Here is a 57671-nt window from a genome sequence, read left to right on the forward strand (position 1 = left end):
CGACCCTCTGGGCGACATCAAGATCCCTCCCGACCTGCAGCGCGATGCGTAGCCCGCTCCTGGATGTGTGGTGCGGCGCAGATTTGTGACGCAGAGCATCACCTACGGCATGCCCACGCTGGAGCGTGAGGAACCAGATGTTCCTGAAGACACCTATCGTGCCCATGCTCCGCGTGGGCGCGCCGTTCCGGACGCTCCGCGTCCGCTTTTGCTCAGGTAAACGAGCAGATTTCTGACTGTGCTCAGCACACCGGTTTTACGTTACCTCCGTCTCTAAAGCCTTGCCGCCACTGGCTTTGTAAAAGTTGGACAGCTTTTTGCAACAGGGTCGTTACAGGTCGCCATCGGCGTCAATGTTTTGATCTAGTGCGCAGGTAACGAATCAGTGGATCGCTCTCAATTACTCAGTAGCGCACGCAGCAATATCACCGGCCTCGGCCGTGGTCAGTTGGGCGTTCCGTTGTTGTTGCTGGTCATGATGGCAATGATGATGTTGCCTATGCCGCCGTTCCTGCTGGACGTGTTCTTCACGTTCAACATCGCACTGTCCATCGTCGTGCTGCTGGTGTGCGTGTACGCCCTGCGGCCGCTGGACTTCTCGGTATTTCCGACCATTCTGCTGGTAGCCACGTTGCTGCGTCTGGCGCTGAACGTCGCTTCCACGCGGGTGGTCATGCTTCACGGTCAGGACGGCCACGCCGCTGCAGGCAAGGTGATTCAGGCCTTCGGTGAAGTGGTGATCGGTGGTAACTACGTTGTCGGTATCGTGGTGTTCGCGATTCTGATGATCATCAACTTCGTGGTAATCACCAAGGGTGCCGGCCGTATTTCCGAGGTGAGCGCGCGCTTCACCCTCGACGCAATGCCCGGCAAACAGATGGCAATCGACGCCGACCTCAACGCCGGCCTCATCGATCAGCCGGAAGCCAAGCGCCGCCGTGCCGAAGTCGCCCAGGAAGCCGAGTTCTACGGTTCCATGGACGGTGCCAGTAAATTCGTGCGCGGCGATGCGATTGCCGGTCTGCTGATTCTGTTCATCAACCTGATTGGCGGCATGCTGGTCGGTATCCTGCAACACAACATGACTTTCGCCGACGCAGGCCGCGTTTACACCCTGCTGACCATTGGTGACGGTTTGGTGGCGCAATTGCCATCACTGCTGTTGTCCACCGCCGCAGCGATCATGGTGACCCGTGCTTCCGGTTCGGAAGAGATGGGCAAACTGATCAATCGTCAAATGTTCGCTTCGCCCAAGGCGCTGGCGGTTTCGGCCGCGATCATGATCGTGATGGGACTGGTGCCGGGCATGCCGCACTTCTCCTTCATCAGCCTCGGCCTGGTGGCTGCAGGCGGCGCTTATATGCTCTGGAAGAAAGAAAACCAGGTGAAAGTCCAGGCGCTGGCCGAAGTGCAGCGTCAACAGGACCTGCTGCCTTCGCCGACCCGCGCTCAGGACTCCAAGGAGTTGGGTTGGGATGACGTGACGCCCATCGATATCATCGGCCTGGAAGTGGGTTATCGCCTGATTCCGCTGGTGGATCGCAATCAGGGAGGGCAGTTGCTGGCGCGTATCAAGGGTGTGCGCAAGAAGCTCTCGCAAGAACTCGGCTTCCTGATGCCCACTGTGCACATTCGCGACAACCTCGATCTGGCACCCAGCGCCTACCGTCTGACGCTGATGGGCGTGATTCTGGCCGAGGCCGAGATCTACCCGGATCGCGAACTGGCGATCAACCCCGGTCAGGTGTTCGGTACCCTGAATGGCATCACCGCCAGAGACCCGGCGTTTGGTCTGGAAGCCGTATGGATCGAAATCAGCCAGCGCAGTCAGGCGCAGTCGCTGGGTTACACCGTGGTCGATGCCAGTACCGTAGTGGCAACCCACTTGAACCAGATTCTCTACAAGCATTCGCATGAGCTGATTGGTCATGAGGAAGTCCAGCAATTGATGCAATTGCTGGCCAAAAGCTCGCCCAAGCTGGCTGAAGAGCTGGTACCTGGCGTGCTGTCGCTGTCCTCTCTGCTCAACGTGCTGCAGGCGCTGCTGGCTGAGCACGTACCTGTGCGGGATATTCGCAGCATTGCAGAGGCTATCGCCAACAACGTCGGGAAGAGTCAAGATACCGCCGCTTTGGTGGCCGCAGTGCGAGTGGGTCTGAGCCGCGCAATCGTCCAAAGCATTGTAGGCGTTGAGCCGGAGCTGCCTGTTATCACTCTGGAGCCAAGGTTGGAACAGATATTGCTCAATAGTTTGCAGAAGGCTGGTCAGGGTCAGGAAGAAGGCGTTCTTCTTGAGCCAAGCATGGCTGAGAAGCTCCAGCGTTCGTTGATTGAGGCCGCCCAGCGTCAGGAGATGCAAGGGATGCCGGTAATTCTTCTGGTAGCAGGGCCTGTCCGGGCCATGCTGTCACGATTTGGACGATTGGCTGTACCGAACATGCATGTTCTGGCGTATCAGGAAATTCCGGACAACAAGCAAGTAACCATCGTAGCGACTGTCGGGCCGAACGGCTGAGGTAGTGAGTCATGCAAGTTAAGCGATTTTTCGCCGCCGATATGCGTCAAGCCATGAAGCTGGTTCGTGATGAGCTGGGCGCGGAAGCGGCCATCATCGGTAACCGGCGCATTGCTGGTGGCGTAGAGCTGACTGCTGCTCTGGATTACAAGCTGTCCGCCCTGGCACCGCGTGTGCCGAACATGGAACTGGAAGACGAGCTGCGCAAGACCCAGTCGCGCATCGTCTCCGCCCAGGCCGAATTGAACAATCGCAGCGACAGCGACGCATCGATCAACCTGCAGCTGTTTTCCGGCAAGCCGGTCAACCCTGCCGATACGCACATCGAACCGACACTCGAAGAGCCGCCGCGTCCATTTGCTTACGCACCGCCGCAGGCCGCCGAGCCTGCCGTTGGCCAGCGCGCCTATGACTCGATGCGCTCCGAATTGAATGGCCTGCGTGAGCTGCTGGAAGTCCAGCTCGGCTCGCTGGCGTGGAACCAGTTGCAGGGCACTCGTCCGCAGCAGGCCAACCTGTGGCGTCGTCTGCAGCGTGTCGGCCTGTCCGGCCCGCTGTCACGCGACTTGTTGTCGATGATTCCGGAGATTGACGAGCCTCGTCAGGCCTGGCGCATGCTGCTGGCGCACTTGGCACGCATGATCGCCGTACCGGAAGTCGAGCCGCTGGAAGAGGGCGGTGTGATTGCGATGGTCGGTCCTGCCGGCATGGGCAAGACCACCACCCTGGCCAAACTGGCAGCACGTTACGTGTTGAAGTACGGTCCGCAGAATATCGCACTGGTCAGCATGGACAGTTTCCGTATCGGCGCGCAGGAGCAGCTCAAGACCCTTGGGCGCATCCTCAACGTGCCGGTCACCCATGTCGATCCCGGCCAGTCTCTGGTTCAGGCGCTGGAACCGCTGCTGCGCAAGCGCGTGGTGCTGATTGATACCGCCGGGCTGCAGGCCAGTGATCCTGCGCTGCGCATGCAGCTGGAAAGCCTCGCCGGTCGCGGCATCAAGTCGCGCAACTATCTGGTACTGGCAACCACCAGCCAGAAGCAGGTGCTGACGGCCGCGTATCACAGTTACAAACGTTGTGGCCTGGCCGGATGCATTCTGACCAAGCTTGATGAAACTGCCAGCCTCGGTGAAGTCCTGAGCCTGGCGATCAGTCACGAACTACCTGTGGCCTACCTCACGGACGGACCACGCATTCCTGATGACCTGCATACTCCGCGTCGTCATCAGTTGGTAAGCCGCGCTGTGAGTGTGCAGATGCAGGACGAGCCTAGCGAAGAAGTAATGGCTGATATGTTTGCTGACCTCTATCACACCCCTGGCAAGAGAGTGGGTTAAGTGATGGATATTATTGGAATGTCCCTGCGTCAACGGTCTGCCATGCAGTGTTCATTTGCGCATGTGCAGCCCTCGATGTGGTTTCGGTCTACGCAAGACAAGGTAAAGAAATAACATGGGCAGCATGCATCCCGTACAGGTTATCGCTGTGACCGGTGGCAAAGGTGGCGTCGGTAAGACTAACGTGTCAGTGAACCTTTCACTGGCCCTCGCCGAGCTTGGCCGTCGCGTCATGCTGCTGGACGCCGATCTGGGTCTGGCCAATGTCGACGTGCTGCTTGGGCTGACGCCCAAACGCACACTTGCCGATGTCATCGAGGGGCGTTGTGAGTTGCGCGACGTGCTACTGCAGGGGCCGGGCGGGGTTCGAATCGTCCCCGCTGCTTCCGGCACCCAGAGCATGGTGCATCTTTCGCCCGCCCAGCATGCCGGCCTGATCCAGGCGTTCAGCGAGATTGGCGACAACCTCGATGTGCTGGTGATCGATACGGCCGCCGGTATCGGCGAGTCGGTGGTCAGCTTCGTGCGCGCCGCTCAGGAAGTGCTGCTGGTAGTGTGCGACGAGCCCACGTCGATCACCGATGCCTACGCCCTGATCAAACTGCTCAATCGCGACTACGGCATGAACCGCTTCCGGGTGCTGGCCAACATGGCACAGAGCCCGCAGGAAGGGCGCAACCTGTTCGCCAAACTGACCAAAGTGACGGATCGTTTTCTCGATGTTGCGCTGCAGTATGTAGGTGCCGTGCCGTACGACGAATGCGTACGCAAGGCGGTACAGAAACAGCGCGCCGTTTACGAAGCATTCCCGCGTTCCAAATGTGCACTGGCCTTCAAGGCCATTGCCCAGAAGGTTGATACCTGGCCGTTGCCAGCCAACCCGCGGGGTCATCTCGAGTTCTTCGTTGAGCGACTCGTTCACCAGACCAGTGCAGGGCCTGTGCAATGACTGCGAGCGGCTACCAGATGTACAGCAAGGCGTCCCGTAATTCGCAATACGAGTTGATCGAGCGCTATGCGCCTTTGGTCAAGCGTATCGCTTATCATCTGCTGGCGCGCCTGCCGGCCAGCGTACAGGTCGAGGATCTGATCCAGGCCGGTATGATCGGCCTGCTTGAAGTCTCCACCAAGTATGATTCCACCAAGGGTGCGAGTTTCGAGACCTATGCCGGTATTCGCATCCGTGGTGCGATGCTCGATGAAGTGCGCAAGGGTGACTGGGCGCCACGCTCGGTACACCGTAATACGCGCATGGTCAGTGACGCAATTCGGGCAATTGAAGCTAAAACCGGCCGTGACGCTAAAGATCACGAGGTTGCGGCCGAACTCCAGTTGAGTCTCGATGATTACTACGGGATTTTGAATGACACCTTGGGCAGCCGCCTCTTCAGTTTCGACGACCTGCTGCAGGACGGCGATCATGAAGGGCTGCACGAGGATGGCGCAAGCGGTTCGCTTGAGCCGTCGCGCGACCTGGAAGACGAGCGCTTCCAGGCTGCGTTGGCCGATGCAATTGCCAATCTGCCAGAGCGCGAGCGTCTGGTGTTGGCGCTGTACTACGACGAAGAGCTGAACCTCAAGGAAATCGGAGAGGTTCTTGGGGTCAGCGAATCTCGGGTCAGTCAGTTACACAGCCAGTGCGCAGCTCGTTTGCGAGGGCGTTTGGGGGAGTGGCGAGCGCGTTGACAGGCAAGGTGCGGTCTATGGCCGCGCGTTGACTGCAAGCCGGCTGTGCAGAGCGTTACGTGGTAACAGGATGGACCCGTCGGAAGCCTGTCAGGCATTGCCTTGATGGGCTTGTTTCTCAGGTCCTTGCCTGTTGTTGTGCCAAGCCCGTCGTCGTTTCGTACAGCCGGGGGTGTGCTGTGCCAGTATTGAGTGAACAGCGTGTTCAGGTGCTGAACGCGTTAAAGACTGCTTGGAGGTCGAATTGGACAAGAACATGAAAATCCTCATCGTTGATGACTTCTCAACGATGCGGCGGATCATCAAGAACCTTTTGCGTGATCTGGGGTTTACCAACACATCGGAAGCGGATGATGGTCTGACCGCATTGCCGATGCTGCAGAGCGGTGCCTTTGACTTTCTGGTGACGGATTGGAACATGCCTGGCATGTCCGGTATCGATCTGCTGCGCGAAGTCCGCAAGGACGAACGCCTCAAGAGCCTTCCCGTGCTGATGGTCACTGCCGAAGCCAAGCGTGAGCAGATCATTGAAGCTGCCCAGGCCGGGGTGAACGGTTATGTAGTCAAGCCATTCACCGCCCAAGCCCTGAAAGACAAGATCGACAAGATCTTTGAACGCGTCAATAGCTGATGCAAGCCGCGAGGGCGCTATGGATAACAATGATTCGATGGCCGACTTTGAGTCGACCTTAAAGAGACACGCGCAGGAACTTGTCACCAGCCTTGAAAAAGGTCGTTTCGGCGACGCTGTGCAACTGATCCACGAACTCAACCAGACACGCGACCGCGGCCTTTATCAGGAAGTGGGCAAGCTGACTCGTGAGCTGCACAGTGCAATCGTGAACTTTCACATTGATCCGCACATGCCTCAGGCCGAGGAGGTGTCGCAGATCACGGATGCTACCGAACGTCTGTCGTATGTGGTGAGGCTGACCGAGAATGCGGCCAACCGCACCATGGACCTGGTGGAGGAAAGCACGCCGGTCATGAACGGCCTGAGTTCCGACGCCAAGGCGTTGAGCGACGACTGGGGACGTTTCATGCGCCGCGAAATCGGTGCCGAAGAGTTCCGCGAGCTGGCCAAGCGGGTCGATGGTTTTTTGACGCGTACCGAAAAGGAGACCCATCAGGTTTCCGCACATCTCAACGACATTCTGCTCGCCCAGGATTACCAGGACCTTACCGGTCAGGTCATCAAGCGCGTGACACAACTGGTCACCGAGGTCGAGAGCAATCTGCTCAAACTGGTGCTCATGGCCAGCCATGTCGATCGCTTCGCAGGCATCGAACATGACGAAGAATCCATCCTCGCTGAAAAAGATCCTAAAAAACATCTCGCTCAGGGTGAAGGTCCGCAGATTCATGCCGATAAACGTGAAGACGTCGTATCCGGACAGGATGATGTAGACGATCTGCTATCGAGCCTCGGCTTCTAAGGTCTGTTGACGGTTAATTTTAGGGAGCACCCCATGAGCTTCGGCGCCGATGAAGAAATCCTTCAGGATTTTCTGGTAGAGGCCGGCGAAATTCTGGAGCAGTTGTCAGAGCAATTGGTCGAGCTGGAAAGCCGACCGGATGATGCTGATCTGCTCAATGCAATTTTTCGCGGTTTTCACACTGTAAAAGGGGGCGCCGGCTTCCTCCAGCTCCATGAGCTGGTGGAGTGCTGCCACATCGCCGAAAACGTGTTCGACATCCTGCGCAAGGGTGAGCGTCGCGTTGATTCCGAACTGATGGACGTGGTCCTTGAAGCATTGGACACCGTCAACAGCATGTTCGGTCAAGTACGTGAACGGACTGACGTGACTCCGGCGACGCCAGAACTGCTGGCCGCGCTGGCGCGTCTGGCCGAGCCACAATCCGCCGACGAGGTCGCGGCTCCCGAGCCAGAGCCCGAGCCAGAGCCCGAGCCGGTGGTTGAAGTCCAGGCTACTGCGGTTGCAGTGCCAGCGGCCGGCGACGAGATTACCGATGATGAGTTCGAGCAACTGCTCGACTCGCTGCACGGCTCAAGTCCGGTGTCTGCCGCGCCAGCACCAGCGTCGGCACCAGCGGCCGCGCCGGCCGGTGATGAAATCACCGACCAGGAATTTGAATCCCTGCTTGATCAGTTGCATGGCAAGGGCAAGTTTGCGGCCGACGCTGCAACTGCTCCGGCCCCTGCACCTGTAGCGCAGGGCAGTGCAGCGCCTGCCGGTGACGAGATCACCGACGACGAATTCGAAGCGTTGCTCGATCAACTGCACGGCAAAGGCTCGTTTGATGCCGCAGTAGCTGCGCCTGTCGCTGCTGCCCCCGTAGCTGTTGCTGCCAAGGCGACCAGTGCTGCTGCTGCATCGGACGAAATCACCGATCACGAATTCGAAAGCCTGCTCGACGAGTTGCACGGCAAGGGCAAGTTCGAGCCTGAGGCGATTGTTGCCAAGGCGCCTGCTCCGGCGGCCGCAGCGGCTGCACCGGCACCTCCTGTTGCCAAGCCTGCTCCGGCGCCTGCTGCGAAAGCCGAACCGGCCAAACCCGCTGCGGCTCCAGCCCCGGCGCGCGCTCCTGTACCCAGCGGTGAAAAGCCGGTGGCGACAGAAGCCGAAACCACGGTTCGTGTCGATACCGCCCGACTGGACGAGATCATGAACATGGTCGGCGAGCTGGTGCTGGTACGTAACCGCCTGGTGCGGTTGGGTCTCAACAGCGGCGATGAAGCCATGTCCAAGGCCGTTTCCAACCTGGATGTGGTGACTGCCGATCTGCAGACTGCGGTGATGAAAACCCGCATGCAGCCGATCAAGAAAGTCTTCGGTCGCTTCCCGCGTCTGGTTCGTGACCTGGCTCGCCAGCTCAAGAAAGAGATCAACCTGGAGCTGGTCGGTGAAGAAACCGATCTCGACAAGAACCTTGTAGAGGCGCTTGCCGATCCGCTGGTCCACTTGGTGCGTAACGCGGTCGACCACGGTATCGAAACGCCGGAAGAGCGCGAAGCCACGGGCAAGTCCCGCGGCGGTCGGGTGATCCTCTCGGCAGAGCAGGAAGGCGACCATATCCTGCTGTCGATTTCCGATGACGGCAAGGGCATGGACCCTAATGTACTGCGCTCCATTGCTGTGAAACGCGGCGTCATGGACAAGGATGCAGCCGATCGGTTGAGTGACACCGATTGCTATAACCTGATCTTCGCGCCGGGCTTCTCGACCAAGACCGAGATTTCCGATGTGTCGGGTCGCGGTGTGGGCATGGACGTGGTCAAGACCAAGATCTCCCAGCTCAACGGCTCGATCAACATCTACTCGACCAAGGGCCAGGGTTCGAAGATCGTCATCAAGGTGCCGTTGACCCTGGCGATCATGCCGACCCTGATGGTGATGCTGGGCAACCAGGCCTTCGCTTTCCCGCTGGTCAACGTCAACGAAATCTTCCACCTGAACCTGTCGACTACCAACGTGGTTGACGGCCAGGAAGTGGTGATCGTACGTGACAAGGCCTTGCCGCTGTTCTACCTCAAGCGCTGGCTGGTCAGTTCGGCGGCTCACGAGGAGCAGCGCGAAGGGCACGTGGTGATTCTCACGGTCGGCACCCAGCGCATCGGCTTTGTCGTCGATCAACTGGTCGGTCAGGAAGAAGTGGTCATCAAACCGCTGGGCAAGATGCTGCAAGGTACGCCGGGCATGTCGGGCGCCACCATCACCGGTGACGGTCGCATCGCCTTGATTCTCGATGTACCCAGCATGCTCAAGCGTTACGCCGCACGGCGTATCTGAACCCGGGGTTGCGGGCAGCCTGGCTGCCTGCGGCACCTATTGGAGTGTTTATGGCAGTCAAGGTCCTGGTGGTGGATGATTCCGGTTTTTTCCGCCGCCGCGTTACGGAAATTCTTTCTTCGGACCCCAACATTGTAGTTGTCGGCACCGCCACCAACGGCAAGGAAGCGATTGAGCAGGCGCTGGCGCTCAAGCCGGATGTCATCACCATGGACTACGAAATGCCGATGATGGATGGCATTACGGCAGTTCGCCATATCATGCAGCGTATCCCCACCCCGGTATTGATGTTCTCGTCGCTGACGCATGAAGGTGCGCGTGTGACGCTGGATGCTCTTGACGCCGGTGCGGTGGATTTCCTGCCCAAGAATTTCGAAGATATCTCGCGCAACCCGCAGAAGGTCAAGCAACTGCTGTGCGAGAAAATCAACAGTATTTCACGCAGCAACCGTCGTTCCAGCGGGTTCGGTTCAGCCAGCGCGGCTCCGGCGGCACCGGCTGCGTCGACGTTGTCCAGCCGCGCATCGGCGCCAGCCCCTGCACCTGCCAGGGCGGCGCCGTCACGCACTGCGACCCCTGCTGCGGCTGCGGCAGCTCCGGCCCATCATGCGGCGCACCCGACAACTTCCGGCACAGCCAAGCGCAAGGCCTACAAGCTGGTGGCCATTGGCACCTCGACAGGCGGCCCGGTCGCGCTGCAACGCGTACTGACCCAACTGCCAGCCAATTTCCCGGCACCTCTGGTGCTGATTCAGCACATGCCTGCGGCGTTTACCAAGGCATTTGCCGAGCGTCTCGACAAACTGTGCAAGATCAGCGTCAAGGAAGCCGAAGACGGCGACGTGCTGCGTCCCGGCCTCGCGCTGCTGGCACCGGGTGGCAAGCAGATGATGGTTGACGGACGCGGTACGGTGAAGATTCTGCCGGGCGACGAGCGTCTCAATTACAAGCCCTGCGTCGACATCACCTTCGGCTCTGCCGCCAAGTCCTATGGCGACAAAGTGCTTTCGGTGGTCTTGACCGGTATGGGGGCCGACGGCCGCGAGGGCGCACGGCTGCTCAAGCAGGCCGGCAGTACCGTGTGGGCGCAGGATGAAGCGAGCTGCGTGATTTATGGCATGCCGATGGCCATCGTCAAGGCTGAACTCGCGGATGCGATCTACAGTCTCGACGACATCGGTCGGCACCTGGTAGAGGCCTGTCTCTGATGGATGTACTGAGCCTTATCGGTCTGATTCTGGCGTTTGTCGCGATCATTGGTGGCAATTTCCTCGAAGGCGGACACCTCGGTGCCTTGCTCAATGGTCCGGCGGCGCTGATCGTGGTGGGCGGTACACTCGGCGCTTCGCTGTTGCAGTCGCCGATGAACGCGTTCATGCGCGCCATGAAGATCATCCACTGGATCATTTTTCCGCCACGTATCGATCTGCCCGGCGGTGTCGACCGGGTCATCGGCTGGAGCATGACCGCCCGCAAAGAAGGCTTGCTGGGTCTGGAAACCGTAGCCGATTCCGAACCCGACGGTTATGCCCGCAAGGGCTTGCAGCTGTTGGTCGACGGTGCCGAGCCGGCAGCGATTCGCAGCATTCTTGAAGTCGATTTCATCACTCAGGAAACCCGCGATATCCAGGCTGCGAAAGTATTCGAAAGCATGGGCGGCTACGCGCCGACCGTGGGTATCATCGGCGCCGTCATGGGCCTGATTCATGTCATGGGCAACCTGGCTGACCCCAGTCAACTGGGCAGTGGTATCGCGGTGGCCTTTGTCGCCACGATCTATGGCGTGGCCATGGCCAACCTGATCCTCCTGCCCGTGGCGAACAAGCTCAAGGCCATTGCCCACCGTCAGGCGCGCTATCGCGAGATGTTGCTTGAAGGTCTTTTGTCCATCGCCGAGGGTGAAAACCCGCGCTCCATCGAGCTCAAGCTGCAAGGCTTCATGGAGTAACAGCGTATGGCTCGCCGTCGTCAGGTCGAAGAACACGAAAATCACGAACGCTGGCTGGTGTCGTATGCCGACTTCATTACTTTGCTGTTCGCGTTTTTCGTGGTGATGTACTCGATTTCCTCGGTCAACGAAGGCAAGTACAAGATCCTGTCCCAGGCACTGGTCGGCGTGTTCAACGACACCGAGCGCACCATGAAGCCGATTCCCATCGGTGAGCAGCGCCCGGTCTCGATCAAGCCCGCCGAGCCGCTGGTCAAGGAAAGCGAGCAGACTGACGCCGGCATAGGTCAGGCTTCCGATGACCCGTTGCAGACCATTGCCCAGGACGTGCGTGACGCGTTCGGTGACCTGATCAAGTCTGACCAGATGACTGTGCGCGGCAACGAACTGTGGATCGAGATCGAACTCAACTCCAGCATGCTTTTCGGCAGCGGCGATGCGATGCCCAGTGACAAGGCCTTCACCATCATCGAAAAGGTCGCCGGGATCGTCAAACGCTTCGACAACCCGATCCATGTCGAGGGCTTTACCGATGACCAGCCGATCAGCACTGCACAGTTTCCGACCAACTGGGAGCTGTCTTCGGCGCGTTCTGCCAGCATTGTGCGCATGCTGGCCATGGACGGTGTCAATCCGGCGCGACTCGCTTCGGTGGGTTACGGTGAGTTTCAGCCGATCGCTCCCAATACCAGCACTGCCGGACGCGCCAAGAACCGCCGTGTCGTGCTGGTTATCTCGCGCAATCTGGATGTTCGCCGCAGTCTGACCAGCGCCGGATCGGCCAATGTGCAGCCGGATGCTGCATTGAGGCGTGCTGGCACACAAACTGCACCGGTGCCAGCAAAGCCGCCGGTACGCGCGAACGCCGTCAATTCTCCGTCACCCGCCCCCTAAACATCGTATCGGTATGGTCGTCGCTGTACGGAAGGAAAAACATCAATGAGAGTCTGGGCAGTAGCCAACCAGAAAGGTGGAGTCGGAAAGACCACCACGACCATTGCCCTGGCCGGTTTGCTGGCCGATTCAGGCAAGCGCGTGGTCGTGGTCGATCTTGACCCTCACGGCTCCATGACCAGTTATTTCGGGCATAACCCGGACGAGCTGGAACACAGCGCTTTCGATCTGTTCCTGCACAAAGGCGCGGTGCCGGACGGTCTTCCCGGCCAGTTGCTGCTGCCTACCAGCGATAAACGTATCTCGCTGATACCGTCCAGCACTGCACTCGCCACACTGGAACGCCAATCACCCGGGCAGAGTGGTCTGGGCCTGGTCATTGCAAAAAGTCTGGCTCAGTTGTGGCAGGATTTTGACTATGCGTTGATCGACAGTCCGCCGCTGCTGGGCGTTCTCATGGTCAATGCACTGGCTGCGAGCCAGCAGCTGGCGATTCCGGTGCAGACCGAGTTTCTCGCTGTAAAAGGTCTGGAGCGCATGGTCAATACGCTGACCATGATCAATCGTTCGCGCAAGGTGCCGCTGCCTTACACCATCGTGCCGACATTGTTCGACCGGCGTACCCAGGCCTCTATGGGCACCTTGAAACTGTTGCGCGACAGCTTCCCCGAGCATGTCTGGCAAGCCTATGTGCCGGTCGACACACGACTGCGCGATGCCAGCCGTCTGGGGCTTACGCCGTCGCAGAACGACAGCAAGAGTCGCGGTGTGATCGCTTACCGGGCATTGCTCAAGCATATGCTCGCCGAGCAGCTCAATGCGCAGGTGGCCTGACGTGAACGTCGACTCTTTCTACATTGTTTGCTCAAGTGATGCCTCAATGCGGCCGATAACTCTATCAGGCTGCACATGCTCCATTTTTTGTTGGGCCCCGGTATGAACCGCCCTGTAGAAGTAGCAACACGACCCAAACTGGCTTTGCAGTCCTACCTGGATGCATTGCTGTACGACGCGACTGAAGTGCTTGAAGAGCCCGGCAGCAGCATCGATGAATTTCAGGCGGCTGTGCTCGAAGAGCAGGCCTTTGATGCGCGGATGCAGGCGCAGATCAAGCCGCTGGCAGTCGCGGTTGCCGCACCGGCTCCGGTGGCTGTCGAGGTAAAGGTCGCAGCGCCTGCGCCAGTGGTTGAAGTCGCTCCGGTGATCGTTGCCGAAGCGGTGCAGGTTGAAGTGGCTCAGGTCGAAGAGGCAGTGCCAACCGTTGCGCTGGTAGAACCGGTCGCCGAGTTGAGCACGCTGGCAGCTCAACGCACGCCGACACCGCCGCCGACCAGCGATGGTCGTCCGGCATGGGCTGCCGAGCCGTTCGAATGTCTGTTGTTCGATGTGGCCGGTCTGACGCTGGCGGTGCCGCTGGTGTGCCTGGGGTCGATTTATCCGCTGGCAGGGCAGGAGCTGACGCCGCTGTTCGGTCAGCCGGACTGGTTTCTCGGGATCCTGCCCTGTCAGGCAGGCAACCTGAAAGTGTTGGATACCGCGCGCTGGATCATGCCTGATCGCTACCGCGACGATTTTCGCCAGGGATTGCAGTACGTGATTTCGGTGCAGGGATACGAGTGGGGGCTGGCGGTGCATCAGGTCAGCCGTTCGTTGCGTCTTGATCCGAACGAGATCAAATGGCGCGCGCAGCGAGGTCATCGTCCATGGCTGGCGGGTACGGTCATCGAGCATATGTGCGCGTTGCTGGATGTTGCAGAGTTGGCCGAGCTGATAGCCAGTGGTGCGGTCAAGCAGTTGAACAAGTCGAAATAATCATGGGTCGATGCCAGTGGCGTCACCTGCAAAGAACACACGTGAGGGGTTGGGGTTATGAATAAGTCGTCTGCACAAGGTTCCGAAGATCCTATTCTGCAATGGGTTACGTTCCGCCTGGACAACGAGTCCTACGGCATCAACGTAATGCAGGTGCAGGAAGTGCTGCGCTACACTGAAATCGCCCCGGTGCCGGGTGCGCCAAGCTACGTACTGGGCATCATCAACCTGCGCGGTAACGTCGTGACCGTGATCGATACCCGTCAGCGTTTCGGCCTGGACCCGGTTGAAGTCAGCGACAACACGCGTATCGTGATCATCGAAGCCGACAAGCAAGTCGTCGGTATCCTGGTCGACAGCGTGGCTGAAGTGGTTTACTTGCGTCAGTCAGAAGTTGAAACTGCGCCTAACGTCGGTAACGACGAGTCGGCCAAGTTCATTCAGGGCGTTTGCAACAAGAACGGCGAACTGTTGATTCTGGTTGAACTGGACAAAATGATGTCCGAAGAAGAGTGGTCCGAGCTGGAGAACATCTGATTGATCTTTGAGGTAGCTGTCGTCTTCCTGGGCATTCTCTGGGTAGTCACCCTGTTTATGTTCCTGGCCCATACCAGGCGTCAGCGCAAGCTCGACGCCGAGCGTGATGAGGCGGCTGCCTTGCGGGATCAGCGGATCAAGGAGTTGGCCAGACGCCTGGACAACTACCAGAACGGTACGGTGCGCATGGGCGAAGCGTTGCATGAGCTGCGTGCCGTTGTTGCGCCGTTGCCGGACAAGCTCACCGCGCTGGAGCAGCGCGATCCCTCCACGCTGTCCTTCGCCCAGGCCGCACGTCTGGTCGGCATGGGTGCCAGCATCGATGAGCTGACCCAGTCCTGCGGCCTGACCCAGGCCGAAGCTCAGTTGATGACCAAACTGCACGGTAATACAGCGAGCTAGTTTCTCGTTCGGGATGGCTATCGTTCCCATGCTCCGCGTGGGAATGCAGTTCGTGACGCTCTGCGTCACACAGCGGTTTTGCGATTTCAGGTTGATTGAGGTTCGACTCAAGTGACCTTTTCGCCCCTCGGCGACCTACTTTGATGGGGCCAAAGTAGGCAAACCCCCTCGCTCCGTTTCCGGCCCGACTTCGTCGGGTTCCTTCGCCCTGACACTGATCCGGGAGTCGCCGCAACGGGCCATCCATGGCCCGGTGCGGCTAGCCTGGCGTCCTGCCAGGCTACCCCCGGATCAGCGCCAGGACTCAGCCGTCACTTACGTCGCACTCTGCGTCGTCAGTGCCATCGCGAAAAAAACGCATTTACGATAGCCGTGAGCGCTGGACCGTTCGGAACCTGTAGCTCTCGTGCCTATGCCCTTACTGCTCGTCCAGCGCAAACTCGGTCAGGCAGAACGTCGGGATCTTCAGGTCGTTGAGACGCTTGGAGCCGCCCAGTTCCGGCAAGTCGATGATCGCAGCGGCCTCATACACTTCGGCACCCATGCGGCGGATCAGGTTGGCGGCGGCGATCAGCGTGCCCCCGGTTGCGATCAGGTCATCGAACATGATGACCGAGTCACCTTCGCACAGACTGTCGGCATGCACTTCAAGATACGCTTCGCCGTATTCGGTCTGATACGCCTCCGACAGCACATCGGCAGGCAGCTTGCCTTGTTTGCGGAACAGCACCAGCGGCTTGTTCAACTGATACGCGACCACCGAACCAATCAGAAAACCCCGTGCGTCCATAACGCCGATATGGCTGAACTCGGCATCGATGTAGCGCTGCACGAAGCTGTCAATCACCTGACGGGTGGCCTTGGGCGATTGGAAGAGGGGCGTGATATCGCGGAAGACCACGCCCGGCTTGGGAAAGTCCACGACCGGGCGTATCAGGGATTTGAAGTTCGATTGATCGAAAGTCATCAGGGGGTTCCATGGCAGTTTTGGCCGACAGTTTAAGCCGACCCGCCAAAGATCGCACGTTTCAGCTTTGCATCGATCCGCCAGCCAACGCGCACAGCTCGATGGGGGCGAGGATATGTATCTCTTTGCCTTCGGCAGAAATCAGCTGATTTTGCTGGAACCGGGTAAATACCCGGGAAACCGTTTCGACTGCCAGACCCAGGTGATTACCGATTTCGTTGCGCGACATGCTCAGGCGGAACTGATTGGCCGAAAAGCCTCTGGCGCGGAAGCGTGCAGAGAGATTGATCAGAAACGTGGCGATACGCTCATCGGCAGTCTTTTTCGACAGCAGCAGCATCATTTGCTGATCGTCACGGATCTCACGGCTCATGACGCGCATCAACTGCCGACGCAGTTGCGGCAGTTTTACGGAAAGCTCGTCCAGACGCTCGAACGGGATTTCGCAGACCGATGTGGTTTCCAGTGCCTGCGCCGAGACCGGGTAAGCCTCGGCGTCCATGCCTGACATGCCCACCAGTTCGCTGGGCAGGTGAAAGCCGGTGAGCTGTTCTTCGCCGCTGTCACTGATATTGAAGGTTTTCAGTGCCCCGGAACGCACCGCGTAGACCGACTCGAAGGTATCCCCCTGACGAAACAGAAACTCGCCCTTTTTCAGTGGCCGGCCGCGTTTGACGATCTGGTCAAGGCTGTCCATGTCTTCGGTGTTCAACGAAAGGGGCAGGCACAACGGCGCGAGACTGCAATCCTTGCAGTGAGCCTGGGTTTGAGCGCGCGACTTGACTGGCTCGGACATCACTTAATTCCTTGTGGGAAATCACACATAAGCCGTAAGGGTAACTCACCCATGCTTGTCGGGGCCAGCCTGCAAAACTGTCGGCATCATCAAGGTTGCAGGCTGCCTGCCGATAAACCTGTATTCCTTCAGCCACACCAGGATGCCTTGTCATGTCAACGACACTCCCGTTGATCAACAGCATTACGTTACGGACTGCGACTTCGCAGACCACCTACAGTTATGCCGATCCAGGCACTGCCGAGACGCCTGCAAGCGAGAAAAAGGGCGTACAGGTCAACTTGTCGGCAGAAGGCAAGGCCGCTGCGTCTTCGTCTTCCAGAAACGCTGATATCGAGCAGAGCGGCCTGCCTTCTTCCGTGCAGAAGATCCTCAAGGCGATTCGCGAACTTCAGCGCAGGATCGAGGAAACCATGGAGCAGATCCAGAAGGCGCTGAATGACCCCAGCCTGAGCCCCGAGGAGCGAAGGACCAAGGCTGCGGCGCTACAGACCGTGCTCAGCACGTTGCAGGCGCAAGTGAGCAATTCCACGGCCGATCTGTCGTCGCTCATGAACAGCCTGAACTCCAGCGACTCCGACAAAACGAAGGCGGGGATGCTGGTTCTGGCCAAAATGTAGCACTTGGCCGCGGGTCATATCACCCGGGAGAACTGCTGTCTGTTCTGCCGTGTCAGGTAGGCATCGAAGACCATGCACACTGCGCGTACCAGCAGTCGACCTGCCGGTCTGACTTCAAGGCCGGTATCGCTCAGTGTGATCAGCCCGTCGCTCGCCATGCCAAGCAGTTGCGGCCACGCTTCGCTGAAATAGTCCTTGAAATCGATGCAAAAGGCCTTTTCGATTTCGCCGAAATCCAGCGTGAAGTGGCAGATCAGTTGCTGAATGACGGCGCGCCTGATGCGGTCGTCATCGCTGCAGAGCAGCCCGCGTCGGGTTGCGGGCTGGTCGCTGTCCAGCAACCGCAGGTACTCGCTCAGGTCGCTGCTGTTCTGGCTGTACAGCTCGCCGACCTGGCTGATGGCCGAGACCCCCAGCCCGATCAGATCGCAGTGGCCGTGCGTGGTATAGCCCTGAAAGTTGCGCTGCAGGGTCAGGTCCTCCTGAGCGGTGGCCAGCTCGTCGTCGGGCAGGGCGAAATGGTCCATGCCGATGTAGCGATAACCGGCGCTGCCCAATTGTTCGACGGTGCGTTCCAGCATCAGCAGTTTGCTCGCTGCATCCGGCAGATCCGCCGCTTCGATGCGCCGCTGCGGCATGAAGCGCTCGGGCAGATGCGCGTAGTTGAATACCGACAGCCGATCAGGCTGCAGATCGATGATCTTGTCCACGGTGTGGCTGAAGGTCTGCGGATTCTGTGCGGGCAGACCGTAGATCAGGTCAATATTCACCGAACGAAATTGCAGCGTACGTGCGGCTTCGACAATCGCGCGGGTCTCTTCCAGGCTCTGCATGCGGTTGATCGCCCGCTGCACCGTCGGGTCGAGGTCCTGCACGCCCAGGCTGACCCGGTTGAAACCCAGCTCGCGCAGCAGCCCCATCGTCGACCAGTCCGCTTCGCGTGGATCGATCTCGATGCCATAGTCGCCGGAGTCGTCGTCCAGCAGGTTGAAATGCAAGCGCAACTGCGCCATCAAACGGCGCAATTCATCGTGACTGAGAAAGGTCGGTGTGCCGCCGCCCAGGTGCAGTTGCTCCACCACCTGACCGGGTGCCAGGTGGCAGGCGAGCATCTGCATCTCGTGTTCGAGTCGTTGCAGGTAGGCCTGAGCGCGTCCGCGATCCTTGGTGATGACTTTGTTGCAGGCGCAGTAGTAGCAAATGTTCGCGCAGAAGGGCAGATGCACGTAGAGCGACAACGGACGTGACGCCTTGCGGCTTTCGCGCAGCGCGTGCAGCAGATCGAAGGCGCCCACTTGGGTGTGAAACTGCACCGCCGTCGGATAGGACGTATAGCGCGGTCCGGCCACATCGTAGCGATGGATCAGGTCTGAATCCCAACGAATGGCGTCAAGCATGCGCGCGTTTCCCGGTCCGGCTGGCGATGTCGCGAGCATACGCAGGGGGGCGAGGGTCGGCGTTGATGTGGATCAAATGGCAAGAGTTGACTGCCTCAATGCCCCATCAGCCAATGTTGATGCGGGCCTGGCAAGGTCCAGACACCGAAGACCATCACCAGCAGCCCTCCTGCCATGCGCACACCACGTTTGCGCAGTAAAGCGGTGGTGCGTTCGGCAGCCAGGCCGGTGGCCAGCAGAACGGGCCAGGTGCCCAGCCCGAAGGCCAGCATCAGCAGCGCGCTGTCGAGAGGATTGCCCTGACTGGCGGCCCAGAGCAGGGCGCTGTAGACCAGCCCGCAGGGCAGCCAGCCCCACAGGGCGCCGAGCAACAAGGCGCGCGGCACACTGGACACCGGCAACAGGCGACTGGCCAAGGGTTGCAAATAGCGCCACAGGCCCCGGCCAAGACGCTCTATATAGGTAAGCCCGCTCCACCAGCCGGCCAGGTACAGCCCCATCATGATCAGCAACACGGCGGCAATGATGCGCAAGCCCGTCGCCAGCGGACTTTGCGCCACCGCCCAGCCGACCAGTCCGGAACACAGGCCGGCTGCGGTGTAGCTGAGAATGCGCCCCAGGTTGTAGGCCAGCAACAAACGAAACCGGCGGCTGCGCTGCTCCTTGGGGATGGCCAGCGTCAGGGCCCCCATCAGGCCACCACACATGCCCAGACAGTGCCCACCGCCCAGCAGCCCGAGAATGAACGCCGAGAACAGCAGCGAAGCGAGTTCAAACATCGCGTTTCTCGTCAGAGCCCGGCTGGTGGGGCTCAGGCGCGGCATGCTCCACAGGCGGCGTGTCATCGAACAATATGCTGTGTGCCGGGCCTTCCATGTCGTCGTACTGGCCGCTGTCCACCGCCCAGAAAAACACGTAGATCGCGACGCCCACCAGCAGCAGGGCGGCAGGGATCATGATGTAAAGCGCGGGCATGAAACCTCCGGGGCAGAGTGGGGGGCAAGCGCACGACGCGGCAGGCGGGTCAGCCGCAAAGCGTTGAGCACCACGGTCAGTGAACTGACCGACATGCCGATCGCCGCCCACACCGGAGTGATCCAGCCCATCGCTGCGAAGGGCAGCATGAGGCCATTGTACAGACCGGCCCAGAGCAGGTTTTCGATAATGACGCTACGCGTGCGTCGGGCCAGATTCAGGGCGTCGATCAGCACCGGCAAGCGGTTGCACAGCAGCACGGCGTCAGCGCTGGTTTTGGCGAGATCGGTGGCCGAGCCCATTGCCACACTGATGTCGGCTGCTGCCATGACCGGCACGTCGTTCACTCCGTCACCGATCATCAGCACCTTGCGCCCCTGAGCCTGAAGCTGGCGCAGCACCTCCAGCTTGTCGTCCGGGCGCATGCCGCCACGCGCTTCATCAATGCCCAGCGCCTGCGCGACACTGTCAACCATCGGCGAGCTGTCACCAGACAGCAGCAGCGTCTTCCAGCCTCGCGCCCGGCACGCGTGTAAGAGGGTGTCTGCATCCTCGCGCAGCCGGTCGTCCAGCACCAGCCATGCGAGTGGGCCCCGCGCATCGCCCAGCAACAGCCATTGGCCGGACCGCTCGGTTGGCAAGGGTGTTTCAGCGCCGCTCAGCGCACAGACGAAAGCCGCCTCGCCGATGCGCAACAGATGCCCGTCAACACGACCTTCCAACCCTAGCCCCGGTGTACTAAGCACCTCTTCGGCAGCCCTTGGCGCTCGACCGAACGCGCGGGCGATGGGGTGCTCGGAGCGGTTTTCCAGCGCCGCCGCCAGCGCCAGGCAGCGATCGGCGTCCAGCTCGCGCAGCGGGTGGATGCTACGCAGCGTCAGGCGCCCTTCGGTCAGGGTGCCGGTCTTGTCGAAGATGACCGTGTCGATCTGGTTGAGGCCTTCGAGCACATGACCCCGGGTCAGCAGCAGGCCGATTGTGTGCAGCGTGCCGGTCGCCGCAGTCAGGGCGGTCGGTGTCGCCAGCGACAGGGCGCAGGGGCAGGTGGCGACGAGCATGGCCAAAACGATCCAGAAAGCGCGCGAAGCATCCAGCTGCCACCAGATCACCCCGATCAGTGCAGCCGCGATCAGCGAAAACAGCAGAAAGGTCTGTGCCGCCCGGTCGGCGATCTGCGCGAGTCGGGGCTTTTCTGCCTGTGCGCGTTCGAGCAGCCGGACAATGGCCGAAAGGCGGGTTTCGTGACCCAGCGCCGTCACGCCGATGGTCAGCGGGCTTTCGACATTCAGCGTTCCTGCGGTGACCGCATCGCCCACACTGCGCGTTTGCGGCAGGTATTCGCCGGTCAACAGCGACTCATCGACACTGGAGCGACCTTCGAGGATTTTGCCATCAGCCGGTATTACTGCGCCGGGCTGCACCAGCACCCGATCGGCCAAGTGCAGTTCGCTGAGCATGATGCGCTGGCTCTGGCCGTCATCGCTGAGGCGCAGGCATGAGGCGGGCAGCACGTTGACCAACTGGGCCGTGGCCGCCGCCGTGCGCTCGCGGGCCCGGCGTTCCAGGTAACGTCCGGTCAGCAGGAACAGTGCAAACATGCCGACCGCATCGAAATACAGTTCCCCAGCGCCAGTGACGGCGGTCCAGATACCTGCGGCGTAGGCCGCGCCTATTGCCAGCGACACCGAGACATCCATTGTCAGGTGACGGCTGCGCAGGTCGCGCCACGCACCGCGAAAGAACGGCGCGCAACTGTAGAAGACAATCGGCGTGGTCAGAAACAGGGCTACCCAGCGCAGGATGGTATGCATCTGCGGGCTGAGATCGATATTGAACTCCGGCCAGGTGGCCATGGTTGCCATCATTGCCTGAAACCACAGCAGGCCGGCGACGCCCAGTTGTCGCAACGCCAGGCGATTGTCACGTGCCATGCGTTCGGCAGCGCGGTCGGCCTGCCATGGATGGGCGACATAGCCAATCGCGTGCAGTTCGCTCAGCAATTGGCTGAGGGCAAGCTGGTCGGCGTTCCAGCGCACCAGCAGGCGATGAGTGGACAGGTTCATGCGCGCCTCAGTCACCGCAGGCAGGCGTCCCAGGTGTTGCTCGATCAGCCAGCCGCAGGCCGCGCAACTGATGCCTTCGACAAGCAGGGTGGCTTCCGAGAGGTCGCCGTCGTGGCGCACGAATGGCGCCTGTACATCGGCGCGGTCGTAGAGCGCCAGTTCGTCGAGCAATTGGGTGGGCAGACTTTCCGGGTTGGCCGAGGTTTCACTGCGGTGGCGGTAATAATTGTCCAGACCGCTGGCGACGATGGCCTCGGTCACTGCCTGACAACCGGGGCAGCACAGCTGTCGGGATGCACCGAGCACCAGCGCGTTGAAATGGCTGCCCGCCGGAACCGGCAAACCGCAGTGGTAGCACTGCACCGGCGCGGGAGAGGAGAGCTTGGCCACGTTCAGTCTTTCCGGCGTTGCGCGGCTTGCAGGGGCTCGTCACCCAGGGTCACGTCGTCAGTGCCGATCTGTTCTTCCTCGAACAGGCGCCAGGTCTGCTCGCCTTCGACACCCAGCAGCTCCACAAAACGCCGACCGTTGACCTTGTCCTGCAACTGACCGATGTAACGGCCCTGCCCGGAAGGGCTGCGGGTCAGGAACACCCGGCGATCACTGTCAGGGCGCGTGGGCGAAATGAGGTTGAGTTCCAGACGCTCCGGGTTGCTGTTGCCGCTCAGGCGCAGCTCGACTTCGCCGGTCAGTTCATCCATGTGCAAGCGCGCGTGCAGCTTGAGGGTCTGGGCGAGCACTTCGCGATTCAACGAGCGATTGATGCCTTTGCCAGCCTCGTAATAGTTATCGGTGACCAGCGGATCCGGGTGGGTCACGGCGATGAACACCATCGACAGGCTCAAGGTCACCGAGCCGGTCAGGATGGCGATAATGATCCATGGCCATAGATGCCGGTACCAGGGGGTTGCAGCAGTCGCGGCGGGCATGGCGGGGCTCTTAACGAATAGGTGGGCCGAGGAAGCGGCTTTGGGTCTCGACCTGGGTATCGCTGTCGATGTCCTTGAGGGTAAAGGTTACCTCGTTGCTGTGCGACGACAGTTTTTCCGGCGCACTGGACAGCTCCACCGGCAGGCTGACGATTTGGCCCGCCGGAACACTGATTTCCCGACGGCCCTGCAGTTTCAGGTCTGGCAGGCCGCTGGCCTGCAGCACATAGGTGTGGTCCACCTGATCCTTGTTCATCACTTTCAGGCTGTAGACGTTTTCGATCCGGCCTTCTGCGTTTTCCCGGAACAGCATGCGGTCCTTGCTGACCTCCAGACCTACCAGCGTACGCATGCAGAATGCAGCCGTCAGCAGCGCAATCATCAGCAGCAGGACCAGCGCATAACCGATCAGACGCGGGCGCAGGGTGCGGGTGCGTTGCCCGGACAGATTGTGTTCGGTGGTGTAGCGAATCAGGCCGCGAGGGTAATCCATCTTGTCCATGACCGTATCGCAGGCATCGATGCATGCCGCACAGCTGATGCACTCCACCTGCAGGCCGTCACGAATGTCGATGCCGGTCGGGCAGACCTGCACGCACATCGTGCAGTCGATGCAGTCACCCAGCCCCAGTGCCTGAGGGTCGGCTTCCTTCTTGCGCGGACCTCGGGCTTCGCCACGATTCTGGTCGTAGGAGATGATCAGCGTGTCCTTGTCGAACATCACGCTTTGGAACCGCGCGTAGGGGCACATATAAATGCACACCTGTTCGCGCAGCCAGCCCGCATTCAGGTAAGTGGCCAGGGTAAAGAAACCGATCCAGAAATAGGCCCACCCATCCGCCTGGCCCGTGAACAGATCCACGCACAGCGCGCGAATGGGCGAGAAATAGCCCACGAAGGTCATACCGGTGGCAAAACCGATCAGCAGCCACAGGCTGTGCTTGGCGAGCTTGCGCAACAGTTTGCCGGCACTCATCGGTGCATGGTCGAGCCTGATGCGCTGGTTGCGGTCGCCCTCGGTGACTTTCTCGCACCACATGAACATCCAGGTCCAGACACTCTGCGGGCAGGTATAGCCACACCAGACCCGGCCGGCATAGACAGTGATGAAGAACAGCCCGAACGCTGCAACGATCAGAATGCCGGACAAAAGGATAAAATCCTGCGGCCAGAAGGTCGCGCCGAAGATGTAGAACTTGCGTTCCGGCAGGTTCCACCAGACCGCCTGATGCCCGCTGCGATTCAGCCAGACCGTGCCGAAAAAGATCAGCAACAGCACGGCGCCACCCGCCATGCGCAGATTGCGAAACAGGCCTTTGAAGGCGCGGGTATGGATCTTTTCCCGCGACGCGTAAAGCTCGACCGTTTCGCCGCTTTCAGCGGGAAGAGGGGTAATGTCGTGGAGCGGAATCTGGTTGCTCACTGAGGCGTCCTGTGGCGAGGGCTCAACGTGCGTTGATCGAATAAAGGGCGGCGTCTTCGTTGAGTGGACCGACCCATGGATTGAGCAAAGCGACCCCACACGATTGAAAGTACACAGTGTTCCGAGTCACCACGGTCATACCGTGCACCAGTGCAGTGGCGGCGATCAGCGCGTCGCATTCGCTGCGTGGAGCGGGCACGTGTAATCGGGGGCAACGCCTGGCAACCTGAGTGTCGACCGCCAGTATGCGCCCGGCGAACGCTTTCAAGACATGATTCTCCAGCCACATGCGCAGCGCCGCACCTTGAGCGGGGTCGCGGCGCTCTATTTGCAGCACATCTGTTTCGAGTTCCAGCACCGTAATGGCCGAGATGAACAGGCTGGACGCCATGTGGCCTCGCGACCAGCGCACCACGTTGGTGTCGGCGTTGCGCTTCCTGAGTTCAAAGACCACATGGGTGTCGAGCAGAAACATCAGGACAAGTCCACTGGCCGGGGATTGATAACCGCTCGTTGCGGCTCGAATTCAATATCGATGTCAGTCGGCATGATCAGCATATCGGCAATACTGACTGCCCCGCCGGTCAGCTTCAGATAATCCTCGATCGAAAGCAGCACATGAGCGGGCCGCCCCCTGTCGGTGATGAAGACCGGACCTTCATTCGCAGCCTTCTTGGCCCCGCTGGTGTTCTGATTGAACTCGCGGCTTGAAAGGGTCGTCGTCATGCAAGCGACCTCCTGAGTGGATGAGCGGGGTGGCGGATCAATGAGTAATTCTAGGCTTGTAGATATGTAACTACAACATGCGAGATATTTCACAGTGCAAAGGCACATCGGGGATGTATGAATCCCGACGCACCCTGGAGTCCTGTCGGCGTGCCAAGTGCAGGCGGTGTGCAGTAATTTTTCAGAAGCGCTAAAGCATAGTTGGACTTATAAGTGAGCTGTTTAAAGGGGTGGATATGAAAGGCTGTATTGTTTTTATCGATAGAAAGAGCGCGTTGAAATAGTCTTTGCCCTATCAGATTTGATAGTGGATTTTTAGGGCAGGTTCGCAATAATAGCTATGACCAACGCAATCGGTATCCACTGCTCGGTGTGCGTATTGGTTCTGGTAATTAAGCCCTGCGAGGAATAATAAATGTCTATTTACAGGTTTTTTTCTTATGCATTTTTCAGCGTTCTGTTACTGGTATCCGGGTGTGGGCAGGCTTTAAAAAGTGATCGCTCAGGCACAGGGGCGATGATGGCGGCGGCCGAGCCCAACGGCATAGTAAGGCATATTATGTTCGCCTCCGACCCTCAATACCCCTGGCCAAAAGATACAAAAAACCAAGAGAGTAGCCTGAGTGATTCCGTACGCGGGCAAGGCGTAAGTCGCCCGCCGCTACCCCAGTCATCAGTGAAGGAGGTCAGCGCTGAAGACCTGATTCGAAATCAATACAATGCCATACAGACATGGCGCGCAGGGGCCATGGGAGGGAGCAGTAATAACCCGGTGATCATAAACGGTGATATGACAGCTTTTGGTCACGAGGAGGAAAGGGCATTTTTGTACGGGGCACTGGATTCAATATTGTCGACGAATTGGTATTTTGGACTTGGTAATCATGACTACAAGAACAATGTGGGCGACTGTGTGAACGATGGCTGCGCCCGAGACAGTATGGAGGATCTCATAGGCCGGATGGGCGGTAATCAGATGGATTACAGTGTTGAGGAAAGCGGGTTTATTCACTCAACCAAAAAGTATTCAGGAAGCTTCGCCTACTTTAAGGATTTTGGAAGTGTGCGGTATGTTCAACTGAATTTGGACCCTTCGTATATAAGATGGTTTTATTCGTCAGGGGTATGGACAACAAATGAGTTTCATGTTTTATCACCCGTTGAGAATGGCTGGCTGGAGAGTGTGCTGATGAATGCAAGGGATAATGGAAAGTTTGTCATTGTTGGTATGCATGACGCAGAGGAATGGACCCGGTCGTCCGATTCACGTACTCAAGCTATTCTCACTAAATTTCGTAAAATGTTGAAGGAATATGAGGTCTCAGCCATTTTTGCAGGCCACTTTCACACCAGTGCTGGAATATATCCAGGTCCCTATCAAGGTGTGCCCGTTTTTCTAAGTGGCTCGGCAACTGACGAGACTTTTCTCATCGCCGATATCAATGAGAGTGAAAGGAATTTTCAGGTCTGGCTCGTAAAAAACAATAATCCCGGGGCCGCGGAAAATTTGGGCGTATTTCCCCTTAAACGTGGTGTTGTGGTTCCTCCCGCCGACGAATATGACAATGCAGGGGGGTGGGGGACTTGGGGGCCATCGGCATTCTGTCCAGATGGACAATTCATAAACGCTTTTGATGTAAAGGCGGAAGAATGGCAAGGGGACGATGACGATACGGCCGTCAATGCGATTGTTATGTACTGCCACGATAATGTTGGCATAAGAAGCAAAGAAGGGGCATGGGGGGATTTCTCAGGTTACAAACGTTGCCCTGCCAACGAGGCGGTCGTTGGATTTCAGTTAAAAATCGAGCCGTCTCAAGGGGACGGAGATGACACTGGAGTAGATTCCGTCAAACTAGTCTGTGAAGGCGGGCAGTATATAGCTACACCCTATGACACAAGTTATGGCATTTGGAAAAAAACCTACCGTTGTCCCGCCGGAACGGTTGCTATCGGTTTTGAAACACGTGTCGAAGACTATCAGGGGGACGATGATGATAAGTACGACGACGATACGGCTTTGAACGGCATGAGGATGAGGTGCGGTTCCAAGCCTTGATGTGTCGGCAAGGGCAGTCGTGAGGGGGTCAGGCCGTCACGACGCCAAACGCACTGTCTGTCAGCGTCGCATCACTCTTTTTCAGTAGGATTTTTCTGGCGGGACAGGCTGTAAACATAGGCAGCCAGAATATGCACACGATCATTGCCCAGCAAAGCTTGCTGGGCCGGCATCTGGCCCTGGCGGCCATCACGAATGGTCTGCTGCAACTGAGCGAAGCCGGAGCCGTAGATAAACGCGTTGGGGTGGGTCAGGTCCGGCGCGCCGAGAATCGGCATTCCCTTGCCCTCTGGCCCATGACAGGCAACGCACAGGCTGGCGAAGGTCTTCTGTCCGGCCACCGGGTCAGCCTTGGCATCCTCCGGTAGCGGGCGCGCGTCCAGCTGCGTCAGGACGTAGGCCGCTACATCGCGCACCCCTTGTTCGCCAAGCACGCCACCCAGGGCCGGCATCACGCCCATGCGCCCGGCAAGGATGGAGGTCTTGATCGCCTGGGCATCGCCGCCCCAGCGCCAGTCGGCATCGGTCAGATTGGGAAAGCCATAGGCGCCTTTCGCGTCAGAGCCGTGGCAGACCGAGCAGTTGGACGCGAACAGACGCTCGCCGACTTTCAACGCCTGCGGGTCTTTGGCCACGTCCTCTACGGGCATGGCGGCGTACCTGGCAAACAGCGGCCCGTAGCGGGCCTCGGCGTTGGCGACTTCTCGTTCCCATTCATGGACACTGGTCCAGCCTTGCTGGCCGTCGGAGAATTGTGTCTTGCTGTCCTGGTCCCGGTATTCATAACCCGGCAGCAAACCCTGCCAGTTGCCCAGCCCCGGGTACAGGAGCAGATAGCCCAGCGCAAAGACGATGGTCGCTACGAATAGATAGAACCACCATTTGGGCAGCGGGTTGTCGTACTCCTCGATACCGTCGAACGTATGGCCGACGGTTTCATCTGTCGGTTCGTCGGGCTGACCTTTGCGCGTGGACAGAAGCAGCCAGAGCATGGCGATGATGGTGCCCAGGGTCAGGACCGCGACATACAGGCTCCAGAATGTACTCATGACCGGTCTTCCCGTTCAGCCCTGGCATTTTCGACCTTGCCGATGGCCTCGGGATCATCCGCGAAAGGCAGCAGGGTCGCATCGTCGAAGTCTGCCTTGCGGGCCGGGCTGAACACCCACAGCATCAGGCCGATGAAGGCGACCATAACGACCAGTGTGCCCAGGCCTCGAATCATTCCGATGTCCATCATGATCACCGTTTGCTCTTGATGAGCGTGCCAAGGCCTTGCAGATAGGCCACCAGCGCATCCATTTCGGTCTTGCCCTGTACCGCAGCCGCTGCACCGGCGATGTCCGCGTCGGTGTAAGGGGTGCCGAGGGTGCGCAGCACCTGCAGCTTTTTCGCAGTCTGTGTGCTGTCGATTGTCTTCTCGGCCAGAAACGGATAAGCCGGCATGATCGAGGTCGGGACCAGGTCGCGCGGGTTGTTCAGGTGTACCCGGTGCCACTCGTCCGAGTAACGACCGCCGATCCTTGCCAGGTCCGGCCCGGTGCGTTTGGAGCCCCACAGGAAGGGGTGGTCCCAGACACTTTCGCCCGCCACCGAGTAATGCCCGTAGCGCTCGGTTTCGGCGCGCAACGGGCGGATCATCTGCGAGTGGCAACCGACGCAGCCGTTGGCGATGAACACATCACGGCCCTCCACCTCAAGCGCGCTGCGCGGCTTCATGCCCTCGATAGGCTGGTTGGTCACGTCCTGAAAGAACAGCGGGACAATCTGCGTCAGCCCGCCGATGCTCACGGCAATCACCATGAAGAAGGCCAGCAGACCGATGTTTTTTTCCAGCGCATCATGCTTCATCAATGCGCTCCCGCGACTGCGATGCGGGTGGCCGCCGCGGCCGCCTGAGGGTCCGAGGCACGTATCGTACGCACGACGTTGTAGGCCATCAGCAACATGCCGCTGGTGAAAATGGCGCCGCCGATGGCCCGCACTATATAGCCCAGGTGGCTGGCCTGCATGGTTTCGATGAAGGAGTAGGTCAGCGTGCCATCGTCGTTCACTGCGCGCCACATCAGGCCCTGGGTGATGCCATTGACCCACATCGAGGTGATGTACAGGACGGTACCGACGGTCGCGAGCCAGAAGTGCGTGTTGATCAGGCTGACGCTGTACATGTGCGGACGGGCATAGAGTTTCGGAATCATGTGGTAGACCGATCCGATGGTAATCATCGCGACCCAGCCCAGTGCCCCTGCGTGGACATGGCCGATGGTCCAGTCCGTGTAGTGCGAAAGCGAGTTGACGGTCTTGATTGCCATCATCGGACCTTCGAAGGTCGACATGCCGTAGAACGCCAGCGAGACCACCAGAAAGCGCAGTATCGAATCGGTCCGCAACTTATGCCACGCGCCCGACAGCGTCATCATGCCGTTGATCATCCCGCCCCAGCTGGGCACCAGCAGAATGATCGACATCACCATGCCCAGCGACTGCGCCCAGTCCGGCAGGGCGGTGTAGTGCAGATGGTGCGGGCCGGCCCAGATATACAGGGTGATCAATGCCCAGAAATGCACGATGGACAAACGATAGGAGTAGACCGGGCGCTCGGCCTGCTTGGGCACGAAGTAATACATCATGCCGAGAAAACCGGTGGTCAGGAAAAACCCGACGGCGTTGTGTCCGTACCACCACTGGATCATGGCGTCGGTCGCGCCGGCATACGCCGAATAGGATTTGAACAGGCTGACCGGCAACGAGATATGGTTGACGATGTGCAGCATGCCGGTCACCACGATGAATGCGCCGTAGAACCAGTTGGCGACATAGATATGCCGGGTGCGGCGTTTGACGATCGTGCCGAAAAACACCACTGCGTAGGCGGCCCAGACAATGGCCAGCAGAATCGCCACCGGCCATTCGAGCTCGGCATATTCCTTGGTGGTGGTGTAGCCCATCGGCAGCGTCATGATGGCGCCGACTATCACGGCTTGCCAGCCCCAGAAGGTGAAGGCTGCGAGACCATCGGAAATCAGCCGTGTCTGGCAAGTGCGTTGCACCACGTAATAGGAGGTGGCGAACAGCGCGCAGCCGCCGAAGGCAAAGATCACCAGATTGGTGTGCAGCGGGCGCAGGCGGCCGAAGGTGGTCCATTCAAGTTCCAGGTTCAGCCCTGGCCAGACCAGTTGCGATGCGATGAACACGCCCAGGCTCATGCCGACCACGCCCCAGACCACGGTCATGATGGCGAACTGGCGCACCACTGTGTAGTTGTAGGTTGTCGGAGTGATGGTTGTGCTCATTGCAGACTTCCACGATTCAGAGGGTTACCGCAGACGTAATCGGGACAGGGCGATGCCGCGCTGGAAATGGCATCGAAGCACACCGAAAAGGCAGGGGCTGGAACAGACAGGCACATCAACGAGCGTCAAAGGGTTGCGGCAGACGCGTGTTGGCGAGTTTAGCTTTGAAACGGAGGTGTGGGAAGTCGCAGGCTCTGTGCGAAAAGTGGCTGCGCTTGATGAGACTGCGTTAAAAGCAGGCTCGGCAGGCATTCCGCACCCCGTTGCAGGGTGCGGAGTTCACGCATCGCCGCTGGACTGAAACACAGCGGTGGCGACCTTCGCGTACAGACGAGTTGATCAGGACCCGCGCAAAGACTGTCACGTATGTTCAGTCGGCAGTGACACCTGTCATTGCCCGGCAAATTGGCCTGAGCAGGCATATGACTCTGGTGACCGACTCAGCGGTGTTGTTGCACGTGCGAGGCCAGTGCCGTCAATGAAACCGCCCGGCGGTGTCAGGTTTGGGGCGCTCATCGCCTCGGTACTTGACCTTGTGCACCTTGACAGAGTACCCGGGCAGACCTGAATGGTGGCTGTCCGACGTGTCGGGGCGTGACGATGCGCCATGCGCTCGCGATTCGTGCGGGATTCACTGCCCTGTTCGCCGCTATAGTAGCGGGCTACTCCGTGACCCACCTGAATGAGGTAACCATGAGCAACGGCTTGAAGCCCGGTATCGGTATCGATCAATGGCTGCAACTGGTCAGTGAAAGAGGCTGGCTGTGGACGCCCGCGCTACCTGCGCATGCGCTGGACACGCCGACCCTGCTGCTGGCGCACGGTGCCGGCGCACCGATGGACAGCGACTTCATGAACCGCATGGCGGCTGATCTGGCGGCCCAAGGTATCAGCGTCCTGCGCTTCGAGTTTCCCTACATGGCGCAGCGGCGACAGGGCGGCAGCAAGCGTCCCCCCAATCCACAAGCACAACTGCTGGAATGCTGGAGAGAGGTGTTCGCCTGTACGCGTGCTCACATCGCCGGGTGTCTGGCGGTGGGCGGCAAGTCAATGGGCGGGCGGATGGCCAGCCTGATCGCCGATGAGCTTGAGGTCGATGTGCTGGTGTGTCTGGGTTATCCGTTCTACGCCGTGGGCAAGCCTGAAAAGCCACGCGTGGCTCATCTGGCCGAACTGAAGACACCCACGCTGATCGTCCAGGGCGAACGCGACGCGCTGGGCAATCGCGAAACAGTAGAGGGTTATGCATTGTCGAGTGCCGTCCGGCTGCACTGGTTGCCGACTGCCAACCACGACCTCAAACCACTGAAGGTCGCGGGCGTCAGCCACGAGCAATGCCTGGCTGAATCCGCGAGAGAGATTGCCGGGTTCCTGCGCGCCTGAGTCACCGGCAATACAGGTCGAATGCGCCGTCGGTCACATCAAGGTTGATCGATGACATATTGAAACTGAACACGCCCCTTAGCCGCAGTGTGCAGGGGCTGGCTTCAAGCAGAACCAGCCGGCCGCCCTGGAAATGCGCAGAGTGGTAAACCGTGTTCTTGCGGTGCAGCGTTTCGTTGTAGATCACCTTGATCTGCTCATGATCGATCAGGTCGTGGTCGCCAGGCTCGAGATCGCGATCCAGAAACAAGCCGATGGTGGTTCGCCTGTTGCCCACCCTGCCGTCGGCGATGACCTGCCATATCCATTGAGCTGGGGCCCGTTCCAGCTCCGATCTCAGCGTCAGCCGACCTGTCAGTGAGGACGTCCTGAATGGCTGCGTGTTGATGCTGGCGGCAAAGCGGCCTTCATGGACAGCGGGGTGAACGAGGCGCCGCGGTGAGGGAGTCGGACGATGCATGGGCTGACCCTGAAAGACTCTTGAAAACGGCGACAGGGCGTTACACCTTTAGCGCAACGCCCTGCCGGATATTTAATGGGGTTTCAGCAATCGATCATCTGATGCCTACGCCAAGACTGGCGTTATGACTCTTCAGTTTGAAGTTGCCGCCAGTGACCATGTTCTTCACGTAATACCAGTTCCATCCACCGATGCCAGCGCTTGAAACCGTCGACGACCAATAGTTGCCGTTACCCATCGGCCAGCGATTGCCATACAGGGCGTGGATATCCACCAGCTCGTGAATGGTTGGAATCCTCGCGCCATTGTTACCCGCGTTTTTGTTGATCTGAGAAAAGCTGCCACTGCCCAGGCCGACGCAATGAATGACGCCGGTCACGGTGACCGTGTAGTGCTTGCTCGCGCCCAGCGCATCGGTCGCGGTAATGATGGCCGTGCCTTTGCCTCGAACCGAGGTCAGGCCGTTGCTGTCCACTTTCGCGACCAGCGGGTTGCTCGAGGTGTACTGATAGGGTGCCTGCCCGCCACTGGCCTGACGCTGAAGGGTGGTGTCAGCCGGGAAGTTCGGCAGCAGGTCCGGCGAGCCCGGAAGCAGATAGACCTTGCCCGCCAGGGTGACCGGCGAAGTGTCCAGCACCAGCTCGGGCTGCGCCGCCAGAATCTGCAAGGCCAGCGTGCCGGAGACCTGTACCAGGCCGTTGACGCGATTGACGACATAAGAAATCGCGACCGTCTGCCCGGCGTTTGCCGTAACCAGCGCTGCAGCAAACACGACCTCCAGCGTCTTGCCAGCGTCTGCGCCGGTCAGGGTCTTTTCGCGGGAGTCATTGCCGTTGGGCCCTTGCCACTGTGTGATGACCTGGTCGCCGGCTTGCAGATTGGCTGTCGCGTCGATCACCACTGTTGCGCCGGATAAAGCGTCGGCCGGGTCTAGCGTGGTGCCGATGGCTTCTTTCAGGGTGGGGGTGGGGAGGGGCAGTGCCACCATCTCACGGATAGTAATTGCCAATGTCTCCGATTCAGCAATTCGGTCTCCTTGTTGTACCGTATACCAGACCTGGACCAGCCTGTTTAAATTGGCATCTACGTATCGTTTAGGAATGCGGAATACGGTTTCCCTGTTGACCGTTCCGGAATTAATGACGGTGTATGTGCCATAGGTACCCTCTGTATCACCGCCTTCCCAGTGAATGGTGACTTTGTCTCCCTCAGCCATTGCGCGATAAGGCAACACGCGAACAATGGCTTCCAGCGGTATATCGGCCGGGTCGAGAACGCCGTCAGCACTCAGTTTGTCCACGACAGGAGCTTCCAGCGGAGTGCTGTTATCCACGTCCACGAGCAACCGTAGTATGGGCGATTTGAAGAACGCTTTCGCGTAGGTGGTTACTGTGTAATACACCTCAAGTGAACCGCCTGCCAATGCACCCACCTTGTCATCCGGAATCAAATAGTCGATGCCCTTGCCGATATCATCGGCATTCAGGTTTTTAACCTCTTGATGCATGACCGTCTCACCGTTAGCAGCCTTGCCAATCCATACCAGATTGATGTCGTGGCCGTCTGCCATGAAGTAATAAGGCGGCACTTGAGTTATCACATTGTGACTATCAGGGTTCAGAATTCCGTTGGTGACGCCTTGGACATGCGGCAATGATAACTGCTGCGGTTGACCGAGCACTGCGAGTGTCAAACTCTTTGAGCGCAGCACCTCGCCAGTGCCTTTGATCACCGTATATTTAAGACGTGCCCGGCCCTGTGCGATGGGATGGAACTGTTCATTGGGGATGAGAAACTCGATGAAGCTGCCAGGTATCTGAACCACTTTTGATTCAGTGAAGGATTCCAGTTGCATGCCTTCTGCAGTGTTTCGCTCCATCACAAAATTTATGATGTCGCCAATCGCGATATTGACATTTGACAGCACGAGCGCTTGAACATCAGCGCCAGCCAGTTTATCGAGATCAAGCTCCATGTTTGGCGCCTGTGGGGCGATCGGTGCCTGCAGGCTGGAGTTGCCAGCCTCGACTGCGACATAGGCTGGGAAAGAGAAGCGGGACCAGTTATTGACGACATCCCTGACGTCGTACCGGACAACTATATTTTCCGAGTCCCCCGCTTCGATAATGATCTGCTTGTCGATACTCACAGTCACGGGTTTACCAAGCTGGTCTTCTGTCAGAGGAGGGTATTCGACCCTGATGCCGTGCCAATAGATGAAAATCGAGTCCCCTGCAGCCATATTCTCGTAAGCATCGAGGGTGACGCTTACTTCTTCCGGTGAGGTGATCACGCCAGAGGGATTGACGGTCGGAATGTTGAGCTTTTCATTTTCGTACGGTGTGGCTGGGTCGGGATCCCGACCACCGGGGATTTCCAGTTTGACGACTATTTTGTTAACAGGCGAATGTTCCTGGATATTGGAGGGAAACGCTGTGTAGAGATAGCTGACATCCGTAAGGCCTGACTGTATCCAGCGGATATCCACATACAATGAAAAAATGCCATTGGTGTTCGATGAGTCTGAAGAATGTGTGTAGGTATCAATAACCTCATTGTGTGTTCCCCAGAACAGGTCGATCCGATCTTTTGGCTTGAGGTTGATAGGGCCGATCAGTATTTCTATCGGCTTGGCCGGGTCTGCTACGTCAACATCGCCAATGCCTTGAGGGTTATAGCTCAAGGGCAATGGAACAGGCAGTGCAGATGACGTGTGTATTGAATTCATGTATTTTCTCTTTTTTCTTGTTTAAAGATAAATGGCGGAGTTCAGGCAAGGTCAAATTCTGCAGAGTCCACCGACACGCATATCGACGTAGGCGCTGGCGCGTTTAGAGTTACCTTGGCCCATGCTGCTTTTTACCTGGAAGCTGATGTCAGCATGCCCGTAACAGTGCTGGTTCAATACAGTGCGTGGCACCAGAATGTTAACGCCGTTTTGAACTTCTTCTTGAGTGATGGCCGGTGACGTGACTGACCACTCGAATTTTTTATCATCGCCCACCAGCTCGTTGTAGGCTTCATAGGTGAAGACAATGACTTGTCCTGGCGCCATGTTTATATAGGGATGTATGAAAATGGGGGCGCCTTGCGCGCTATTTTCAAAGGTCAGCGTGCCGTTGGCAGACAGCGACATAAATTGCGGTGCTTCTGGCCCTTCCGGACCACCCGGTAATTCATTTTTCGAGCGCACAATCAAGCCCTGCTCTGATGAGGTGGAGAGATTGGGATTACCCTCGGTTTTGACGGTGTAATAAACTCTGATGTCGTTTCCTGTGCCCACGGCGGTAAACTTACTGTTCAGCGCAGTGAGCAACAGCGTACGGCCTGCGACGACGTCGCTGTTGGTGAGCGTGTAGGGTTGTTCCAATACCTCTTGGCCGCCCCAAAAGACCGTCAAGATCTGATTGGCCTTAAAGAGGGGGTTCCAGTTAACCAATACGGTGGCGTCAAGCTCAAAGTCGTTCTCATCAATAAAGTTGTCTTCATTGCTGGGCGTGCTGCTGCTACCTTTGATCGTCGGCTTGTCGAGAACGCCAGGCACGGGCAGCTCAATATTGACAAGCACTTCAAGAGGGTCTGAAGTACCGGTAACCTGTCCGTTTCTGATGACGTCATACTTGATGTCGCGCAGACCACTCTGAGCCTGTTCAATGATCAGATATGGGACATCAAAGAACAGAATGAAAGGCTCGTCCAGGTCCTCCACGGCAACAGAGGCAGGCCCTAAGTCTTCAGAACCCCAGTGCAGGAGAATCTGATCGCCTTCCATCAAAAAGGACGAGAACGGAATTTTTACCTCGACGCTGGCCGTGGCCTCTGCGTAATCAATCACGCCGTCGTTATTATCAATAACCGGAGCAGGCAGGCCGGGCGTCACTTCGGTCAGAAACAGAGGGATGGTAATCTTCTGAGACTCGGCAGACGTGTTGCCGGCTCGGTCTGTCACCGTGTAATAGGTTGCGCCTGCAGGGCTGCCGAGAGCAGTAAGAAACTCCTTGGTAAACAGGATTTCGATCGCTTGACTTTCATCTTCCAGACCGTTCAGTTCAAGCTCTGGACCGGGCACGTTTCCCCAATAGGTTTTGATAACGTCGCCGCGATTCAGTCCCGAATATCCGAAAATGCTACCGGTCAATACACCGCCCATGGACTGAAGCTCTTCAAGTGTCAGGCCATCTTTGGCCTCAGCCGGAAAATCCATGTAACCCAGTTGATGGGCGCCCGGAGCGGTGCGGTCGACAACAAGCGTTTTGATTTGGGACGATTGCTCCGCACCACTGGGATAACCGATCGTCATGTAGTCAAGTTCGTACGCGCCATCGTCTTTCAGTTCGGTGTCGACGGGGATGGTCAAGCGTAATAGCGTTCCGACCGGTGGAAGAGGTATCAGTTGGCCTGCTAAACCAACTTCATCGCCATTCAATCGCAACTGGTAAGAGTCTTGAAGCCTGGCACCTTCCCAGACTGGAAATTCGACGATGATGTCATTGGCAAGGTCGGCTGTTTTTATAAGTCCGTCCGCTTCGTCTGCGACAGGAACAAACGGTGGTATGAGCGTCGGTTCTTGATTGGGGCCGCGTGTGTAAAAATTGTTGTTTTGATGCATGTCGAAATTCCTTTATTTGATTTTTATTGACGAGCAGGAGTGTCCTGATGCCGTCAGTCGATAACGATAATTCCAGGGGCGCTTGGCCGTCAGAGAGAAGCTCTTGGCTTCATCTGGATTTTTAAGTAATAGACTTTTTGGGCGGCTGTCAATGCTCTTTGGGCAAGTATTTTTATGGATGTAGGCTGGCTGTCCAATCGGACTAGCCTAGTGTTTTGTGGGAAAGGTACTACTAAATTTTCGGAATTGGACTACTTGTTTGTTATTGGAAATTAATTGTATCTGCTAGCAGTGCAGCCACAATAAAACTCCTATGAATGTTGAGAGTTTCTTATCGTGGCTGAGTGTTTTATTGGGAAGTGTGGGCTTTACAGGGCAGGGCTGGGCGCTATTGCGTACCTCGCGTCGACTCACGTGATGGCCGACTCTCCGCTTAGGGAGATTGTCAGAGACCGGACAGAGTATGTGGATGCGGCCAGCGCATTTGATAGTTACTCTGTATACGGTACTGGATACCTTCATTCCGACGGGGCTGCGATCAAACATATTTATTCCTACGGCGGAAGGACCGAGTTAACTGGTAATACCCTGGTCAAGGATGGAATGCTGTCTGACCGTGACGCTCGAGCTTTAGTTAAGGACTCCACCATCCTCAGCGATCGCACGGTAGCGCTCATCGTGCAGGGCAACTCGAACGTGACACTTGAACACAGTGTCGTTGAGGGAAAAGGGGGCGGCATTACCGTTGTCGAGGACGCCTCGGCCCTGATCAGCAATACACAGGTCAGCTCGCTGCAGGGTGAAGTTGGTAGACACACTGGCTGGGGCGTTGGCATTTTTGGCGCTCGCGCTGATATCACTTCCCGGAGCTACATAAAAGGCTTGTCTCACGGGGTATGGTTCACTCATCCAGGCCTCACAGTGGGTGATGGAACGCAGTTCAATCACGGTCAACTGAGCATCGACAACTCTACCGTCGAAGGGCTGACAGGAGCCGCCATAAGGGTGGAAGGGCGTGAGGGTATAAGCCACCTTGCGGATATTGAGATCAAGAACGACACCCTCCTGTTGTCCGGCAATGGCATGCTTCTTGAGGTTCTGAACCAGAGCACCGCCAACTTCAACGTCGACAACAGCACCCTCAATGGCAACCTTGTCGCCGATGACACCAGCACCCTGAATATCACGCTGCAAAACGGCGCGCAATTGAACGGCGACATCGTCAATGGCAACCGTCTGGCGATTACCTCGGGCAGTCACTGGCAGATGCAGGGCGACAATGCCGTCAGGTCGCTTTCCCTGCAGGGTGGCAGGGTCTCGTTTGCTGGCGAAGGGTTTCATACCCTTTCGCTGAATGAGTTGTCAGGGGCTGGCACGTTCGGCTTGCGCGTGGATCTGGACAACGGCTTCGGAGACCTCATTGACGTCAACGGTCAGGCCAGTGGGCAGTTCGGCTTGCGGGTGCGCAACACGGGGGAGGAGATTGTGCCTGCCGACATGGCACCGCTCAAGGTGGTGCATACCGAAGGTGGCGACGCGCAATTCAGCCTGCTGGGCGGACGGGTCGACCTGGGCGCCTATTCGTATTTGCTGGAGCAGCAGGGCAATGACTGGTTCATCGTCGGTAAACACAAGGTCATAAGCCCTTCGACCCAGAGCGCGCTTGCCCTTTACAGTGCGGCACCTGCCATCTGGATGAGTGAGCTCTCTACCTTGCGTTCGCGCATGGGTGAGGTTCGTGCAAGCGGCAGGGCGGGCGGCTGGATGCGTGCCTATGGCAACAGGCTGAATGCCACGACCAGTGACGGTGTTGACTACCGGCAGAAACAAAGTGGCCTGTCGCTGGGTGCCGATGCGCCCGTCGAGGTCAGCAACGGCCAACTGGTAGTGGGTGTGCTGGGAGGGTACAGCACGTCCGGTATCGATTTGAGCCGTGGCACTACGGGTAAAGTCGACAGCTACTATGCAGGCGCCTATGCCACCTGGCTGTTGGACGAAGGCTACTACGTTGACGGCGTGCTCAAACTCAACCGCTTTCGCAACAAGGCAGATGTTGCCATGAGCGATGCAAGCAAGGCCAAGGGTGACTACACCAACAACGGGGTAGGGGGATGGGTAGAGTTCGGCCGCCACATAAAACTGGCGGACGATTACTTTCTCGAACCGTTCGCTCAGTTGTCCAGTGTCGTCGTTCAGGGACAGGAACTGCGCCTGGACAACGGCATGAAGGCGAAGAACAACCAGACTCAATCGGTATTGGGCAAGGTGGGCACCTCGCTGGGCCGCAGTGTCGCGCTCAAGGATCGCGGGGTCTTGCAGCCTTATGTGCGCGTCGCCGTTGCACAGGAGTTTTCGCGCCGCAACGAGGTGAAAGCCAACGATGTGAAATTCGATAACAGCCTGTTCGGTTCGCGCGGCGAACTGGGGGCCGGGGTATCGGTGTCGCTGTCCGAGCGCCTGAGACTGCACGCAGACTTCGATTACATGAAAGGTCGGCATATCGAGCAACCCTGGGGAGCGAATGTGGGGCTCCGCCTGGCATTCTGATTGTTGAAGCCAGTGCCTGAGCAACACCAAAGCCCCCGGTGAGTGATCACCGGGGGCTTTTCAGTTAATGATCGGTGAACCTGCGTTTGCGTTGTCTCTGTCGGGAGGTGACAGGCACCGCGTAGTTGACGTTCACCCGTAGCACTGGCGATGTGCCGATCAGTCGATGATCACGATAAAGCTCGTAATACAGATCAACCAGACCGTACTGAATATAGGGCGTAAAAGTGTAGGAAATGCACAGCACACGTATCACGCTGTTTTCGCCTACCCGATGAAAAAGCGTTGTCGATGACAGGTTTTTCCCCCAATAGAAACGGATTTCGTCACCCCAGCACATTTTGACTGACCCCGGGATATGAATGGTAATGCCCGCATGTGCCTGTTCGTGACTGATGGAATCAGGATCGATGTCAGGCAGCACAGGTGCTTTCAGCGTGTCGGAAATATCGGATGGAAGATGGAGGGGACTCGCGTGTCGGTAGAGGCTCTTGTGGGGCGGGGCTTCTTGAACAGTGCTCGCGCTGTCGGGATTGTTTTGTTTTTTTTGGGTGCGCGCCGCTACATCCGTGGATTGTTCTTTATCCATCGTGAACTCTTTTATTGACATTAAGTTGAGTTGTTATATGCGTGCCGGCAGTGGTCGGCAACGGAAATATTACAAGGCACATAAGTGTTCAGGTCAAGTGTCTGCAGATGTAAAGGCCAGGCAGAGGTTGTGTGAGGTTGTGCAGTTACATTTGGTATCATGTGCGTAGTAAATTATCGCTTGTTAGTATCTGAGATGCTGTAAATAAAGGGTGTGGCTTGTTGTGGGTGTTTTTTTGGGGTTTCTTATGCATGAAATACCCGTAGGACATTAACTACAGATAAGTCTTATAAAAGGTGAAAAATTACGTTTTGGCTGAATTCCCACTCCAACGTAGGAATATTCACTCAACTTTATCATTAGGGTCCCGCAAGCGTCAGTGTGCGAAGCCGTCAAGGTTGTGGGCAGAAATGCAGGTGCTGTGCTTAGAGCTGCATTGACAGTGTCACGGAGTGCGAGAGCAGTGACAGGTCGCCCGCACGGTCGATGACTTGACAGTTGATGGTGAAGTGTTGGCTGCCCACACCAAGCAGGAAGGCTTTGCTGAAAATGATCTGCAGGGGGCGGTAACAAGGTTTTCAGGTTCTACCGCATGAACCGGGCCTTCTCTGTTATTGCAGAAGGTCTGGACGCAGTCGCCGGCTCGCATGCCGGTGTAACCGGAGAGCATTCGTTTAAGGACTTCGCCAAAACTGATCGAACGGAAGATGGTGGGTGCAAACAGTGCTGCGCCGGTCGCAGAGCTAAAGTTTCACTCGGGTGATAATCGATGTTTGCCGGGGTAATAAATAACTACCGCATCACCTGGGTTTCAACTGATCGGAGTGTGCGCTCGCTGTCAATGGTCAGAGGTGTCGTGCTGCTGTCATTTAAATCGTTAAAGAAATATCCTACGCAGTCTTCAGAGTGCTTCTCAAGTTCTGTCAGATTTAAATAGAAAGCTAACAGTGCACACTATGAGCGGTCATAAAAAAGCCCCGACCAAACGAAGTTTGTCGAGGCTTGGCAAACAGTCTCAGCGATTAAACCGTTCTACCAGCGAATACTGTGAGTTGGCCGTGTCGGTCAGTTCACCACTCAATACCGCCGAGCGACGTGCTTCGTCAGCGGTCTGGTCTGCCAGGGTGGCGATGGTGGCGATATTGCGGTTGATTTCTTCGGCCACGGCGCTTTGCTCTTCCGTGGCGGTGGCGATCTGCGTGGTCATGTCGGTGATATTGGCCACGGCCTCGCTGATTCCCACCAGCGCCTGATCTGCCTCCAGTACCCGTGCAACGCCTTCTTCGGCCTGACGGCGACCGGTGTCCATGGTCTGTACCGCGTCGGTGGCAGTCTGCTGCAGTTTGGCGATCAGGCCATGAATCTGCCCGGTGGACTCTGCGGTGCGTTGTGCCAATTGGCGCACTTCATCTGCCACGACGGCAAAGCCGCGACCCATCTCACCGGCGCGTGCCGCTTCGATCGCAGCGTTGAGGGCCAGCAGGTTGGTCTGGTCGGCAATGCCTTTGATCACATCGACCACGCCGCCGATTTCATCGCTGTCCTTGGCCAGGCGCGTCACGGTCAGGCCGGTTTCGCCCACCGAGGTGGACAGGCGCTGAATGGCTTCGCGGGTTTCACCGGCGATATCGCGACCGCGGCGCGTCAGTTCGTTGGCCTGTTGGGTGGCATCAGCGGCGCGGTTAACGTGGCTGGCGACTTCCTGAGTAGTAGCGGCCATCTGGTTGATGGCGGCGGCAACTTGCTCGGTTTCCACACGCTGACGTTCCAGCCCGGTCGAGCTGGCATTGGCCAGCGAGTTGGATTGGCGGGCCTGACTGTTCAGGTGTTCGGCTGTGTCCTGCAAACGCGTCAGGCAGGTTTTCATGCGCGCTTCCTGACTGAGGATCGACATTTCCAGGCGCGCTTGCGGGCCACGGCTGTCGGTATACATCTGCGCGATCAACGGATCGGAAGTGGTCTGTTCGGCCAGGCGCAACAAGCGTTTGGTGCCACGTTGCTGCCAGGAAAGCCCCAGCAGGCCCAGTGGTACCGACAATGCCGCAGCCAGGGCAAAACCCCAGTGTGAATTGAGCCACACGCCGATCAGGAAACTCAGTTGGCTGACCAGAATGAACGGCAGCCAGTCCTGAAGTACCGGCAGCCATTTGTCGCGGCTTGGTACCGCGCTCTTGCCCTTGTTAAGCCGGCCGTAAAGCGCCTCGGCACGGCGGATCTGTTCGGCGGTCGGCTTGATACGTACCGACTCGAAACCCACCACCTGGCGGTTTTCCAGCACCGGCGTCACATAGGCATTGACCCAGTAATGATCGCCGTTCTTGCAGCGGTTCTTGACGATGCCCATCCACGGCTGCCCGGACTTGAGCGTGGTCCACATGTGCTCGAAGACTGCAGGTGGTACGTCCGGATGACGCACGGTGTTGTGCGCCGCGCCCAGCAATTCAGCCTCGCTGTAACCACTGATGTCGACGAAGGCATCGTTGCAGTAGGTGATGGTGCCTCGGGTATCGGTGGTGGAAATCAGTCGTTGTTCGGCAGGAAACGTACGCTCATGTTGAGTGACGGGCTGGTTGTTGCGCATGGGATTTCGATCCTTCGATCCGGAAGACTATGGCGTGGTTATCGGCGGGCACGTCGATAAATTGAGCGGCGTGCGACAAGTGACCGGAGAGTCAGCCCTGTCGGGCCAGCATGGGGTAGGTGAACAGCCCGAAATGCACGAGGTTCAGGCCCAGGTGACTGATGACAGCGGCCTGCAGCCCGCCGAAACGAAATGCGATGCCGTACCCCACGCCAGCCATGCTCGTCAATGCCACCCACTGCGGACCTGCACCTGCGTGCGCAAGTCCGAACAGGCCGGCAGCGAGGGTGATCGATAATGCCGTCGCATACCTCGAGCCCTTGAACAAGCGCAGCAGGCCGCCTTGCAGATAAGCGCGGAAAAACAGCTCTTCGGTCAGGGTCACCAGCAACAGATTGTTGAGTAGCCATATCAGGCCCTGAGCAGGCCATTTTGGTGTCCAGCCGACGACGTTTAACATGACTGCAGCGGTCATGCAGAACGCCGACGTCACAATCAGCGCAAGAATCCCGGTCTGCAGTGAATGGGCGACGTCGACTTTCGGCAGAATCCAGGGGCAGGCCAGTATCAGCCAGAAGCCGATCAGCGGCTTGTCCAGATTCAGGTCCATGGAAAACATCGCGGCATCGGCACTGAATCGCGTCGCTTCGATGACGTTGGCGTTATTGAAGCCGGGCGCCAGGTGAAAGGCCAGCGCCAGACCGGTCACGATGAACAATCCGTGGCCACACAGGCGGATGGAGGAATAAGAGGATCGCGCCACGCAAAACCAGGCAATGAACAATGCGCCAAAGCTCAACGCCGCCGAAGGGTCAAGGTTGCCGTGAAACAACGCCAGCGCGTAGCCGCTGCTCAGGAGGCAGAAAGTCAGCCAGTGCCTTGTGGTCATGAGTAAGTCCTGCCTTGAGAGCGGGGAATTCTATCCGGCGTTCAGCAGGGCAGGGGCGAGATTATAGAAATTTTCATGCAAGGGCCTGACCCTGAAACAGGGTGCAGGCCGCATTCAGGGGGTATCAGGACGCGATCAGCTGGCGCAGCACGTAATGCAGAATGCCGCCCGACTTGAAGTATTCCACTTCATTAAGCGTATCGATGCGGCACAGCACGTCGACGGTTTCCTTGCTGCCGTCTTCGCGTTCGATATGCAGGGTCAGGCTCATGCCCGGCTGCACGTCTGCGTTGGTCAGCCCGGTGATCTTCAGCGTCTCCTTGCCGGTCAGGCCAAGGGTCTTGCGCGTCTGGCCGTTCTTGAACTGCAATGGCAGCACGCCCATGCCCACCAGGTTCGAGCGGTGAATCCGTTCGAAGCTTTCGGCGATGACCGCCTTGACGCCCAGCAGGTTGGTACCTTTGGCAGCCCAGTCACGGCTTGAACCCGTGCCGTATTCCAGACCGGCAATGATTACCAGTGGCGTCCCCTCTGTCTGATAACGCATGGCCGCGTCGTAGATCGCCAGCTTCTCGCCGGAGGGCACATGCACCGTGTTGCCACCTTCTTCGCCGCCGAGCATTTCGTTGCGGATGCGGATATTGGCAAAGGTCCCGCGCATCATCACTTCATGGTTGCCACGGCGCGAACCGTAAGAGTTGAAATCCTGATACTTGACGCCTTTCTCCTGAAGGTAGCGCCCGGCAGGGCTGTCGGCCTTGATATTACCGGCAGGGGAGATATGGTCGGTGGTTACCGAGTCGCCCAGCAGGGCCAGAATGCGCGCGTTTTCCACGTCTTCGATAACCGGCAGCGGACCGTCGATGCCTTCGAAGAATGGCGGGTGCTGAATGTAGGTGGAATCGTCCTGCCAGACGTAAGTGGCCGCCTGCGGCACCTCGATCGCTTGCCATTGCTCGTCACCGGCAAAGACTTCCGCGTATTCCTTGTGGAACATGCCGGTGTTGACGCTGGCCACGGCGTCGGCGATTTCCTGCTGACTCGGCCAGATATCGTGCAGGTAAACCGGCTTGCCGTCCGAGCCTTCGCCCAACGGTTCGCTGCTGATGTCGATGCGTACCGAGCCTGCCAGTGCATAGGCAACCACCAGGGGTGGCGATGCCAGCCAGTTGGTCTTGACCAGTGGATGAACGCGGCCCTCGAAGTTACGGTTGCCCGACAGCACCGACGCGACGGTCAGGTCGGACTGCTGAATGGCTTTCTCGATAGGCTCCAGCAGCGGACCGGAGTTGCCGATGCAGGTGGTGCAGCCGTAACCGACCAGATCGAAGCCCAAGGCATCAAGGTATTGGGTCAGACCTGCTGCGTTGTAATAATCGGTCACCACTTTGGAACCGGGTGCCAACGAGCTTTTCACCCACGGCTTGCGTTTCAGGCCTTTCTCGACGGCTTTTTTCGCGACCAGCCCGGCTGCCATCATGACGCTGGGGTTGGAGGTGTTGGTGCAGGACGTGATCGCCGCGATCACCACGGCGCCGTCCTTCAGATGATAGGTCTGGCCGTCGTATTCATACTGGGTTTCGCCACTGACCTGGGCCTCGTTGCCCACCGCGACACCGCCGCCGCCTTCGCTCTCCAGGCGACCTTCATCGACCTTGGCAGGTTTGACCTGCAGACCGAGAAAATCGCTGAAGGCCTTGGACACATTCGGCAGTGCTACACGATCCTGAGGGCGCTTGGGACCAGCAAGGCTGGCTTCAACCGTGCTCATGTCCAGTTCCAGGCTGTCGGTGAACACCGGTTCCTGGCCTGCCAGACGCCATAGACCCTGAGCCTTGCAATAGGCTTCGACCAGCTTGACGGTTTCGTCGGGGCGGCCCGACAGACGCAGGTAGTCCAGCGTTACGTCATCGACCGGGAAGAAACCACAGGTCGCGCCATATTCGGGTGCCATGTTGGCAATGGTGGCGCGGTCGGCCAGCGGCAGATCGGCCAGGCCGTCACCGTAGAACTCGACAAACTTGCCGACCACGCCTTTCTTGCGCAGCATCTGGGTAACGGTGAGCACCAGATCGGTGGCGGTGATGCCTTCCTTCAATTTGCCGGTCAGCCGGAAACCGATCACTTCCGGGATCAGCATCGACACAGGCTGGCCAAGCATCGCCGCTTCGGCTTCGATACCGCCCACGCCCCAGCCCAGTACGCCCAGGCCATTGATCATCGTGGTATGCGAGTCGGTACCGACCAGAGTGTCGGGGAACGCGTAGGTGCGGCCGTCCTCTTCCTTGGTCCATACGGTGCGACCCAGGTATTCGAGGTTCACCTGATGGCAAATGCCTGTGCCGGGCGGCACCACGCTGAAGTTATCGAAAGCGCTCTGGCCCCAGCGCAGGAACGCGTAGCGCTCACCGTTGCGCTGCATCTCGATATCGACGTTCTCGCCGAAGGCTTCGGCGTTGCCAAACTTGTCGACCATCACCGAGTGGTCGATCACCAGGTCCACCGGGGAAAGGGGATTGATCCGCTGCGGATCGCCGCCGGCCTTGGCCACGGCCGCGCGCATGGCAGCCAGATCGACCACCGCCGGTACGCCGGTGAAGTCCTGCATCAGGACGCGGGCAGGGCGGTACTGGATTTCCCGGTCCGAACGACGCTCGGTCAACCAGTCGGCAAGGGCCTTGAGGTCGTTGCCGGTTACCGTCTTGTTGTCTTCCCAGCGCAGCAGGTTTTCCAGCAGCACCTTGAGTGACATGGGCAGCCTGTCCAGATCGCCCAGTGATCGTGCGGCTTCCGGCAGGCTGAAGTAGTGGTAGGTCTTGTTATCGATTTCGAGGGTTTTCAGGCTTTTCAGGCTATCGAGGGAGGGCATGAATGTCTCCTTTGAGGAATGTTCTCCGAACATCGGTTCACGGGCTCCATGTGCATCAGGCCGGGAGCGCCGCATCAGGCTTCAAGTTCTGTGGACTGTTCGGCCGCACCAGTGGTTCCTGGATTGGGCTATCATGCGCGGCTTTCAAGTCTGCGGGGTTACGCCCGAGTGCCCACTGCCCAGGAGTAACCCATGAATACACTGTTTATGCACTGCCGACCCGGTTTTGAGGGCGAAGTCTGCTCGGAAATAGCCGATCACGCCGCGCGCCTGGACGTGGCCGGGTATGCCAAGGCCCGTCCCGACACGGCCTGCGCCGAATTCATTTGCACCGAGGCGGAGGGTGCCGAACGGTTGATGAACGGTCAGCGCTTCGACAAGCTGATCTTTCCCCGGCAGTGGGCGCGGGGGCTGTTTCTCGAGTTGCCGGAAACCGATCGCATCAGCGTGATTCTGGCGCAGTTGGCGGCGTTCCCGACCTGCGGCAGTCTGTGGCTGGAGGTCGTGGATACCAACGACGGCAAGGAGCTGTCGAATTTCTGCAAAAAGTTCGAGGCGCCGCTGCGCAAGGCCCTTACTCAGGCAGGCAGACTGGTGGATGACCCGCGCAAGCCGCGTCTGCTGCTGACCTTCAAGAGTGGTCGCGAGGTGTTTCTCGGTCTGGCCGACGCGGACAACTCCGCCATGTGGCCCATGGGCATTCCGCGCCTCAAGTTTCCCCGCGAGGCACCAAGCCGTTCGACCTTGAAGCTTGAAGAGGCGTGGCACCACTTCATTCCCAGAGACCAGTGGGACGAACGCCTTTCCGGCGACATGACCGGCGTGGACCTGGGTGCCGCACCGGGCGGCTGGACGTATCAACTGGTGCGCCGCGGCATGCTGGTGACCGCCATCGATAACGGGCCGATGGCGGAAAGCCTGATGGACACCGGGCTGGTGCAGCATTTGATGGCGGACGGTTTTACCTACAAGCCTCGACAGCCCGTGGACTGGATGGTCTGCGACATCGTCGAAAAGCCTGCACGCAATGCGGCGCTGCTGGAAACCTGGCTGGGCGAAGGCCTGTGCCGCGAAGCGGTGGTCAACCTCAAGTTGCCGATGAAACAGCGCTACGCTGAAGTACGCCGACTGCTCGACCGCATCGAAGAAGGCTTTCAGGCGCGAGGTGTGCGGGTGGCCATCGGCTGCAAACAGCTCTACCACGACCGCGAAGAAGTCACCTGCCACCTGCGCAGGCTGGACGTGGCCAAAGCGGCGAGGAAGTGATTTCTTACTCTCGTTCCGCAGGCTTCAGGGAATATCGTGCCAATGCTCCGCGTTGGCATGTCACACAGCTGTTCTGTGATGTCAGGTAGATTTGGGTTCGACTCAAATCACCTTTTCGCCCCTCGGCGACCTACTTTGATGGGGCCAAAGTAGGCAAAGCCCGCAGCTCCGTTTCCGGCCCGACTTCGTCGGGTTCCTTCGCCCTGACACTGATCCGGGGGTGGCCGCAACGGGCCATCCATGGCCCGGTGCGGCTAGCCTGGCGTCCTGCCAGGCTACCCCCGGATCAGCGGCAGGACTCAGCCGTCACCTACGTCGCACTCTGCGTCGCCAGTGCCATCGCATTTAAAAAGCAAATCTGTAGCAGCTAACTGATGAGGCATAACGTTGAGTTGTAAAAAGATGGCTATCGTTCCAACGCTCTGTGAATTGCCCCTGGATTAATGACATGACGGAGTCGGGCCGGAAACGTAGCCAGAGGCTTTGGTCACTTTGGCCCCTTCAAAGTGACTCGCCGAGGGGCGAAAAGGTGACATGAGCCGAACCCTATCCACCTGACAAAGAAAAGCCGCTGTGTGACGCAGAGCGTCACGAACTGCATTCCCACGCGGAGCGTGAGGAACGATAGTCATCAGCCTCTCAGCTATGCTTCTAAAACGCTTTTCAACCACGATGGCACTGACGACGCAGAGCGTCGGCACGATAATCATGTCGCAGAACCGCTGTGTGACGCGGAGCGTCACGAAAGGCATTCCCAAGCGGAGCGTTGGAACGATCCTCACGATCAGCTAAGAATTAGCGCGTAGCGCAACCCCCACTCAACCAAACCCCACAATAGCCTTGGTCTCCAGATACTCTTCGAACCCCTGTACGCCGTACTCGCGACCGTTGCCCGAACGCTTGTAGCCGCCAAACGGAGCCATCGGGTTCCAGGCGGGGTAGTTCAAATGCACTTGCCCGGCACGAATGCGCGAAGCGACCGAGCGCGCCAGGTCAAGGTCCTGTCCCTGGACATGCGCGCCCAGGCCATAGACCGTATCGTTGGCAATTGCGATGGCTTCCTCGACCGTGTCGTAGGCAATCAGACACAGCACCGGGCCGAAAATCTCTTCCCGAGCGATACGCATGGACGAGTCCACCTCGGAAAACACAGTTGGCCGGGTATAGAAGCCTCGCTCATGGCCCTGCACTCGTCCCGGCCCGCCGCAGATCAGCTTCGCGCCTTCGCTCAGTCCGGCCTCGATCATCGACTGGACACGATGAAACTGTGCCTCGTTGGCGATAGGGCCCAATACCGTCTCCTCCAGCTGCGGATCACCCACAACGATTGCCGCGGCCGTTTCGGCAGCCAGCGCTTCGACTTCCGCCAGTCGGTTCCTGGGCACGATCATTCGTGTTGGCGCGCTGCATGACTGACCCACATTGCGGAACGCGGCCATCACGCCGGGCGGCACGGCTTTGGCGAAGTCGGCGTCGGGCAGGAGGATATTCGGCGATTTGCCGCCCAGTTCCTGAGTCACTCGTTTAACCGTCGGTGCGGCGGCCTGCGCCACCAATGCGCCTGCCCGGTTGGAACCGGTGATCGAGATCATGTCGATATCAGGGTGGGCCGCCATCGCGCCGCCGACTTCGGGGCCGCTGCCATTGACCAGATTGAACACCCCCGGCGGCAGGCCGGCGTCATGCACCAGTTGCGCGAACAGCAGCGCGCTCAAGGGCGACAGTTCGCTGGGCTTGAGCACCACGGTACAGCCAGCCGCGATAGCCGGGGCGACTTTGGCGGTGATTTGATACAGCGGCCAGTTCCACGGCGTGATCAGCCCGCACACACCGATGGGCTCGCGTTCGATCGCGGTGCCGCCTTCGACGGTGTGAAAGTGATAGGTCGCCAGCAGGTCACGTGCGACACGCACGTGTTCTGCGGCCAGCGGCACCTGCATGGACCGCGCCGAACTGATGGCTGCACCCATCTCCAGCGAGATCGCCTGCGCCAGTTGTTCCTTGCGCTCGAGAATGAGCGCGTGGATCCGGCCGATGACCTGTGCCCGGGCCTGTGGCGAGGTGCCAGACCAGCCCGCAAAGGCTGCCCGCGCTGCCGCGACCGCACGGTCGACATCGGCGGCCGAGCCACTGGCGACATGCGCCACTACTTCTTCGGTCGCAGGGTTGATCACCGCAATACTGACCGGGTCGAGCGGGGCGGACCAACGACCATCGATATAGAGTTTCAGCGCGGTGTCCGGATCAACGTGATGGCTGTTCAAGGACTTTGAGGTCATCCAGCGGGCTCCCTGGAGCAATAATGGTCAAGGCCAGGCCCTTTGCTGCCAGGCCGTTCGATACCCATAAGCTAACAAAGCAGTCTGGATAAAAAGCGCCGATCTGCCGGGTTGCAAAGAATAATCTGCTGTATGCAACCCGCTAACATGGCGGACCTGTTTCGGCGGTTTATCCGTGCTGTTTTCAGCCGATTGCCTGAGTCACCAGCGCGAATTGCTGCACATCCGGGTTCGAGGCAGGTGGCCTCCCGAGCACCATGCGCGGTGCTCTGTCGACACATGGCAGGCCCAGGCTTTCGAGCCACGGTGCCAGCCCGCAGTCGGCCAGAATGTCGAAGCGCACGAACATGTCGGGTATCTGTTGCAGCAGGTGTTCAATCAATCGTTGTGCCTGATCTGCATCACCGGCAACCACCGGGCCGATGATATGACCGCGCCCGAAGCGGCGGAGCAGGGCGATGCCTTGCAACTGGCCTGAGTGTTCAATCCCTACCGCCTGTTCTGCGTCGTGCAACAGATCAGTCAACACGGCAGTACGATCCAGGCCGCTGCCCGCGTTGGCCAGCCGGATCAGTTCTGCATGGTCGGTCGCGCCCAGCGTACGAATCGGCAAGTCGTCTTTCGGTGTCGCCAGACCTGACAAGTCCGCAATGCCCTGATGCTGCTGGATGCGTGCGAAGTCGACGAAACCCAGGCTCTGGTAGAGCGGCGCGCCCAGTTCCGTGGCGTTGAGGATTGGTGTGCGCGGCGCCGTTGCGTCGAGACACAGCTTCATCAGACAGCGGCCGATGCCTTTGCCCTGATGATCATCGCGTACGATCACCAGCCCGATCGAGGACCAGTCGCCCTGATGGCAGGTAAACGCCACGCCTACCAGCTGGCCATCATGCTCGGCGACAAAACCCTCGGAAGTACGTTGCACCATCGCCCAGTCCTGCTCGCGGTGTGGCCACTTGAGGCTCACTGAAAGTGCATGGGCTGCCGGGATATCCGCCGCAGTCACCGGGCGATAGCGGTATTGAGGGTTTGAGGTTGCAGGCATGGCGCCTCCGTTGCGATGGGGTGGTTGGGCGATTTGGCTCATATCAACTTTCCGGCGCTAATAAGGCTGGACGTGAATGGCATTTCGATGGCCGTCGGGTCGGTGAAGCGGCGAATGTCGAACGGGCTGATCAACGTGCGCGTGCTGCCGGTGCTGATCAGCTCGGCCATGACGTCACCGACGCCGGGGCCCAGCTGAAAACCGTGGCCGCAGAAGCCAAACGCGTAGAACAGGCCGTCGACTTTGCCGCTGCGGCCCATGATCGGCAACGAGTCCGGCGTGTAACTCTCGATGCCGCTCCAGACGCGGATGATGTTCAGCTTTTCTGCGCCCGGTAGCAGGCGTTTCATCTGTCTCATCTGGTTGATCAGGCTCTCCGGCTTGAAGTAGGCGCGGCGGTTGAGCATGTCCGGTTTATTGCGATTGCCGCCTCCGATGATGATGTTGCCGCGTGGGATCTGCCGGAAATAGATCACTTCTTCCTTGATCTTGGTAAACACTCCGATCACCGTCGGCAGCGCGTACGGCACTGGTTCTGTCACCGACATCTGCGGTCCGTTGGGCTCAAGAGGGACAGACTCGCCGAACTGTTCGGCGAGCCTGGCGCCCCAGGCACCGGCAGTGATGAGCAACTGTTCGGCGACGAATAGCTGGCCATCGGCGGTGGTGACCTGAAACTCTCCGCCGACCTTCTGTACCTCGGTCACCTCAGTGCGTTCTTCGATTCTTGCACCCGCACGAATCGCCGCGCGGGCGAATGCGGGGGCTGCCAGGCGTGGGTTGGCGTGCCCGTCATGGGGCGCATAGGAACCGCCTTTGACTTGTGCACCGAGAAACGGAAAACGGTCGTGCAGTGCCTTGCCGGAAAGGATCTGCAAGTCCAGCTCGCGGGCTTCCGGGGCGGCGGCATAGGCCTCCAGTTCGGCGATTTCATCTTCGCGGTAGCAAACGCGCATATGCCCGCTGGGAATGAATTCCAGGTCTTCGCCGATCAGCTCCGGCAGGCGCTTCCACAATGCCCAGGAGCGATTGGACAGTTCCAGTTGGCCGAGAAACCGTCCTTGACGACGCACGTTGCCGAAATTCACGCCGCTGGCGTATTGGCCGATCTGGTCACGCTCCAGCAGGGTGACCGAGCGGCCGTGCTGACGCAGAAAAAATGCGGAGGACGCGCCCATGAAGCCGCCGCCGATAATCAGGACATCGCTTTTTTGTGGGGTCATGAGAGGCTCCCGGGCATGTTCATTGGCTGCAACGCGCCAGGGCTTCGATCTCGATCAGGTAGCCGTGGTGCAATTCCGGGACCGGCACCACCGCACGCGCAGGGCGATGCTCGCCCAGATAGCCAGCGTAGATGCGGTCGAAGGCTGGCCAGTGCTGGACGCCGGCGATGTAGATGGTCACTTTCAGCAGGTCATGCGTGCTGCATCCCGCTGCTTCAAGAATGGCCAGCAGATTGTCCAGCGCGACGGCAGCCTGGACCTCGAACGGCTCGCCGACGCTGTGACTGCCATCGGCGCGCACCGGCAGTTGTCCGGAAACATGCAGCGTGCCTTGATGCAGCATCGCCTGAGAATAATGCCCGCCGGGTGCTGCAGCCAGGGGCGTACTGATCGGTTTCATCTCACCAGCCATGCAGGCGACTCCAGGTATGGATTGCGCCTTCGCTGTCGCAAGCGTGGTAGTCCGGGAATTGCGCGCCGGTGGCACAGGCGTGGTTGGGCAGAATGCGCAGTCGGCTGCCGATGGGAAAACGCTCGCTGATGTCGGCCTCGCTGCCCGCAGCAAGCGTGATGATGCCGTGCTCCTGATTGGCACCGGTAACCCGTGCACCGTCGATCCACTCGCCGGTTTCACTGCACACCTGGCCGTAGCCGAAATCCTCGCGCTGGCGCTGGGTGCCACGGTCGCGGCTCATGGCCATCCAGCCTGCGTCAACGATGATCCAGCCCTTGTCCTGCTGATGGCCGATGACTGTGGTCAACACGCTCAGGGCCAGTTCATCCGCCCGGCATACGCCGATGTTGTGCATCACCAGATCGAAGAACACATACACCCCGGCGCGAACTTCGGTCACGCCGTGCAGGCTCTGCGCCGACAGTGCCGTCGGGGTCGAACCGATGCTGACGTCCGCACAGGGCAGTCCTGCCTGACGAATCCGCTCGGCGGCGCTGACGCAGAGCCTGCGTTCCTGTTCGGCGAGGGCTTGCAGTGCTGCGGGTGTGTCGAGGTCATAACTGGACCCGGCATGAGTCATTACCCCGCGCAGTTGCATGCCGCCGTCGACCAGCGTCCTCGCGACCTCGATGAGCGAGGGATCGTCGACAGTCAGGCCGGAGCGATGGCCGTCGCAGTCGATTTCAATCCAGACGTCGAAACGTTCGTCATGTGCCTGGCCGAAGACCACAATCGCCCGGGCAGCCGCCACGCTGTCGGTGAGGATGCTCAGGCGGCAGCCCTTGCGCCGCAGTCTGAGTGCCTGCTCCAGCTTGCCGGGTGCAATGGCGACGGCATAGAACACATCGTTGATGCCCTCGGCAAAGCAATGCTCGGCCTCTTTCAGCGTCGACACCGTGACGCCGCTGGCGCCTGCTGCAATCTGCGCCTGGATGACCGGCAGGCATTTGCTGGTCTTGACGTGCGGACGCAAGCGCACGCCCAGTTCGTTCATGCGTTGTTGCATGCGCTGGATATTGTGCTGCATGCGCGACACATCTAGCAGCGCCACAGGCGTATCGAGAGAGGACAGGGAGGCTGACATGGAAAGCGCTCGTGTGACTGGGTACGACCGTCACTCTACGCAGCGATGATAAAGCTGTGGTTCAATGCGTGATCATCAATCCTTAAGCTGAAGTGAATGATTGCCATCGAAGACCTGCGTCTGGCCGTGACCCTGTCGCGCTGCGAATCGCTCAGTGCTGCCGCCAGAATCCTCAATGTCTCGCCGCCCGCGCTGTCGATGCGCTTGCGCAAACTGGAGACGCAACTGGGCATCACCCTGGCCAACCGCGATGCCAGACGCCTGAGTCTGACGGCCGATGGTGAGCGTTTCGCACGCGAAAGCGCACAGTTGCTGGAGCAGTTGGAGGCGCTCCCGGAGTCCTTCAAGCAGCGTGATGAACGGCTGGTGGGCACGCTGCGCCTGGCAGCGCCATTCGGTTATGGACGCCAGCGCATTGCGCCGCTGCTGGCGCGCTTCTCCAGGCTGCACCCGCAGTTGTGTCTGCACCTGGACCTGCGCGAAACGCCTTGGCCGGACCGTCATGACAGCGATGCGGTGATCCACATCGGCAGCCTCAATGACAGCCTGTGGATCGCCAGGCCTCTGGCGCAGAATCATCGCTGGCTGTGCGCCAGCCCGGCGTATATCGAGCAGCATGGTGCGCCCTCGACGCCCGACCAACTGGCTGGCCATCGCTGCATCTGCATTCGCGAAAACGACGAAGACGTCACCCTCTGGCACCTGAGCAAGGGCCAGACGAAAAAGACTCTGCGCATCGAGCCCGCGCTGCTCAGCAACGACGGCTCGGTGGCCCGGCGCTGGGCCGAGCAGGGGCTGGGCATCGTGTTGCGCTCGCAGTGGGATGTCAGCGATGCCATTGCCAGTGGCAGGCTGGTGAGGGTGCTTGCCGATTGGCAGCTGGCCAGTGCGCCGATCAACCTGCTGGTGCCCGTACGCAAGCATCGCAGTGCACGGGTACAGGCGTTGACCGAGTTTCTCGAGACAGCCCTGAAAGCCTGATTCGGCAAAGCACCGGCACGCTGTTGGTCGCTGGGTTGAATACCTTAATTGACGCTCACGGCAACGCGCGGGTATAAACCGCGTCTTGTGTTTTTGTCGGATTTTTCTCCATGAGCTTCAGCCCCCTGATTCGCCAGTTGATCGATGCCTTCCGCGTGCTGCCGGGCGTCGGTCAGAAAACCGCTCAGCGCATGGCGTTGCAGTTGCTGGAGCGTGACCGCAGCGGCGGTTCGCGGCTGGCGCAGGCACTGGGGCAGGCGATGGACGGCGTAGGTCACTGCCGCTCGTGCCGCACGCTGACCGAAGAGGAGCTCTGCCCGCAATGCGCGGATCCGCGCCGTGACGACACACTGCTGTGCGTGGTCGAAGGCCCGACGGATGTCTATGCGGTGGAGCAGACCGGCTACCGCGGTCGTTACTTCGTGCTCAAGGGCCATCTTTCGCCACTCGACGGTCTGGGGCCGGAGGCCATCGGCATTCCGCAGTTGATGGAGCGCATCAGCCAGCAGGGCACTTTCACCGAGGTGATTCTCGCGACCAATCCGACGGTGGAAGGCGAAGCGACGGCGCATTACATCGCCCAGTTGCTCCACGACAAGGGCCTGGTCGCGTCACGCATCGCCCACGGCGTTCCATTGGGTGGCGAGCTGGACCTGGTCGACGGCGGCACCCTGGCGCACTCGTTTGCAGGGCGCAAGCCGATTGCGATGTGATACCGGCCAGCGTTTCTGCTGTCAGTAGCGCGGTGTGATATCGCGCTCGACAGGTGGCGCGTCCGGATCCTGACCCACCGGAAACTTGCCTTTCAGGTGCCAGGCGAACGCGATGATTTCGGCAATTGTGCGGTACAGCGGCTCGGGAATACTGTCGCCCAGCTCCATGCGTGCCAACAGCTTGACCAGTTCGGCGTTCTCGTAGATCGGCACTTCGTACTCGCGGGCAATGGCTAGAATGGCCTCGGCCAACTGGTCGTCGCCCTTGGCGCTGAGTGTCGGTGCGTGCTGGCCGTCATAGCTGAGGGCGATAGCCTGGCGCGGAGTGTGATCGGGCAGGGTCATCAGGCGTTCTCGTCGATCCAGCGTTGTTCGAGTGCGGTACGCGGACCGCTTGGCGGGGCGCCGTGACTGCAGGCCAGTTCGCCCACCGCCAGGCCACAGGCTATCAACCGTTCGCGCAAATACCCCAGTTCATGTTCGATCAATGCCGCGCTGTCGGGGCGCTCGGCCCATAGCTGGCTGGACAGCGTGCCGCGCAGTAACTGCGCATGCACCTGCAAGGGCCCCAAAGGCTCGAGGTCGAACGCCAGATCGACTTTCCAGAGCTTTTCCCGGGTGTCCTTGATCTCGACATCATCACGGTCTTCGGCCGCTTCCTGATCAGGTGTGTCTTCGCGCTGCACCTTGACCTGCAGGGGCACGATGTCGTGGGCGTTGCGCATTGGCACTTCCAGCTGCCAGGTGGTCACCTGGGTGCCGTCGGCGTTGGTCCGCGTCTGTTCCAGCCCGCCCAGTTGATGGCTTTGCAGGCGTGAGACGGCAGCCGCAGCGAGCTTGAGGAGGATTTCCAGATCATCCTCCTTCTCACCACCGCTGACAGTGCGCGACGGCAACGGAAAAATGCTTGGCTGAGTGCGTGCCGCGACCAGGCCAAGTGTGCCCAGCGCATTGCGAATGGCATTGGGCATCGTGCGCGCGAGGGTATTGGAAGCCGCCGCTGCGCCGTAAGACATGTTGTCCGGCAGGCCGGGAAGGATCTGGGCGATCAGGCGCATCAGGTTGGCCTTCATGTCCGGCATTTGCGCCGGGTTCAAGCCGGCCAGCAGTCTGGCTTCCAGAAACACGCCGCTGGCGTTGAGTGCCTGGGCCACGCCTTTGGGGGTGGTCATCTGCTCGACATCGGGCAGGTCGGCGAGCAACTGGTTGATACTGGCCTGCAATGGGGCGCTGATGGCCGAGCTGTTACTGGCCGGGCTGCCGGACTGCAGGTTTTGCAGGGCGTTGATCAGGGTATCCAGCGAGCCTTGGCGATTTTGCTGTGCGGACAGTTGCTGCGCCACTGCCAGTTGGTCGAAACGACCGGGCAGGGCAACGAAGTTGAGTGCCTGATTGCCTTGTACCTGAGCGCTCAAGAGACTGCCCACCGTCAGCGGCTGCGGGCTCTCGATGGTCAGGCTGGAACCCGCCAGCGCCGTGTTGAGCAGCATCACGATGGAGCGATAGGCAGGCGTCGCAGCGGCCGGGTTCTGGGCGGCCGGTTGATTGACTGCCTGAGTAATCTCCTGGCTGGTCATGACTTTGCCCTGCAGCAGCGTGCCGACCGGTAATTGTCGGGTATCGATGCTGGTCATCGAGTTTTTCAGCGCGCTGTTGAGCTGCTGCAGCGTCAAGGTCAGCTCGTTGGCCGACGCCTGCGCCACTTGCAGCAGGCTGCCGGGCGTGAACGGGACGCTGCTGGTGACCGGCAAATTGGTCAGGCTGCCGTTGGCAAGCACCAGCCGCAGCAGTAACTGGAAGTTCTGATTGACCTGCTTGAGGGTCAGCACTTCGGCGTTGGCGGTTTCGCCTTCGGGGATCAGATTTTCCGCCGATTGCAGCATGGTCAGCACTTGCGCCGGGGATATGCCGGCGCGCAGCAGTGTCATGGTGGCGTTTGTTGCCGGAACGCTGGTGATGTCGCCTGTCATTGAACTATCGACCCAAGGAAATTGCCCCTTTGATAACAGGACTCGCATGTATAATACCGGCCGAAACCGGACCAGCCGCCATTAACTTCTCTTCATGTAACGGCCGTATCAATCCCGACTTGAACCGCGTTTTACTCCGTATGTGTCTGTTTTGGCACATTTCGCGACGCAAAGCACTGGAAACGCCCCATGATCCCAGCCACCCCATTTTTGCAAGCGACGGCTCTGGCGTGTGAGCGGGACGGGCGGATGCTGTTCGAAAACCTCGATCTTCAACTGCACGCGGGCGACATGCTGCAGATCAGCGGTCCCAACGGCTGCGGCAAGACCAGCCTGCTGCGCCTGCTGTGCGGGTTGATGCAGCCAACGGCCGGGCAGGTACTGCTCGACGCGCAACCAATGGGCCGGCAGCTTGCTGCACCGGGCAGCAAGCTGTTGTGGATCGGTCATGCGCCGGCGCTCAAGGATTTGCTGACGCCGCTGGAAAACCTGTCCTGGCTCAGTGCACTTCACCAGCCGGCCGGTGCCGATGTCATCGCCGCCGCGATCGATGCGGTCGGTCTGGCAGGTTTCGAGGACGTGCCCTGCCACACCTTGT

Annotated in this window: 51 protein-coding genes (2 of these 51 cut by a window edge); 23 read left to right on the plus strand and 28 right to left on the minus strand. The window is 59.1% G+C overall.

Annotated features, from left to right (window positions below; genetic code table 11):
- The 15 genes from flhB to BLR20_RS13670 form a co-directional block, all read left to right on the plus strand.
- A protein-coding gene (gene flhB / locus BLR20_RS13600; RefSeq protein WP_010427657.1) for a flagellar biosynthesis protein FlhB crosses the window boundary here: on the plus strand, window positions 1–52 show its 3' end. 1085 nt of this gene lie to the left of the window's left edge; 52 of the gene's 1137 nt are visible here — the last part of the coding sequence; the start codon falls outside the window, past its left edge; its stop codon occupies window positions 50–52.
- Window positions 53–385: 333 nt separating this feature from the next.
- A complete protein-coding gene (gene flhA, locus BLR20_RS13605) occupies window positions 386–2515 on the plus strand; it encodes a flagellar biosynthesis protein FlhA (RefSeq protein WP_054994010.1) in 2130 nt (709 codons plus the stop codon).
- Window positions 2516–2526: 11 nt separating this feature from the next.
- The gene (flhF, locus tag BLR20_RS13610) at window positions 2527–3855 is read left to right on the plus strand and encodes a flagellar biosynthesis GTPase FlhF (protein ID WP_054994011.1); all 1329 of its coding nucleotides are present in this window, start codon (window positions 2527–2529) and stop codon (window positions 3853–3855) included.
- A 115-nt stretch (window positions 3856–3970) separates the two neighbouring features.
- Window positions 3971–4804 (plus strand): flagellar synthesis regulator FleN, encoded by an 834-nt coding sequence (gene fleN, locus BLR20_RS13615; protein ID WP_003412391.1) that lies wholly within the window; start codon window positions 3971–3973, stop codon window positions 4802–4804.
- Window positions 4801–5541 (plus strand): RNA polymerase sigma factor FliA, encoded by a 741-nt coding sequence (fliA, locus tag BLR20_RS13620; RefSeq protein ID WP_002554271.1) that lies wholly within the window; start codon window positions 4801–4803, stop codon window positions 5539–5541. Before fleN ends, fliA begins: the two co-directional genes overlap by 4 nt.
- A 256-nt stretch (window positions 5542–5797) precedes the next feature.
- Window positions 5798–6172, plus strand: a complete 375-nt coding sequence (locus BLR20_RS13625) for a chemotaxis response regulator CheY (RefSeq protein ID WP_161420660.1) — start codon at window positions 5798–5800, stop codon at window positions 6170–6172.
- Between the two features lie 19 nt (window positions 6173–6191).
- Window positions 6192–6977, plus strand: a complete 786-nt coding sequence (locus BLR20_RS13630; RefSeq protein WP_010427669.1) for a protein phosphatase CheZ — start codon at window positions 6192–6194, stop codon at window positions 6975–6977.
- A 33-nt stretch (window positions 6978–7010) separates the two neighbouring features.
- A complete protein-coding gene (locus tag BLR20_RS13635) occupies window positions 7011–9293 on the plus strand; it encodes a chemotaxis protein CheA (protein ID WP_054994012.1) in 2283 nt (760 codons plus the stop codon).
- 50 nt (window positions 9294–9343) lie between these two features.
- On the plus strand, window positions 9344–10501 hold the full coding sequence (locus BLR20_RS13640) for a protein-glutamate methylesterase/protein-glutamine glutaminase (RefSeq protein ID WP_010427672.1): 1158 nt from the start codon (window positions 9344–9346) through the stop codon (window positions 10499–10501).
- Complete coding sequence (locus BLR20_RS13645) at window positions 10501–11241, plus strand: flagellar motor protein (protein WP_010427674.1); 741 nt, start codon at window positions 10501–10503, stop codon at window positions 11239–11241. Before BLR20_RS13640 ends, BLR20_RS13645 begins: the two co-directional genes overlap by 1 nt.
- Before the next feature lie 6 nt (window positions 11242–11247).
- The gene (gene motD / locus BLR20_RS13650; RefSeq protein WP_032611895.1) at window positions 11248–12135 is read left to right on the plus strand and encodes a flagellar motor protein MotD; all 888 of its coding nucleotides are present in this window, start codon (window positions 11248–11250) and stop codon (window positions 12133–12135) included.
- Window positions 12136–12180: 45 nt separating this feature from the next.
- Window positions 12181–12969 (plus strand): ParA family protein, encoded by a 789-nt coding sequence (locus BLR20_RS13655; RefSeq protein ID WP_010427678.1) that lies wholly within the window; start codon window positions 12181–12183, stop codon window positions 12967–12969.
- Between the two features lie 75 nt (window positions 12970–13044).
- On the plus strand, window positions 13045–13947 hold the full coding sequence (locus BLR20_RS13660; protein ID WP_025990811.1) for a CheW domain-containing protein: 903 nt from the start codon (window positions 13045–13047) through the stop codon (window positions 13945–13947).
- A 57-nt stretch (window positions 13948–14004) separates the two neighbouring features.
- Window positions 14005–14484, plus strand: a complete 480-nt coding sequence (locus BLR20_RS13665) for a chemotaxis protein CheW (protein WP_010427683.1) — start codon at window positions 14005–14007, stop codon at window positions 14482–14484.
- Window positions 14485–14886, plus strand: a complete 402-nt coding sequence (locus tag BLR20_RS13670; protein ID WP_003316837.1) for a DUF2802 domain-containing protein — start codon at window positions 14485–14487, stop codon at window positions 14884–14886.
- 418 nt (window positions 14887–15304) lie between these two features.
- Here the strand turns inward: BLR20_RS13670 and BLR20_RS13675 are convergent, their stop codons facing one another.
- Entirely contained in the window at window positions 15305–15853 is a 549-nt protein-coding gene (locus BLR20_RS13675) for an adenine phosphoribosyltransferase (protein ID WP_003370206.1), read from the minus strand.
- Window positions 15854–15914: 61 nt separating this feature from the next.
- Complete coding sequence (gene fnr / locus BLR20_RS13680; protein WP_010426881.1) at window positions 15915–16649, minus strand: fumarate/nitrate reduction transcriptional regulator Fnr; 735 nt, start codon at window positions 16647–16649, stop codon at window positions 15915–15917.
- Between the two features lie 152 nt (window positions 16650–16801).
- On the opposite strand from fnr, the gene BLR20_RS13685 reads away from it, so the two are divergent.
- On the plus strand, window positions 16802–17269 hold the full coding sequence (locus BLR20_RS13685; protein ID WP_010426880.1) for a hypothetical protein: 468 nt from the start codon (window positions 16802–16804) through the stop codon (window positions 17267–17269).
- A gap of 14 nt (window positions 17270–17283) precedes the next feature.
- Here BLR20_RS13685 and hemN read toward each other — a convergent pair whose 3' ends face one another.
- The 8 genes from hemN to BLR20_RS13725 all read right to left on the minus strand — a co-directional run bounded on the left by hemN (window position 17284) and on the right by BLR20_RS13725 (window position 24782).
- Window positions 17284–18666, minus strand: a complete 1383-nt coding sequence (gene hemN / locus BLR20_RS13690) for an oxygen-independent coproporphyrinogen III oxidase (RefSeq protein WP_010426879.1) — start codon at window positions 18664–18666, stop codon at window positions 17284–17286.
- Window positions 18667–18761: 95 nt separating this feature from the next.
- Window positions 18762–19445, minus strand: a complete 684-nt coding sequence (locus BLR20_RS13695; protein WP_010426878.1) for a sulfite exporter TauE/SafE family protein — start codon at window positions 19443–19445, stop codon at window positions 18762–18764.
- On the minus strand, window positions 19438–19641 hold the full coding sequence (gene ccoS / locus BLR20_RS13700; protein ID WP_054992398.1) for a cbb3-type cytochrome oxidase assembly protein CcoS: 204 nt from the start codon (window positions 19639–19641) through the stop codon (window positions 19438–19440). The genes BLR20_RS13695 and ccoS overlap by 8 nt, the downstream gene beginning before the upstream one ends.
- Window positions 19620–22094 carry a heavy metal translocating P-type ATPase gene (locus BLR20_RS13705; RefSeq protein ID WP_054992397.1) on the minus strand — a complete coding sequence of 825 codons (2475 nt, stop codon included), beginning with the start codon at window positions 22092–22094 and terminating at the stop codon, window positions 19620–19622. Before BLR20_RS13705 ends, ccoS begins: the two co-directional genes overlap by 22 nt.
- A gap of 2 nt (window positions 22095–22096) precedes the next feature.
- On the minus strand, window positions 22097–22633 hold the full coding sequence (locus BLR20_RS13710) for a FixH family protein (protein ID WP_010426875.1): 537 nt from the start codon (window positions 22631–22633) through the stop codon (window positions 22097–22099).
- A 10-nt stretch (window positions 22634–22643) separates the two neighbouring features.
- Window positions 22644–24056, minus strand: coding sequence for a cytochrome c oxidase accessory protein CcoG (gene ccoG / locus BLR20_RS13715; protein WP_054992396.1), 1413 nt, complete (start codon window positions 24054–24056; stop codon window positions 22644–22646).
- A gap of 22 nt (window positions 24057–24078) precedes the next feature.
- The gene (locus tag BLR20_RS13720; RefSeq protein ID WP_032611878.1) at window positions 24079–24531 is read right to left on the minus strand and encodes a type II toxin-antitoxin system VapC family toxin; all 453 of its coding nucleotides are present in this window, start codon (window positions 24529–24531) and stop codon (window positions 24079–24081) included.
- Window positions 24531–24782 (minus strand): type II toxin-antitoxin system Phd/YefM family antitoxin, encoded by a 252-nt coding sequence (locus BLR20_RS13725; RefSeq protein WP_054992395.1) that lies wholly within the window; start codon window positions 24780–24782, stop codon window positions 24531–24533. Before BLR20_RS13725 ends, BLR20_RS13720 begins: the two co-directional genes overlap by 1 nt.
- Window positions 24783–25197: 415 nt before the next feature.
- Here BLR20_RS13725 and BLR20_RS13730 point away from each other — a divergent pair, with 415 nt between their 5' ends.
- Window positions 25198–26841 carry a metallophosphoesterase gene (locus BLR20_RS13730; protein ID WP_054992394.1) on the plus strand — a complete coding sequence of 548 codons (1644 nt, stop codon included), beginning with the start codon at window positions 25198–25200 and terminating at the stop codon, window positions 26839–26841.
- 71 nt (window positions 26842–26912) lie between these two features.
- Here the strand turns inward: BLR20_RS13730 and ccoP are convergent, their stop codons facing one another.
- From ccoP to ccoN, 4 genes are read right to left on the minus strand one after another with little or no spacing between them, the layout of a single operon-like run.
- A complete protein-coding gene (gene ccoP, locus BLR20_RS13735; protein WP_032611873.1) occupies window positions 26913–27890 on the minus strand; it encodes a cytochrome-c oxidase, cbb3-type subunit III in 978 nt (325 codons plus the stop codon).
- Window positions 27887–28078, minus strand: a complete 192-nt coding sequence (locus BLR20_RS13740) for a CcoQ/FixQ family Cbb3-type cytochrome c oxidase assembly chaperone (RefSeq protein WP_010426872.1) — start codon at window positions 28076–28078, stop codon at window positions 27887–27889. The genes ccoP and BLR20_RS13740 overlap by 4 nt, the downstream gene beginning before the upstream one ends.
- Window positions 28079–28083: 5 nt before the next feature.
- On the minus strand, window positions 28084–28692 hold the full coding sequence (gene ccoO, locus BLR20_RS13745; RefSeq protein WP_003391400.1) for a cytochrome-c oxidase, cbb3-type subunit II: 609 nt from the start codon (window positions 28690–28692) through the stop codon (window positions 28084–28086).
- Window positions 28692–30134: a cytochrome-c oxidase, cbb3-type subunit I gene (gene ccoN / locus BLR20_RS13750; RefSeq protein ID WP_054992393.1), complete on the minus strand. Its 1443-nt coding sequence runs from the start codon at window positions 30132–30134 to the stop codon at window positions 28692–28694. Before ccoN ends, ccoO begins: the two co-directional genes overlap by 1 nt.
- 693 nt (window positions 30135–30827) lie before the next feature.
- Between ccoN and BLR20_RS13755 the strand changes: the two genes are divergently transcribed.
- The gene (locus BLR20_RS13755; protein ID WP_054992392.1) at window positions 30828–31517 is read left to right on the plus strand and encodes an alpha/beta family hydrolase; all 690 of its coding nucleotides are present in this window, start codon (window positions 30828–30830) and stop codon (window positions 31515–31517) included.
- Between the two features lies 1 nt (window position 31518).
- Here BLR20_RS13755 and BLR20_RS13760 read toward each other — a convergent pair whose 3' ends face one another.
- The 3 genes from BLR20_RS13760 to BLR20_RS13770 form a co-directional block, all read right to left on the minus strand.
- Window positions 31519–31977, minus strand: a complete 459-nt coding sequence (locus BLR20_RS13760) for a hypothetical protein (protein ID WP_054992391.1) — start codon at window positions 31975–31977, stop codon at window positions 31519–31521.
- Window positions 31978–32071: 94 nt separating this feature from the next.
- Window positions 32072–34705, minus strand: coding sequence for a hypothetical protein (locus BLR20_RS13765; RefSeq protein ID WP_054992390.1), 2634 nt, complete (start codon window positions 34703–34705; stop codon window positions 32072–32074).
- A gap of 51 nt (window positions 34706–34756) precedes the next feature.
- Window positions 34757–36586 (minus strand): hypothetical protein, encoded by a 1830-nt coding sequence (locus BLR20_RS13770; protein ID WP_054992389.1) that lies wholly within the window; start codon window positions 36584–36586, stop codon window positions 34757–34759.
- Between the two features lie 603 nt (window positions 36587–37189).
- Here BLR20_RS13770 and BLR20_RS13775 point away from each other — a divergent pair.
- On the plus strand, window positions 37190–39133 hold the full coding sequence (locus tag BLR20_RS13775; protein ID WP_162235634.1) for an autotransporter outer membrane beta-barrel domain-containing protein: 1944 nt from the start codon (window positions 37190–37192) through the stop codon (window positions 39131–39133).
- 64 nt (window positions 39134–39197) lie between these two features.
- On the opposite strand, the gene BLR20_RS13780 is transcribed toward BLR20_RS13775, so the two are convergent.
- The 4 genes from BLR20_RS13780 to acnA form a co-directional block, all read right to left on the minus strand.
- Window positions 39198–39722 (minus strand): hypothetical protein, encoded by a 525-nt coding sequence (locus tag BLR20_RS13780; protein WP_044313291.1) that lies wholly within the window; start codon window positions 39720–39722, stop codon window positions 39198–39200.
- 1015 nt (window positions 39723–40737) lie between these two features.
- On the minus strand, window positions 40738–42303 hold the full coding sequence (locus tag BLR20_RS13785) for a methyl-accepting chemotaxis protein (protein WP_010426864.1): 1566 nt from the start codon (window positions 42301–42303) through the stop codon (window positions 40738–40740).
- A gap of 91 nt (window positions 42304–42394) precedes the next feature.
- Window positions 42395–43192: a CPBP family intramembrane glutamic endopeptidase gene (locus tag BLR20_RS13790; protein ID WP_054992388.1), complete on the minus strand. Its 798-nt coding sequence runs from the start codon at window positions 43190–43192 to the stop codon at window positions 42395–42397.
- Between the two features lie 124 nt (window positions 43193–43316).
- Window positions 43317–46061, minus strand: a complete 2745-nt coding sequence (acnA, locus tag BLR20_RS13795) for an aconitate hydratase AcnA (RefSeq protein ID WP_054992387.1) — start codon at window positions 46059–46061, stop codon at window positions 43317–43319.
- 192 nt (window positions 46062–46253) lie between these two features.
- Between acnA and rlmM the strand changes: the two genes are divergently transcribed.
- The gene (gene rlmM / locus BLR20_RS13800; protein ID WP_010426861.1) at window positions 46254–47327 is read left to right on the plus strand and encodes a 23S rRNA (cytidine(2498)-2'-O)-methyltransferase RlmM; all 1074 of its coding nucleotides are present in this window, start codon (window positions 46254–46256) and stop codon (window positions 47325–47327) included.
- A gap of 818 nt (window positions 47328–48145) precedes the next feature.
- Here rlmM and BLR20_RS13810 read toward each other — a convergent pair.
- The 5 genes from BLR20_RS13810 to BLR20_RS13830 form a co-directional block, all read right to left on the minus strand.
- The gene (locus BLR20_RS13810) at window positions 48146–49606 is read right to left on the minus strand and encodes an aldehyde dehydrogenase family protein (protein WP_054993048.1); all 1461 of its coding nucleotides are present in this window, start codon (window positions 49604–49606) and stop codon (window positions 48146–48148) included.
- Between the two features lie 184 nt (window positions 49607–49790).
- Window positions 49791–50648, minus strand: a complete 858-nt coding sequence (locus tag BLR20_RS13815) for a GNAT family N-acetyltransferase (protein WP_054993066.1) — start codon at window positions 50646–50648, stop codon at window positions 49791–49793.
- A gap of 38 nt (window positions 50649–50686) precedes the next feature.
- A complete protein-coding gene (locus BLR20_RS13820; RefSeq protein ID WP_054993049.1) occupies window positions 50687–51871 on the minus strand; it encodes an NAD(P)/FAD-dependent oxidoreductase in 1185 nt (394 codons plus the stop codon).
- A 19-nt stretch (window positions 51872–51890) separates the two neighbouring features.
- Window positions 51891–52283 carry a RidA family protein gene (locus tag BLR20_RS13825; RefSeq protein WP_010436198.1) on the minus strand — a complete coding sequence of 131 codons (393 nt, stop codon included), beginning with the start codon at window positions 52281–52283 and terminating at the stop codon, window positions 51891–51893.
- A complete protein-coding gene (locus BLR20_RS13830) occupies window positions 52273–53409 on the minus strand; it encodes a DSD1 family PLP-dependent enzyme (protein WP_054993050.1) in 1137 nt (378 codons plus the stop codon). Before BLR20_RS13830 ends, BLR20_RS13825 begins: the two co-directional genes overlap by 11 nt.
- Window positions 53410–53505: 96 nt before the next feature.
- Between BLR20_RS13830 and BLR20_RS13835 the strand changes: the two genes are divergently transcribed.
- Together BLR20_RS13835 and recR are read left to right on the plus strand one after the other, a co-directional pair.
- Window positions 53506–54390, plus strand: a complete 885-nt coding sequence (locus BLR20_RS13835) for a LysR family transcriptional regulator (protein ID WP_010436192.1) — start codon at window positions 53506–53508, stop codon at window positions 54388–54390.
- 110 nt (window positions 54391–54500) lie between these two features.
- Window positions 54501–55103, plus strand: coding sequence for a recombination mediator RecR (recR, locus tag BLR20_RS13840; RefSeq protein WP_004408165.1), 603 nt, complete (start codon window positions 54501–54503; stop codon window positions 55101–55103).
- 21 nt (window positions 55104–55124) lie between these two features.
- On the opposite strand, the gene BLR20_RS13845 is transcribed toward recR, so the two are convergent.
- Both BLR20_RS13845 and fliK read right to left on the minus strand, forming a co-directional pair.
- Window positions 55125–55448, minus strand: a complete 324-nt coding sequence (locus BLR20_RS13845; protein WP_054993051.1) for an EscU/YscU/HrcU family type III secretion system export apparatus switch protein — start codon at window positions 55446–55448, stop codon at window positions 55125–55127.
- Window positions 55448–57073, minus strand: coding sequence for a flagellar hook-length control protein FliK (fliK, locus tag BLR20_RS13850; RefSeq protein ID WP_054993052.1), 1626 nt, complete (start codon window positions 57071–57073; stop codon window positions 55448–55450). Before fliK ends, BLR20_RS13845 begins: the two co-directional genes overlap by 1 nt.
- Window positions 57074–57262: 189 nt before the next feature.
- On the opposite strand from fliK, the gene ccmA reads away from it, so the two are divergent.
- Window positions 57263–57671: the 5' portion of a cytochrome c biogenesis heme-transporting ATPase CcmA gene (gene ccmA / locus BLR20_RS13855; protein WP_054993053.1), read on the plus strand. The gene runs 233 nt beyond the window's last position; the window shows 409 of its 642 coding nt (coding positions 1–409); its start codon is at window positions 57263–57265; the stop codon falls past the right edge of the window.

It is taken from the genome of Pseudomonas congelans (assembly GCF_900103225.1).
Classification (GTDB): domain Bacteria; phylum Pseudomonadota; class Gammaproteobacteria; order Pseudomonadales; family Pseudomonadaceae; genus Aquipseudomonas; species Aquipseudomonas congelans.

Coding starts and splice junctions, on each gene's coding strand:
- flhF (WP_054994011.1), top strand. CDS start 2,527: ATGCAAGTTAAGCGATTTTTCGCCGCCGATATGCGTCAAGCCATGAAG.
- fleN (WP_003412391.1), top strand. CDS start 3,971: ATGGGCAGCATGCATCCCGTACAGGTTATCGCTGTGACCGGTGGCAAA.
- fliA (WP_002554271.1), top strand. CDS start 4,801: ATGACTGCGAGCGGCTACCAGATGTACAGCAAGGCGTCCCGTAATTCG.
- BLR20_RS13625 (WP_161420660.1), top strand. CDS start 5,798: ATGAAAATCCTCATCGTTGATGACTTCTCAACGATGCGGCGGATCATC.
- BLR20_RS13630 (WP_010427669.1), top strand. CDS start 6,192: ATGGATAACAATGATTCGATGGCCGACTTTGAGTCGACCTTAAAGAGA.
- BLR20_RS13635 (WP_054994012.1), top strand. CDS start 7,011: ATGAGCTTCGGCGCCGATGAAGAAATCCTTCAGGATTTTCTGGTAGAG.
- BLR20_RS13640 (WP_010427672.1), top strand. CDS start 9,344: ATGGCAGTCAAGGTCCTGGTGGTGGATGATTCCGGTTTTTTCCGCCGC.
- BLR20_RS13645 (WP_010427674.1), top strand. CDS start 10,501: ATGGATGTACTGAGCCTTATCGGTCTGATTCTGGCGTTTGTCGCGATC.
- motD (WP_032611895.1), top strand. CDS start 11,248: ATGGCTCGCCGTCGTCAGGTCGAAGAACACGAAAATCACGAACGCTGG.
- BLR20_RS13655 (WP_010427678.1), top strand. CDS start 12,181: ATGAGAGTCTGGGCAGTAGCCAACCAGAAAGGTGGAGTCGGAAAGACC.
- BLR20_RS13660 (WP_025990811.1), top strand. CDS start 13,045: ATGCTCCATTTTTTGTTGGGCCCCGGTATGAACCGCCCTGTAGAAGTA.
- BLR20_RS13665 (WP_010427683.1), top strand. CDS start 14,005: ATGAATAAGTCGTCTGCACAAGGTTCCGAAGATCCTATTCTGCAATGG.
- BLR20_RS13675 (WP_003370206.1), bottom strand. CDS start 15,853: ATGACTTTCGATCAATCGAACTTCAAATCCCTGATACGCCCGGTCGTG.
- fnr (WP_010426881.1), bottom strand. CDS start 16,649: ATGTCCGAGCCAGTCAAGTCGCGCGCTCAAACCCAGGCTCACTGCAAG.
- BLR20_RS13685 (WP_010426880.1), top strand. CDS start 16,802: ATGTCAACGACACTCCCGTTGATCAACAGCATTACGTTACGGACTGCG.
- hemN (WP_010426879.1), bottom strand. CDS start 18,666: ATGCTTGACGCCATTCGTTGGGATTCAGACCTGATCCATCGCTACGAT.
- BLR20_RS13695 (WP_010426878.1), bottom strand. CDS start 19,445: ATGTTTGAACTCGCTTCGCTGCTGTTCTCGGCGTTCATTCTCGGGCTG.
- ccoS (WP_054992398.1), bottom strand. CDS start 19,641: ATGCCCGCGCTTTACATCATGATCCCTGCCGCCCTGCTGCTGGTGGGC.
- BLR20_RS13710 (WP_010426875.1), bottom strand. CDS start 22,633: ATGCCCGCCGCGACTGCTGCAACCCCCTGGTACCGGCATCTATGGCCA.
- BLR20_RS13720 (WP_032611878.1), bottom strand. CDS start 24,531: ATGTTTCTGCTCGACACCCATGTGGTCTTTGAACTCAGGAAGCGCAAC.
- BLR20_RS13725 (WP_054992395.1), bottom strand. CDS start 24,782: ATGACGACGACCCTTTCAAGCCGCGAGTTCAATCAGAACACCAGCGGG.
- BLR20_RS13730 (WP_054992394.1), top strand. CDS start 25,198: ATGTCTATTTACAGGTTTTTTTCTTATGCATTTTTCAGCGTTCTGTTA.
- ccoP (WP_032611873.1), bottom strand. CDS start 27,890: ATGAGTACATTCTGGAGCCTGTATGTCGCGGTCCTGACCCTGGGCACC.
- BLR20_RS13740 (WP_010426872.1), bottom strand. CDS start 28,078: ATGGACATCGGAATGATTCGAGGCCTGGGCACACTGGTCGTTATGGTC.
- ccoO (WP_003391400.1), bottom strand. CDS start 28,692: ATGAAGCATGATGCGCTGGAAAAAAACATCGGTCTGCTGGCCTTCTTC.
- ccoN (WP_054992393.1), bottom strand. CDS start 30,134: ATGAGCACAACCATCACTCCGACAACCTACAACTACACAGTGGTGCGC.
- BLR20_RS13755 (WP_054992392.1), top strand. CDS start 30,828: ATGAGCAACGGCTTGAAGCCCGGTATCGGTATCGATCAATGGCTGCAA.
- BLR20_RS13760 (WP_054992391.1), bottom strand. CDS start 31,977: ATGCATCGTCCGACTCCCTCACCGCGGCGCCTCGTTCACCCCGCTGTC.
- BLR20_RS13765 (WP_054992390.1), bottom strand. CDS start 34,705: ATGAATTCAATACACACGTCATCTGCACTGCCTGTTCCATTGCCCTTG.
- BLR20_RS13770 (WP_054992389.1), bottom strand. CDS start 36,586: ATGCATCAAAACAACAATTTTTACACACGCGGCCCCAATCAAGAACCG.
- BLR20_RS13775 (WP_162235634.1), top strand. CDS start 37,190: ATGCTGTCTGACCGTGACGCTCGAGCTTTAGTTAAGGACTCCACCATC.
- BLR20_RS13780 (WP_044313291.1), bottom strand. CDS start 39,722: ATGGATAAAGAACAATCCACGGATGTAGCGGCGCGCACCCAAAAAAAA.
- BLR20_RS13785 (WP_010426864.1), bottom strand. CDS start 42,303: ATGCGCAACAACCAGCCCGTCACTCAACATGAGCGTACGTTTCCTGCC.
- BLR20_RS13790 (WP_054992388.1), bottom strand. CDS start 43,192: ATGACCACAAGGCACTGGCTGACTTTCTGCCTCCTGAGCAGCGGCTAC.
- acnA (WP_054992387.1), bottom strand. CDS start 46,061: ATGCCCTCCCTCGATAGCCTGAAAAGCCTGAAAACCCTCGAAATCGAT.
- rlmM (WP_010426861.1), top strand. CDS start 46,254: ATGAATACACTGTTTATGCACTGCCGACCCGGTTTTGAGGGCGAAGTC.
- BLR20_RS13810 (WP_054993048.1), bottom strand. CDS start 49,606: ATGACCTCAAAGTCCTTGAACAGCCATCACGTTGATCCGGACACCGCG.
- BLR20_RS13815 (WP_054993066.1), bottom strand. CDS start 50,648: ATGCCTGCAACCTCAAACCCTCAATACCGCTATCGCCCGGTGACTGCG.
- BLR20_RS13820 (WP_054993049.1), bottom strand. CDS start 51,871: ATGACCCCACAAAAAAGCGATGTCCTGATTATCGGCGGCGGCTTCATG.
- BLR20_RS13825 (WP_010436198.1), bottom strand. CDS start 52,283: ATGGCTGGTGAGATGAAACCGATCAGTACGCCCCTGGCTGCAGCACCC.
- BLR20_RS13830 (WP_054993050.1), bottom strand. CDS start 53,409: ATGTCAGCCTCCCTGTCCTCTCTCGATACGCCTGTGGCGCTGCTAGAT.
- BLR20_RS13835 (WP_010436192.1), top strand. CDS start 53,506: ATGATTGCCATCGAAGACCTGCGTCTGGCCGTGACCCTGTCGCGCTGC.
- recR (WP_004408165.1), top strand. CDS start 54,501: ATGAGCTTCAGCCCCCTGATTCGCCAGTTGATCGATGCCTTCCGCGTG.
- BLR20_RS13845 (WP_054993051.1), bottom strand. CDS start 55,448: ATGACCCTGCCCGATCACACTCCGCGCCAGGCTATCGCCCTCAGCTAT.
- fliK (WP_054993052.1), bottom strand. CDS start 57,073: ATGACAGGCGACATCACCAGCGTTCCGGCAACAAACGCCACCATGACA.